This is a genomic window from Pseudonocardia kujensis, assembly GCF_021283305.1.
Classification (GTDB): domain Bacteria; phylum Actinomycetota; class Actinomycetes; order Mycobacteriales; family Pseudonocardiaceae; genus Pseudonocardia; species Pseudonocardia kujensis.
Map to the genome: position 1 here is coordinate 57195 of NZ_JAJSOK010000017.1, position 57671 is coordinate 114865.

General features: G+C 69.3%; 51 protein-coding genes and 1 pseudogene (2 of these 52 cut by a window edge). 26 read left to right on the forward strand and 26 right to left on the reverse strand.

Annotated features, from left to right (window positions below):
- From LWC35_RS14555 to LWC35_RS14640, 18 genes are all read right to left on the reverse strand, one after another.
- Nucleotides 1–179, reverse strand: partial view of a hypothetical protein gene (locus tag LWC35_RS14555; RefSeq protein ID WP_232870646.1) — the start only. 634 nt of this gene lie to the left of the window's left edge; 179 of the gene's 813 nt are visible here — the first part of the coding sequence; it begins with the start codon at nucleotides 177–179; its stop codon lies off the left edge, out of view.
- A 599-nt stretch (nucleotides 180–778) separates the two neighbouring features.
- The gene (locus tag LWC35_RS14560; RefSeq protein WP_232870647.1) at nucleotides 779–1471 is read right to left on the reverse strand and encodes a hypothetical protein; all 693 of its coding nucleotides are present in this window, start codon (nucleotides 1469–1471) and stop codon (nucleotides 779–781) included.
- Nucleotides 1472–2376: 905 nt separating this feature from the next.
- Complete coding sequence (locus LWC35_RS14565) at nucleotides 2377–3285, reverse strand: ParB/RepB/Spo0J family partition protein (protein ID WP_232870648.1); 909 nt, start codon at nucleotides 3283–3285, stop codon at nucleotides 2377–2379.
- Nucleotides 3286–3288: 3 nt separating this feature from the next.
- Nucleotides 3289–4023, reverse strand: a complete 735-nt coding sequence (locus LWC35_RS14570) for a ParA family protein (RefSeq protein ID WP_232870649.1) — start codon at nucleotides 4021–4023, stop codon at nucleotides 3289–3291.
- Nucleotides 4024–9314: 5291 nt separating this feature from the next.
- Nucleotides 9315–9716 (reverse strand): type II toxin-antitoxin system VapC family toxin, encoded by a 402-nt coding sequence (locus LWC35_RS14575; RefSeq protein ID WP_232870650.1) that lies wholly within the window; start codon nucleotides 9714–9716, stop codon nucleotides 9315–9317.
- A 1-nt stretch (nucleotide 9717) separates the two neighbouring features.
- On the reverse strand, nucleotides 9718–9903 hold the full coding sequence (locus tag LWC35_RS14580; protein ID WP_232870651.1) for a hypothetical protein: 186 nt from the start codon (nucleotides 9901–9903) through the stop codon (nucleotides 9718–9720).
- A gap of 282 nt (nucleotides 9904–10185) precedes the next feature.
- Nucleotides 10186–12060 carry a type IV secretory system conjugative DNA transfer family protein gene (locus LWC35_RS14585; RefSeq protein WP_232870652.1) on the reverse strand — a complete coding sequence of 625 codons (1875 nt, stop codon included), beginning with the start codon at nucleotides 12058–12060 and terminating at the stop codon, nucleotides 10186–10188.
- The gene (locus LWC35_RS14590; RefSeq protein WP_232870653.1) at nucleotides 12057–13235 is read right to left on the reverse strand and encodes a C40 family peptidase; all 1179 of its coding nucleotides are present in this window, start codon (nucleotides 13233–13235) and stop codon (nucleotides 12057–12059) included. Before LWC35_RS14590 ends, LWC35_RS14585 begins: the two co-directional genes overlap by 4 nt.
- 13 nt (nucleotides 13236–13248) lie before the next feature.
- Nucleotides 13249–14844: a putative type IV secretion/conjugal transfer ATPase gene (locus LWC35_RS14595; RefSeq protein WP_232870654.1), complete on the reverse strand. Its 1596-nt coding sequence runs from the start codon at nucleotides 14842–14844 to the stop codon at nucleotides 13249–13251.
- Nucleotides 14844–16397, reverse strand: coding sequence for an SCO6880 family protein (locus tag LWC35_RS14600; protein WP_232870655.1), 1554 nt, complete (start codon nucleotides 16395–16397; stop codon nucleotides 14844–14846). The genes LWC35_RS14595 and LWC35_RS14600 overlap by 1 nt, the downstream gene beginning before the upstream one ends.
- Entirely contained in the window at nucleotides 16394–17962 is a 1569-nt protein-coding gene (locus tag LWC35_RS14605) for a TrbL/VirB6 family protein (RefSeq protein ID WP_232870656.1), read from the reverse strand. Before LWC35_RS14605 ends, LWC35_RS14600 begins: the two co-directional genes overlap by 4 nt.
- A 75-nt stretch (nucleotides 17963–18037) precedes the next feature.
- Nucleotides 18038–18859, reverse strand: a complete 822-nt coding sequence (locus tag LWC35_RS14610; protein WP_232870657.1) for a hypothetical protein — start codon at nucleotides 18857–18859, stop codon at nucleotides 18038–18040.
- A 101-nt stretch (nucleotides 18860–18960) separates the two neighbouring features.
- Nucleotides 18961–19299, reverse strand: coding sequence for a hypothetical protein (locus LWC35_RS14615; protein ID WP_232870658.1), 339 nt, complete (start codon nucleotides 19297–19299; stop codon nucleotides 18961–18963).
- Entirely contained in the window at nucleotides 19299–20228 is a 930-nt protein-coding gene (locus tag LWC35_RS14620; RefSeq protein ID WP_232870659.1) for a hypothetical protein, read from the reverse strand. The genes LWC35_RS14615 and LWC35_RS14620 overlap by 1 nt, the downstream gene beginning before the upstream one ends.
- Nucleotides 20229–20368: 140 nt before the next feature.
- Entirely contained in the window at nucleotides 20369–22105 is a 1737-nt protein-coding gene (locus LWC35_RS14625; RefSeq protein ID WP_232870660.1) for a transglycosylase family protein, read from the reverse strand.
- Nucleotides 22106–22174: 69 nt separating this feature from the next.
- Nucleotides 22175–23002: a glycoside hydrolase family 16 protein gene (locus LWC35_RS14630; protein WP_232870661.1), complete on the reverse strand. Its 828-nt coding sequence runs from the start codon at nucleotides 23000–23002 to the stop codon at nucleotides 22175–22177.
- Nucleotides 23003–23451: 449 nt separating this feature from the next.
- Nucleotides 23452–24390, reverse strand: coding sequence for a MinD/ParA family ATP-binding protein (locus LWC35_RS14635; protein ID WP_232870662.1), 939 nt, complete (start codon nucleotides 24388–24390; stop codon nucleotides 23452–23454).
- 358 nt (nucleotides 24391–24748) lie between these two features.
- Nucleotides 24749–25261 carry a hypothetical protein gene (locus LWC35_RS14640; protein WP_232870663.1) on the reverse strand — a complete coding sequence of 171 codons (513 nt, stop codon included), beginning with the start codon at nucleotides 25259–25261 and terminating at the stop codon, nucleotides 24749–24751.
- A gap of 755 nt (nucleotides 25262–26016) precedes the next feature.
- Between LWC35_RS14640 and LWC35_RS14645 the strand changes: the two genes are divergently transcribed.
- Nucleotides 26017–26466, forward strand: a complete 450-nt coding sequence (locus LWC35_RS14645) for a helix-turn-helix domain-containing protein (protein ID WP_232870664.1) — start codon at nucleotides 26017–26019, stop codon at nucleotides 26464–26466.
- Complete coding sequence (locus LWC35_RS14650; RefSeq protein ID WP_232870665.1) at nucleotides 26466–26906, forward strand: hypothetical protein; 441 nt, start codon at nucleotides 26466–26468, stop codon at nucleotides 26904–26906. The genes LWC35_RS14645 and LWC35_RS14650 overlap by 1 nt, the downstream gene beginning before the upstream one ends.
- Nucleotides 26907–26965: 59 nt before the next feature.
- Here LWC35_RS14650 and LWC35_RS14655 read toward each other — a convergent pair whose 3' ends face one another.
- The gene (locus tag LWC35_RS14655) at nucleotides 26966–27319 is read right to left on the reverse strand and encodes a hypothetical protein (RefSeq protein WP_232870666.1); all 354 of its coding nucleotides are present in this window, start codon (nucleotides 27317–27319) and stop codon (nucleotides 26966–26968) included.
- Between the two features lie 349 nt (nucleotides 27320–27668).
- On the opposite strand from LWC35_RS14655, the gene LWC35_RS14660 reads away from it, so the two are divergent.
- The 5 genes from LWC35_RS14660 to LWC35_RS14680 all read left to right on the forward strand — a co-directional run bounded on the left by LWC35_RS14660 (nucleotide 27669) and on the right by LWC35_RS14680 (nucleotide 31779).
- On the forward strand, nucleotides 27669–28802 hold the full coding sequence (locus tag LWC35_RS14660; protein ID WP_232870667.1) for an MAB_1171c family putative transporter: 1134 nt from the start codon (nucleotides 27669–27671) through the stop codon (nucleotides 28800–28802).
- Nucleotides 28803–28843: 41 nt separating this feature from the next.
- Complete coding sequence (locus LWC35_RS14665; protein ID WP_232870668.1) at nucleotides 28844–29443, forward strand: mycothiol-dependent nitroreductase Rv2466c family protein; 600 nt, start codon at nucleotides 28844–28846, stop codon at nucleotides 29441–29443.
- Nucleotides 29444–29833: 390 nt separating this feature from the next.
- Nucleotides 29834–30457 carry a transposase family protein gene (locus tag LWC35_RS14670; RefSeq protein ID WP_232870669.1) on the forward strand — a complete coding sequence of 208 codons (624 nt, stop codon included), beginning with the start codon at nucleotides 29834–29836 and terminating at the stop codon, nucleotides 30455–30457.
- Between the two features lie 156 nt (nucleotides 30458–30613).
- Nucleotides 30614–30985, forward strand: coding sequence for a DUF1330 domain-containing protein (locus LWC35_RS14675; RefSeq protein ID WP_232870670.1), 372 nt, complete (start codon nucleotides 30614–30616; stop codon nucleotides 30983–30985).
- A 173-nt stretch (nucleotides 30986–31158) separates the two neighbouring features.
- Nucleotides 31159–31779 carry a TetR/AcrR family transcriptional regulator gene (locus LWC35_RS14680; protein ID WP_232870671.1) on the forward strand — a complete coding sequence of 207 codons (621 nt, stop codon included), beginning with the start codon at nucleotides 31159–31161 and terminating at the stop codon, nucleotides 31777–31779.
- A gap of 404 nt (nucleotides 31780–32183) precedes the next feature.
- On the opposite strand, the gene LWC35_RS39230 is transcribed toward LWC35_RS14680, so the two are convergent.
- Nucleotides 32184–32318, reverse strand: a complete 135-nt coding sequence (locus LWC35_RS39230) for a hypothetical protein (protein ID WP_269804149.1) — start codon at nucleotides 32316–32318, stop codon at nucleotides 32184–32186.
- A gap of 80 nt (nucleotides 32319–32398) precedes the next feature.
- Between LWC35_RS39230 and LWC35_RS14685 the strand changes: the two are divergent.
- Nucleotides 32399–32704 (forward strand): annotated as a pseudogene (locus LWC35_RS14685) (transposase); the annotation flags it as partial.
- A 300-nt stretch (nucleotides 32705–33004) separates the two neighbouring features.
- Here the strand turns inward: LWC35_RS14685 and LWC35_RS14690 are convergent.
- Nucleotides 33005–33715, reverse strand: coding sequence for a GntR family transcriptional regulator (locus tag LWC35_RS14690; protein ID WP_232870672.1), 711 nt, complete (start codon nucleotides 33713–33715; stop codon nucleotides 33005–33007).
- A 167-nt stretch (nucleotides 33716–33882) separates the two neighbouring features.
- Here LWC35_RS14690 and LWC35_RS14695 point away from each other — a divergent pair, with 167 nt between their 5' ends.
- From LWC35_RS14695 to LWC35_RS14735, 9 genes are all read left to right on the forward strand, one after another.
- Nucleotides 33883–34983 carry an ABC transporter substrate-binding protein gene (locus LWC35_RS14695; protein WP_232870673.1) on the forward strand — a complete coding sequence of 367 codons (1101 nt, stop codon included), beginning with the start codon at nucleotides 33883–33885 and terminating at the stop codon, nucleotides 34981–34983.
- Nucleotides 34980–36710 carry an ABC transporter permease gene (locus LWC35_RS14700; protein ID WP_232870674.1) on the forward strand — a complete coding sequence of 577 codons (1731 nt, stop codon included), beginning with the start codon at nucleotides 34980–34982 and terminating at the stop codon, nucleotides 36708–36710. Before LWC35_RS14695 ends, LWC35_RS14700 begins: the two co-directional genes overlap by 4 nt.
- The gene (locus LWC35_RS40270) at nucleotides 36703–37812 is read left to right on the forward strand and encodes an ABC transporter ATP-binding protein (protein WP_232870675.1); all 1110 of its coding nucleotides are present in this window, start codon (nucleotides 36703–36705) and stop codon (nucleotides 37810–37812) included. Before LWC35_RS14700 ends, LWC35_RS40270 begins: the two co-directional genes overlap by 8 nt.
- Nucleotides 37805–38638, forward strand: coding sequence for a cyclase family protein (locus LWC35_RS14710; RefSeq protein WP_232870676.1), 834 nt, complete (start codon nucleotides 37805–37807; stop codon nucleotides 38636–38638). Before LWC35_RS40270 ends, LWC35_RS14710 begins: the two co-directional genes overlap by 8 nt.
- A complete protein-coding gene (locus tag LWC35_RS14715) occupies nucleotides 38635–39882 on the forward strand; it encodes a CaiB/BaiF CoA transferase family protein (protein WP_232870677.1) in 1248 nt (415 codons plus the stop codon). The genes LWC35_RS14710 and LWC35_RS14715 overlap by 4 nt, the downstream gene beginning before the upstream one ends.
- A gap of 43 nt (nucleotides 39883–39925) precedes the next feature.
- The gene (locus LWC35_RS14720) at nucleotides 39926–40753 is read left to right on the forward strand and encodes an HpcH/HpaI aldolase/citrate lyase family protein (RefSeq protein ID WP_232870678.1); all 828 of its coding nucleotides are present in this window, start codon (nucleotides 39926–39928) and stop codon (nucleotides 40751–40753) included.
- A 373-nt stretch (nucleotides 40754–41126) separates the two neighbouring features.
- Entirely contained in the window at nucleotides 41127–41546 is a 420-nt protein-coding gene (locus LWC35_RS14725; protein WP_232870679.1) for a MarR family winged helix-turn-helix transcriptional regulator, read from the forward strand.
- An 18-nt stretch (nucleotides 41547–41564) separates the two neighbouring features.
- A complete protein-coding gene (locus tag LWC35_RS14730) occupies nucleotides 41565–42131 on the forward strand; it encodes an isochorismatase family protein (RefSeq protein WP_232870680.1) in 567 nt (188 codons plus the stop codon).
- Nucleotides 42128–43525 (forward strand): MFS transporter, encoded by a 1398-nt coding sequence (locus tag LWC35_RS14735; protein ID WP_232870681.1) that lies wholly within the window; start codon nucleotides 42128–42130, stop codon nucleotides 43523–43525. Before LWC35_RS14730 ends, LWC35_RS14735 begins: the two co-directional genes overlap by 4 nt.
- Before the next feature lie 362 nt (nucleotides 43526–43887).
- Here the strand turns inward: LWC35_RS14735 and LWC35_RS14740 are convergent, their stop codons facing one another.
- The 3 genes from LWC35_RS14740 to LWC35_RS14750 all read right to left on the reverse strand — a co-directional run bounded on the left by LWC35_RS14740 (nucleotide 43888) and on the right by LWC35_RS14750 (nucleotide 47847).
- Nucleotides 43888–44322 carry a hypothetical protein gene (locus tag LWC35_RS14740; protein WP_232870682.1) on the reverse strand — a complete coding sequence of 145 codons (435 nt, stop codon included), beginning with the start codon at nucleotides 44320–44322 and terminating at the stop codon, nucleotides 43888–43890.
- Between the two features lie 19 nt (nucleotides 44323–44341).
- A complete protein-coding gene (locus LWC35_RS14745) occupies nucleotides 44342–45946 on the reverse strand; it encodes a GMC family oxidoreductase (RefSeq protein ID WP_232870683.1) in 1605 nt (534 codons plus the stop codon).
- 803 nt (nucleotides 45947–46749) lie between these two features.
- Nucleotides 46750–47847 carry a LacI family DNA-binding transcriptional regulator gene (locus LWC35_RS14750; protein WP_232870684.1) on the reverse strand — a complete coding sequence of 366 codons (1098 nt, stop codon included), beginning with the start codon at nucleotides 47845–47847 and terminating at the stop codon, nucleotides 46750–46752.
- A 200-nt stretch (nucleotides 47848–48047) separates the two neighbouring features.
- Between LWC35_RS14750 and LWC35_RS14755 the strand changes: the two genes are divergently transcribed.
- The 9 genes from LWC35_RS14755 (at nucleotide 48048) to LWC35_RS14795 (ending at nucleotide 55791) form a co-directional block, all read left to right on the forward strand.
- A complete protein-coding gene (locus tag LWC35_RS14755) occupies nucleotides 48048–49238 on the forward strand; it encodes a Gfo/Idh/MocA family protein (protein ID WP_232870685.1) in 1191 nt (396 codons plus the stop codon).
- Nucleotides 49235–50395: a dihydrodipicolinate synthase family protein gene (locus LWC35_RS14760; RefSeq protein ID WP_232870686.1), complete on the forward strand. Its 1161-nt coding sequence runs from the start codon at nucleotides 49235–49237 to the stop codon at nucleotides 50393–50395. The genes LWC35_RS14755 and LWC35_RS14760 overlap by 4 nt, the downstream gene beginning before the upstream one ends.
- Entirely contained in the window at nucleotides 50392–51246 is an 855-nt protein-coding gene (locus tag LWC35_RS14765) for a sugar phosphate isomerase/epimerase family protein (RefSeq protein ID WP_232870687.1), read from the forward strand. The genes LWC35_RS14760 and LWC35_RS14765 overlap by 4 nt, the downstream gene beginning before the upstream one ends.
- The gene (locus tag LWC35_RS14770) at nucleotides 51243–52403 is read left to right on the forward strand and encodes a glycerate kinase (RefSeq protein ID WP_232870688.1); all 1161 of its coding nucleotides are present in this window, start codon (nucleotides 51243–51245) and stop codon (nucleotides 52401–52403) included. The genes LWC35_RS14765 and LWC35_RS14770 overlap by 4 nt, the downstream gene beginning before the upstream one ends.
- Before the next feature lie 140 nt (nucleotides 52404–52543).
- Entirely contained in the window at nucleotides 52544–53920 is a 1377-nt protein-coding gene (aldh, locus tag LWC35_RS14775) for an aldehyde dehydrogenase AldH (protein ID WP_269804151.1), read from the forward strand.
- A 60-nt stretch (nucleotides 53921–53980) separates the two neighbouring features.
- Nucleotides 53981–54292 carry a hypothetical protein gene (locus LWC35_RS14780; RefSeq protein ID WP_232870690.1) on the forward strand — a complete coding sequence of 104 codons (312 nt, stop codon included), beginning with the start codon at nucleotides 53981–53983 and terminating at the stop codon, nucleotides 54290–54292.
- A complete protein-coding gene (locus LWC35_RS14785) occupies nucleotides 54289–55317 on the forward strand; it encodes an EamA family transporter (RefSeq protein ID WP_232870691.1) in 1029 nt (342 codons plus the stop codon). Before LWC35_RS14780 ends, LWC35_RS14785 begins: the two co-directional genes overlap by 4 nt.
- A gap of 33 nt (nucleotides 55318–55350) precedes the next feature.
- Nucleotides 55351–55635, forward strand: a complete 285-nt coding sequence (locus tag LWC35_RS14790; RefSeq protein ID WP_232870692.1) for a hypothetical protein — start codon at nucleotides 55351–55353, stop codon at nucleotides 55633–55635.
- A gap of 3 nt (nucleotides 55636–55638) precedes the next feature.
- Nucleotides 55639–55791: a hypothetical protein gene (locus LWC35_RS14795; protein WP_232870693.1), complete on the forward strand. Its 153-nt coding sequence runs from the start codon at nucleotides 55639–55641 to the stop codon at nucleotides 55789–55791.
- A gap of 551 nt (nucleotides 55792–56342) precedes the next feature.
- Here the strand turns inward: LWC35_RS14795 and LWC35_RS14800 are convergent.
- Both LWC35_RS14800 and LWC35_RS14805 read right to left on the reverse strand, forming a co-directional pair.
- Entirely contained in the window at nucleotides 56343–57236 is an 894-nt protein-coding gene (locus LWC35_RS14800) for an IS982 family transposase (RefSeq protein ID WP_232870694.1), read from the reverse strand.
- A 62-nt stretch (nucleotides 57237–57298) separates the two neighbouring features.
- Nucleotides 57299–57671, reverse strand: the 3' portion of a protein-coding gene (locus tag LWC35_RS14805) for a DNA glycosylase AlkZ-like family protein (RefSeq protein ID WP_372463048.1). 224 nt of this gene lie beyond the right edge of the window; only the last 373 of its 597 coding nucleotides appear in the window; the start codon falls outside the window, past its right edge; its stop codon occupies nucleotides 57299–57301.

Consider the following 57671-nt stretch of genomic DNA (forward strand, 5'->3'; position numbering starts at 1 on the left):
GCCTCGATCGGCGAGCCGGCCGGTACCGACAGCCGCACAGCAAGCCGACCGTCCTTGTCTAACATTGTGGCCTCGCGATGCGCGAGGGCCTCGAGCAGCTCGACGACACTCCCCTTGTCGAGCTCGTCGGCGTCCACATCGAGCACGACGGTCGCCGCCCACTCACCGAAACCGGACATCAGACCCCGCCAGGTGTGATCGTGGCGGCTCGACGGGCACCTTCCGCGACCCGCTGATCCCAGTCGCCCCCCCATTTGGTCGGCGGCGCCGCCAGGCCAATTGCCGCACGATTCGGGGCCTCAACGTAGCCCACCGGCGCCACGCCCACCGGCTACGTGGACCGCTGCCAAGGCGCGCTGATGGCCGTGCACTATCCGACCTTCGGTCCTAGGAACCGTCGGTGGTCAGACAGGCGCCGACAACTAGCTTGGTCGCCGACCAGGTACACACGAGGGCGTCCTCGCAGATCCGTCGTCCACAGGTCCACCACCGGCCCCCGTGGACCAGCGCGGCCACGGTGACTCCAGGGCCGTACCGGCTGGCACCGCCGTGCGCAGCGGCTAGTAGCCGCGCGCCAGGCTGGCTCGTGACCGTCCGGGTGGGCGAGCAGCCCCAGCCCTCCACTGCATCCGCTGTGGTGCCCGGGCCCGGACCGGCCAAGCACGCCGTGACTGGTCGCGCCCTCGCTGTTCAACGTTGTGGCATCGGCGCCCGGTGGTGGGTTCCGGGCTGCTGCCGGCCGCTGTGGCTTCCCGGTAGGCGAGAGACGTGGCCTGGCCTAGTTTGCCGACGCCGGATGCGTCGAGAACAGCTGTGACCAGCGGCTGAAAGTCCGTCTCAGGGGGTGGTTGTCGGCGAGGTGCTCGACTTCTGGGCTGGCGGCAAGCGCGACCAGAGCGAAGCGCAACAGTTGGAGTGACCCCGGCGTGAGAACTGCGTCTCGCAGATCACGGGCTACTTCGATCAGCCACTCGGCAGCTTCCTCGTCGCCGAGTTCAGCATGTCCGACCGCAACTTCGGCTATGGCGAGGAGGTCTGCGCGATGTCTCTGGAGCCATTCGGCCTCCTGTTCGCGCTTGCCCTGGTCGGCAGGCCTTCCCGGTTCGCTAACGGGCTCGCCTCGCAGTCGGGCGACCTTGTGTCGCGCCGCTCGCCGGCGGTCGTGTACGCCCTGCCGGGTGCTCACCCCCAAACGCTGACCAACGAGACGTGGCGGCACGCCGAGACGGTCCGCTTGCTCGAGCAGCCAGGACTCAGCAACCTCGCCCAGCCACCACAACCGCAGCCGCAGCTCGAGCCCGTCGAGCACGTCCGCCTCGAGCACCCAAGCGGGCATCCCGCGGCTGCAGCTGCGGAGAAAGGCAAGTACGTCTGCCGGATCCTCGGACAGCCGCCACGCGTTCGGGTCGTCAACTCGTCGGCGCCGCTCCGTAATCCGATCGATCGCAGCGGCTGCCTGCTCGGCGCTCACAGGAGGAGGGATGGCCACCGTCAGATTTTCTCTGACGGTGCCGCTCGGCGGCGATGAAGATCTTCGCTGGTTCGCAGTGGAGCTGGCGTTGTCCGGCGGTGGTCCCGACGCAATGCAACTGCTTGAACGGGTATGCCGCGGTGAGGGAGCGACTGGAGGGCTGCGCACGTGTCGGGGCCGCAGCCGCCGCGGGACTTGACGTCGCAGCGACAGAGTTCGCCGCGGTCGACGCCGCAGCGCCCGGGCCGAAGTGACGGGCCAGCAGACCGCGAATGTCCAGCGCGGGAACCAGCTGCTGGGTTGGCGTCGCCCTGCGTCTACTAGGGCTGCAATGGCGCGGACGCCGCGATGCGTTCTTGCGCTGCCGCACCACGGGGGTCCAAACACGATCGGGTGGCCACCCGGTCCTCGGCCTGCAACCCGCCGACCAGCAGCTACGGACACTTCGGCGCAAAGGTGCTCCTCCCAGTATCTACAGTTCTCACTAGACTCTCCTGGGCTCGCGTCCAGGCTGTGGCGCGGTCACCTGCGTCTTGGCGGGTTCTTCGCGTGTTGCGTAGGTCTGCTGTGCCCGGCAGGACTCCGAGTGCTAGATCCATTTCACGATGCGGACTGGACTGGCGTGAACTGGCGCTTGATACAGAGGGCCGGGACCAGACGCAGCAGACACACGCCCGGACGGGGAGGCCAGCGCGGAGAGGCAGGTTCCACGCATTCGGCAGGGCAGCCTATGAGGGGCGGAGTAATCGCCGCGGCTTCGGTGCGCCCGTAAACGCCGTTTACCGTCTGGCTACGAGCGGGCCGGAGCAGGGGCCGGCACTCGGACCGGACGGCTGTACCCGGAGCATGCTCGATCTGTCTGGTGGGTGGCCAGCAGCGTCGCGTGGCCACCCACCAGACAGACGTCAGTCCCTGGCGCCGAGAAGCCGAATGAGCTCGGTGAGCTCATCGGGGGTGAAGAGCTTCCGGATGGAGTCGGCGGCCTGCTCGGGAGTGGCGGCGGAGATGCGGCGAGTCGAGCGCGGCCCGGCTTGCTGTGCGGCCGTAGGGCGCCGATAGGGCGGACCTGCTTCGACGATGGCCCGCTGCTCCTCCTCGGGCAGCGTTCCAAACTGCCGAGCGAGCTCCACCTTGAGGATCCCGACCCGGAGGGCATCCTGAAGTTCCGGGATCAGGCCGAGCAGCGCGAGCCGCTGGCTGACATACATCTTGCTACGGCCAATCCGGCGAGCCAGCTCCTTCTGGCTGACGCCCTCCTCAGTCACCCGCGCCATCGCCTGGGCCTCGTCGAGCGGAGCCAAGTTCTTTCTGTGGCCGTTCTCGACCAGCATCACCTCGTACATCGAGGGGATCCGCTCGTCGTTGACCACGGCCGGTACTTCGGAGAGCCCGGCTTCGGTCGCCGCTTTCAGGCGGCGGTTACCGATGAGGGCGACCCACTTGGAGCCGTCGATCGCTTGACGGTGGTCCGGATAGCGCTCGGCGAAGGCGTCGCTGGAGCAGACCAGGATCGGCTGGAGGACGCCGTGTGTGCGGACAGTGTCGACGAGGTCGCGGAAGTCGTCGTCGTCGGTCTCGTCTTCCGCGCCCGGACGATTGAGGGGATTGCCCGCTATGTCGGATATGGGGAGTACGGATTCGCCGAGCTGCGACGGCGCCGGCGGAGCCTGGCTGTCGTCGTGGGTGTTCGGCTCGGGTGCAGGTGCAGGTGCAGGTGCAGGTGCAGGTGCCGGTGAGAGGTTGGGCCGAGGCGTGGGGGCAAAGTCGGGGACTTCTTCCTCGGCCAACGCAGCGAAGTTGACGCGTTTACCCATGGGTCAGCCCTCGGTGGTGGCGTAAACGCCGTTTACCGCAGCCTGCCCCTCTGCGGTGCTTGCGTGCCGGGGAGCCCCGTTCTGGCTGCCGAGCACCTCCAGTGCGAGCTTGAAGAAGTCTTGCCGAGCCTCGAGCGCCACGCGGTTCTTGGCGTACTGGACGACCGTGACGCCCTCCGCCGAAGCCCGCGTGTGCAGCTTGTAATGTCTGATGACGGTGTTGAAGCATGGCCAGCCCTTCGCGGCCACGAACTCCCGAGTCTGGGCGAGATCGCCTTCGCCGTCGCGGGGGTCCCAGTTGTTGAGGAGGACCCGCCAGGGAACGCCGGCCGGTTCGACAAGCCGTTGTATCGACCGTGTGGCGGGCGAGAACGACATGGGCTCCGGTTCGAGTGGAACGATGACGTCGTCGGCCTGCGCAAGGACGGTACGCAGGATCCCCTCGTCTTCCAGGCTGCCAGGGGTGTCGACGAAGATGTGCTCGTAGCGCTTGATCTGTCGTAGCTGACTGAGCACTTCCGGGCGGTCGTGGCACTGGTCGAAGTCGAACGGGAGAGCCTCGCCGACCCGTTGTGCCCACTCGAGCATGGACGCTTGCGGGTCGGTGGAGACGCCGAGAACCGGCGTCGAATCGGTGGTCCCACCAAGCGTGTCGGCGACAACGGCCGCGAGATTGACCGTGACGGTGGTCTTTCCGACCCCGCCCTTCTGATTGGCGATGACGTGCACGCGCGCCATGAGAGAATCCCTCCGTCTGCTTCCCGCCCGGCGGGCGGTACTTCGGATCGCGCAGCATCTTGCCAGATCAGGCACGCGATCCCGCGGAGGTGCACCCGGTGAGTCGCGGCGGCGTGAACAGGGCCGTCCCTGTCCGTTCGGACCGCGTGGGAGCCGGTCAACGGCGTTTACCTCTCCCTCGGCGACCGGGCGCACCGGGACTTTGACCTGGACAGCAGGGTCTGCGACAAGGGTTTGGACGTGGGGTGCGGCAGTCGGCCGAAAACTGCGTTTATCGGGTCGTCCGCACGCCGCCCTACCAGGGTGCGACCAGCATGATGCTCGGCCCGGACGGGGCGCGCCTTGCCTGGCCGTCTCTTGGTCCCTGGTGCCGCGCCCTACTCAGCCGCGTGGCTTACCCGAGTAACCTCCATGGTGTCGCCGAGTCGACCTTTTTCGAAGGCATCTTTCCTCGACGGTCGGTGAGCAACGGGGGCTGGCGACGACGCGGAGGCTCCTGTCGCGATGGGGTCGGCAGGCGTACGAAGATGACCGTCGCCCCGACGGTCGTTCGGCCGATAAACGCCGTTTACTCGCTGCGGAGACCGGAGACCGGAGATCGGAGACCCGGGGGCTCGAGACTTGTGGCAGGTAGCCGCCGGACGGTCGAGCAAGGCCACGCCCGAACCCGCCCCTCAGGTGCGCGGCAATGGTGGGTCCCGCGTCGCTCACGGTCACTATGGGCGCCGGCTACCCGCCTGATGCCGGGCTGCTACCGACCGCGGGGCATCTCCAGCGCATGTCGCCGCATTCGCCGCCGCCGCGCACCGCGCCGGAGCGGCGTAACGGCCCCGGATGAGGATCCACTCGCGTCGCTGGCAGCGGGTGGCGGTGAACCTGAATGCCGGCGGGAACGACGATGCGTAAACGCCGTTTACTGGCCCTCGTGGCGGCTGAGCCTTGGCGCGGACTCCGGGCGATTTGCAGCCCCTAGCTCGCGCGTCCGCGCGGAGGGGTACCCGACTGCGGGACTCCGGCCGCGAGCCAGTACGGGGTTCGGCGGCGCGCGCTGGCCCACGTCGACGGTCCAGTGAGCGCGAAAGCCGCGATAGACGACTTTTACGGCGGTCGCCATCGGGCGCCTAAAGAGCGTGCCGAGGCGCCACATGACAGCGACTGGAGCAACCGGCGCGGGGCGAGTGGAGGCTCCCTACCCGGTGCTGGCCATCGTCGGCGGCGCGCGCCAGATACAGGAACTGACGAGGCAGACTTGAGGAACCGATGAGCCTCCGCTGTGATGCGTGATGCGTGATCGGCGACAGCGGGAGGACGGGCATCCTTTGGTACCAGTGGAGAGCCCTCTGTCGGCGCCCCGCCCTTCCTAGGGAAGCAGGGAAGTCCTGAAGCGTGCTCCGGCCGTCGCGAACTGCCGGCACCGCTGGCAGGTAAACGCCGTTTACGGCCCATCCCGTCCAGGCTGCCGGGGATTTACGCGCGGACCGAGTCGGGCCCGGCGGACCGTCGCTGACATGCGCTCGGCTGGGGTCACCACATCGCTTCCCCGGGACATCGCGCGAGCAGCGGGCGAGCATCCCGAAGCAACAAGAAGAAGGGAGCCGCCGCCCGTCCCTGACCCCCCGCCCGGTCATCCCGCTCCGGGTCCTGGCGGCACGCCTCTGTCCGTAACGCCGTGGTCCGCACTAGGTCATCGCGGCCTCGGCCCCAAAGGTGTCGTTCTACCGCCTCGGTCGGAGGGAGGGCCGCTGGCTGTCGCCAGTGTCTGCGCCATCCCGTTCCTGCCTCACCCAACCGTTGGGGCGGCCCGCGGTCCGTCTCTCGTTTAGACGCAGTCGCCTCGCCCCGAGTGATAAACGCCGTTTACCGGGAGCTCGACCTGCTCCCGTCGCTTAGCTGGCGGCCGGTTCGAACGGCTCATCCGCCGGCACGTGTCCCGACTCAATCGGCGGATCCGGCCCGGACGAGAAGTTCACGTAGCCGCCGCGCGACTGGACCGGGGGCGGCATCGCCTTCCCTCGCGCTGGGCCGGGCGCGGGTTTAGAGGCAAGACGTGGCTCCGCGGAGGGCGCGGGCACGCTGAAAGGCGGTCGAGGCCTCGCGGTGCACCAGCCGACGGACGCGCATTTTAGACGAGCGGCCTGGACCGCTCGCTGCTCGCCTATGGCTTCGTCACCGTTCCGACGAGGCATCCTGAGCTCGTGGTGAGGTCGGTAAACGCCGTTTACCGCTTGGACCGTCCCTGGCCCACGGCGCCCGAAAGCCGGCGGCCGGGCGGCAGTGAGGCTGTAAAGCTCGCACCGTCCTAACATGTCACCGATCGTGGAGGCGGCGGCTCCTCGCTCCGGGTGTTTGAGGCGACCGGTGGGCTTGGCTCGACTGTCTGCGGAGTCGCCAGGTGACGGAATCAAGGGGCTGCGGGCCGAGCTGGACGGGGCAGCGCGCCCAGACCGACCAGGCATCGACCCCTCGTTCCCCAGGCCGGCGTTGATGTCCGGCCGGCACGGTCCATTTCGAGCAGGAAGGCGGAGTCCTGCCCTCAGCCCGCCGACCCCTCGCAACGGACCCATCGCCCAAGCTGTAAACGGCGTTTACGAGCCCTCCTTAGGTGCGGGCGGTGGGCTAGCTGCCTTCTCAGGAACGCGTGGGCACGTGTGTGAACTACAAGCCCGGCGTGCACTGCCTATCGGCCCCGATCGGTACTGCCCATATCGAGTTGGTTGCGGGTCAAGGTGACAGCCTGGCCGGGATCGATCATGGCCCGCCGGGCGCAACGTTCCGGCGATTGCCCTGAACGCGACTTCGGACGGGCCGCGAAGGCCGGCGCTGCCCGAGCAACAAGGGCAGCAGCGATAAACGCCGTATACCTCGGCACTCCGCCCGGACGGAGGTAGCCCCCTCGCCCCCTGGCCGCTGGCGCGCGCCAGCAGCGCGCCGAAGAGCAAGCAGGTCCAACAACCTCGGCCCTAGAGGGCTCGGGTACGAGCGGCCCCGCTGGCGAGCGTCTAAGGGCTGGGCGCACGCAGTGAGCCTTCCTGTGGTCAGCCTTCACGCCTGCACCCCGGGGCACCACGGACCCCCCGTGGCTGCCGGCACAACCTGCGGAGCAGTAAACGGCGTTTACGCGATCGCCGCTGACTACTTGCACGGTATCGCGCCGCCCCCAGTGCAGGGACGTTCTGCCGCCTCTGGCGACACCACTATCGTCAGGCCGCCTGCCCGAGTCGGCCTCCGACGTGGCGAACGTGACCGGAGCGGAGCTCGGCACCGGACAGAGGATTGGAGGCCTGCCGCCACGAGGGCCTCGGAGTAAACGCCGTTTACTCGCTGCCCTGGGTGCGGACGCGCGAAGGTCCGGGTCGGCGTCGCCGAGTGCCGAGCTGAGAACCGAGCACACCTACGGGCCCCCTCCTCCGAAGGGTCGAGACACGGGATCCATATACCAACCCGGCCGGGCCGCCTTCAACTACGCCATCGCCAACCTGGCGGGCCTCGGGTGGGCGCGGGAGTAAACGACGTTTACCGCCCGTCGCACCACCCGATGACCGCCCGATGCCGGGGCACGCAGGACCCGCGTGCCCCTCGCGGATCGTGCTAACCGCCACGCCCTGAGTAGAGCACAAGGCACGGACGCGAGGCGGTCACGGCGCCAGCATGTCGCCGAAACACGCCGGGCACCGCCCAGGCACAGCGTCCAATAGGCGCTCGCAGAGCAGCGGCGCGAGGCTAGGTCCACCACCATTCCTCCGGCAGGCAGTGCTCGCGGCGCCCCAAAGCTGACCTGACGCCCCCCGCTGCCGGGCCATTACAACTTCCGGGGTCGAGTCGCGATCGCCAGCTGCCGCACGCTGGCGGGTGTCCTCGATAGTAAACGCCGTTTAGTGCGCCGGACGGCAGCACCCTTGTATCGACGAACAGCCGCGCACCCTGGCGCTGCGCCGCAACCAAGCCACCGCGAGCACTCGCAACCGGAGCAAGCGATAAACGCCGTTTACGTGTGCCGCTACATCCCGATCGGGTGCATGACACGGCGTGTCGGTCGCCCGATGAGTCGCGCCACCCCCTACCGGCGGGGTATCCTAGTCCCCGTAAGGCGCCCCTTCTTGGCAGGTTGGGGAACTCGCTCCGGTCCGCCGGAGCACCGGCGTGACGTGGCGTGCTGGGCCGCGTGACGCGAGAACCACACGGGACAGCCCTGGCAGGGGCTGTCCCGTTCTCGTTTCCGCTCCGACCATTGGTCGAACGTTTGTTCGAGCCTTGATGAGTATCGAACCCGACTGCTCGCTCACCGGTCGAGCAGGCTGGGCGGGAGCAGGGCCCGACGTCGCGTGGCCTGGTTAAGGCTTGATCGACATCTCTACTGTTCGGTGGCCGTCCGGGTTGTGCTAGAGGCTGAGGTGGTAGGTGTTGGCGGCGCGGGCCGTGGCGTAGCTGCGGACCTCGGTCAGTGAGGTGGCAGGACCGGCCGGCAGCGCGGGGGACGGCCGCGGAGCTTCCCGGCCGTGAATTGCGCCGCAGGGGACGTGCGGTCGATGCCGGGCCGGGGTGGCGCCGTGCTCGCGGGGCACACCCAGAGTCCCTCCCCGCCACCCGTTGCTGTCATAACGCAGCCCGGATAGATGGCTGGTCATGCCGGGATGCGCAGATTCCCCGGACGGCGGATGAACAGCTACCAGACGCGAGCCCGGGGGCCGCGCGTTGGAGCCAGCTTGCGCGGCGCAGTGAGCCGGCGACCAGCGTCGAGGAAATGACTGCACCGCCGGCCGCAGCTGACGGGCTGTCGTGGGGCGCGTAGCCCGTGTATCAGCCACCGACCCGTCGACCTCTTGCCAGCCATCGACAAAACGGCGCAGCAGACCACACTTCGGGAGTTCACCGAACGACTGCGGGACCGCGGATTCGAGGCCAAGGCCATCCGCGGGTCCGTGGCCGCCCTCGCTCGTCGTCCGCTGGCCTACGCCAGCTGGATCTGGGAGCCTCTGGCGGCCGCGGATCGCTGCCATCCAGTCCGGGTCTCCTGTAAGCGACGCACAGAGTCTCGCCGAGCCGGTCCCTGGCCTGCTCCCGGAGGTCGTGTCCAGCGCCGGAACAGGCTCAAGATGACGGCAGGGCCCGACGGTTCCGGTGACGCGGACTGAGGCGCGGTAGCCGTCGATGTCGATCAAATCGTCGCGGGAAGCGGCCACCTGCTGATATTGCGGGACTACAGCTCAGCGGTAGTGCGCTGTGTGGCTGAATCGTCCGCGACCAGGCTGCGACGCCCGACCTCGGCCGCGGCGCAGGGGGAGCCGCGGTCGTCAGGCTCCCAGGAGTACGAGGCCTTCGTGCTCAGCGAAGTCGCTGTAGTCCTTGACGTTGAGCGTCGCGAGTGGGAGCTCGTAGGCGAGGCAGGCGGCGGCGATCCAGCTGTCGTTCTGGGGACGCGGGCGCCCGCGGCGGGCGGCGTAGGCAGTGATCTCACCCCAGGTCCTGGCGACGTCGTCGGTGTACGGGAGCGTGGGGCGGGCCGCCAGCCAGGCATCGAGTGCGCCGCGGCGGGTGGCGCCCCACTCTCGCATGATCGACCAGCGGATGAGCTCGCCGTAGGTCACGAAGGTGATGCCGTGCTCTGCCGTGGCCAACTCGCGGGCGAGGGTGCCGGGCAGGCGGCGCTTGATGACGAGTGAGGCGACGTCGGTGTCGAGGATGATCCGTCGCACGTCAGGCGATGCTGGAGCGGCGCATCTGCCGGAGGTCGGCGAGGAAGTCGTCGAGTTCGTCGTCGTCGTCGAAGATCCCGTCCTGGGCAAGCTCGTCGATGCTGGAGACAGGGGTCGCCTTGGCGAAGATCTCGTCGACGCTCGGCGCAGGTTTGGGGGAGGGCGAGGGCCCAGGCTGGGTCGTCATCGTGCCTCCTCCGGGGCGCTGTCGGCTCGGGCTCATGGTAGCCCGTAGCCGCCGTCGGACAGGTCCAGCGACACCGGAGAAGGCGGCCCGAGAGTGCTCCCCCTGCAAAGGGGGGACGGTCCGCGTGCTGGTGAGCCCCGGCTCTGCGTGGCGGCGTGAGCGCGGGCACCGGGTCAGCGGGCGTCCACTCCCACAGCCAAGAGCCCAGTGCCCGACGCCGCCCGCGCTACGGCCGATCCAGGCTGGTGATCGTGACAAGCTGCTACGCACGATGACACCTGCTCAGCGGTCAGACGGGATGGGCGTGCCGGGCCGATGGCCCGCCGACAGGCTGTAACCCAGCTCGTCGACCGCAGGTACGCCCGCGCGCACAGAAGCCTGATCGGCACGGAGCTGCTTCCAGTCCGGACGTTCGCTGACGTCGACGGTTCTGGCCACGATCGGCCGCAGCGCCCGATGGTAGACCAGCGTCTTGTTCGCCTCCAGCATCCGGATGGCGCCGGGCCGGAACGTGGGGGCGGTCTCGGTGCCAATCGAGGCGCGGCCGGGGGAGAGGAACCCGTCGGAGTGGGCCTGGTGCCGGATCCGCTCGTGGTGCCCGCCGAGGGTGGAGGCCCACTCGAGGGCGTCAGTGTCCTTGAGCCCACCCCAAAGGCTGAGGGTGGTGGTGTTGTCCAGGAGCAGGCGGGCGCGGGCGGTACCGAAGGCGTCGTCGAGCTGGGCGCGGGACTGCGCGGCCCAATGGATGACCACGCCTTGGCCGGCGGAGTCGGAGACGATGTCGGGCAGGCTCGGCGCGGGAGTGGCGTTGGTGAGCTCGTCGAGCACGGCGGTAGCCGGAGGTTCAAGTCGACGTGTGGGGAACGACTTGGCCAAATCGGTCGCGGTGGTGAGCCATTCCTCGGCCAGCGCGGTCAGCAGCGGGACCGCGGCGGCGGCGTGCTGGCGGCCGGCGATGAGGAACAGACTGCCCTGGTTGCCGATGAAGCTGCGCGCGTCGAAGCCCTCCCCGGGGCGCGGTGAGCACAGCGCGCGCAGGGCGGGGCTCATCAGGGGCTCGATGACGCGGCGGACCGACATCCACACTGCATCCGCGGTGCGGTCGACCATGCCCATCTCGGAGGCGAGGTTCTTGGCGACGTCCGTGTTGTAGGGCTCGAGTAGACCGACCGGCTCACGATCGGCCGGCCTGGCGGTGGCCCACCGGATCAGCGAGCTGATCCCGCGGTTTCCCAACGCGGCCGCGTGCAGATACGCGGTGAGAACGACCTTCGCGCGTTCGCGAAACACGCGGTCGTTGCCGGCGCCGGCCCCGCCGCCGGCCTCCACCGCCACGGCCGAGGCTTCGACCATCGTGTGCGCCCGGCGCTCGGCGGTGGCGTAGTTGTGGCAGCCCTGGATCGGGGACCAGCGCAGCTGTGCAGGCCAAGCAGTGGTGCCGGTGGCGTCGAAGACCAAAACCGGGCCGGCGAGGAACCGCCGCGTGCGGGCCAGCGCGACGAACTCCAGCAGGTCAGGCTTTGTCGTCGAGCACAGCAACGCCCCGGGTGCACCGAGGGCCTTGTGCACGAGGTCGCGGCGGCTCTTACCGGTCTGGGTCGGGGCCAGCGTGCCCGTGGGACTGGTCAGCGGACTGCACATCGGGCCGATCGCGCCGCGGTGCAGCGGCGCCCCGACCTCGTCGAGCGGGGCGCGCTTGCGCTCGAGCCTCGACAGGCTCGGACGGGTCCACTCCGCGGTCCGTCGGGCGGCGGCGAGGGAGAGCTCGCGGCGGATCTCGCGGCGGCTGGCATGACCGGGACCGGTCGGCCCCCAGCGCCGCCACGCCAGCATCGCCAGGGCGACCAGAACCGTCGACGCAAGGCCGGCGAGGACCGCCACGGTGAACCAGTACGTCTGCGGATGCCCGATGAGCTGCTCGGCCCACGGCGGCCCGACCGCGGCACCCGGGTCGGCGGGATGAGCCAGCACCGAGAACGCCAACGGCCACCAACCGCCGGCATCGGGCCAGGACAGCGGGGCGCCGAGGAACCCGGACGCGAGCACGACCGCGATGCCGAGCAGCCCGGCCGCGCCGACGAGCAGCCCGAGCCCGGCCAGGGCAACACCGGCCAGGGCCAGGTCGCGGTCGGCGGTGGGGGAGTGGTACCGGCTCACGCGGGTGCCCCCAGCGCGGCCGCGGACCCGGCAGCCGGTGTCTCCCCGACCGGGCCGGCGATGTGGCGCACCGCGACGACCTGGTCGGCCCACTTGCTGACCGGCTGCAGGATGACCCCACGGGAGGAGTCGTAGGCGTTCACGATGATCCCGTTCCCGGCATACATGCCGACGTGGCGGGGGTTGGTGGGCGAGCCCAACGAGCCCGGGATGAACACCAGATCCCCGGGGGAGAGCTGAGCGAGCGAGGCAGGGGTGCCGGCGAACTTCTGGTTGACCGTGCCGGCCGGGATAGCGACGCCGACGGCGGCCCACGCGGCGGTCATCAGGCCGGAGCAGTCGAAGGCGCCCGGGCCCTTGGCACCCCACACGTAGGGCTTGCCGAGCTGGGCGAGGGCGTAAGAGACCGCAGCTCGCTGCTGCGGATCGGCCGGAAGCCGGAACCCGGGCGGGAGCTCCCCGGGATCGACCAGCGCGGGCCCACCCGGCGGCAGCCCACCAGCGCCCTGGTCGGGGCACAGGGTGGTCGCCAGCGACGCCAACTGCGCCTGCCCGCCCTGGGCGCCCGACAAGGATGCTGCAGGGTCGGGGACGGGGCTGTCCGGGCCCTGCCAGAACTGCTCGACCAGCGCCGCGGCCGCCGGCTCCTGGGGGCCGTAGCGGCCGGGGTAGCCGGAGGCCTGCACGGTCTGGGCGGCCTGGCCGGGCGGCAGGATGTCCCAGCCGGGCACCGCGAGCAGCCGGTCGTAAAAAGCGCCCGCGGCGTAGGCGGGGTTGAGGACCCGCTCCGGGCCTCCCCAGCCCATCGAGGGTCGCTGCTGGAACAGCCCGAGGGAGTCGTCGAGGCCGTAACGGACATTCTGCAGCTGCGACTCGACGATCGCGGTCGAGACCGCGATGACTGCGGCCCGCTTGGGCAGCCGGCGCTCGACGGCGAGCCCGATGATGGTCTGGGCGTTGGTCATCTGCTCGGCCGACCACACCCGCGGCCCGACCTGCCGGGTGCCCCCGCCGGGCCCGCCGTCCCCGCCGCAGCCCCCACCGAGGGCGCCGCCGAGGGCAGCGATCAGCGTCAGGCCGACGACCAGGACGGTCACCGTCAACACCACGACCGCGGCACCGATCGCGGCGACCAGCTTGACCCGTGAAGGGTTCACCGGGGGCGAGGAGCTCATCGAGACCCGCCGTTCAGCCGGCTGCGGCAGCGCTGCCGGCGGTGAGGCCGGGGATGCCGGGGGAGGGGGCACGCAGCTGGGCGTTAGTGTCGAAGACGCGCATTTCGACGCTGGAGAGCACAGTCTGGACCTTGTAGCCGGGGTTGTTCTCGATCTTCCACAGGGCGCGGCCGCGACGTTCCATGGCCCAGCCCCCAGCGACGTCTTGTTCGCGTTCGGTGAGCGCGAGCTCGGTGGCCAACTCGTCGGCGACCCGGGTGGACTGGCCGAGCAGGATCCGCGTCGAGCACAGCGCGAGCAGGTCCTTGGCGATCGCGAATTCCTGCGATCCGGCGGCCCCGACCGAAAGCAGGTCCGACGGCTTGTGCATGACCAGCAGCTGGATCTTGCGTTCGGCGCGGGACAGCCGCAGGTCGGAGTCCACGGCGTGCACCGCGCGCAGGCCCAGGCGCATCTGCCGCCACACCTCGTCGCGGACCACGACCCGCACGTCGCCGTCGTCTTGCAGGTCGGTGATCATCGACGACCAGGAGCCGAGGCAGGTCAGCGCGACGGCGATGGCCTGGTCGCCGCGGCTGCGCAGCAGCGACAGGTCCATGGACTGGATGGGGGCGTCCCAATCCAGCGCGAAGTTGGTGGGCTCGTCGAACAGCCCGGCCAGGGGGCCGGTGACCAGGTTGGCCAGCGCGTCGGTGATCAGGCGGGTGTGGTCGAGGAACTGCCGGCGCCCGGCGAAACGGGCTTCGGCCCACAGCGTGTCGTCGGGGTTGGCGAGCTCGCGGGCGACGTCGGGGATGGTGATCGGGCGCAGGCGGGTGTAGCCGTCGGCGGCGCCGACGAGGCGGCGCAGCACGGTGGCGAGCACGAGCTCGTCGGTGACGGTAGGAGAGTAGCCCTGGGTTTCGGCCAGCGCGGCGAGCAGCGTGGTCCAGCGCCCGAGCACACCGGCGAGCTCCTCGCGTTGCCGCTCGAACGACCAGGTGTCCCAGCGGGCCGCGAGCGGGCCGAGGTCGAGCGCGTTGAGCCGGGCCGAGCTGCCGCGGCCCAGCGCGATCGGGGTGATCCCGAGGGCGCGCAGCAGCGGGGTGTACTCGCCTTTCACGTCGCCGGAGATCAGCGTCTTGATGCCGAACAGCATCATCCGCAGCACCAACGCCACAACGGTGGAGGACTTGCCGCGGCCGGGCTCCCCGAAGATGACGATGTTGGGGTTGGTGGCGATGCCGCGCAGCAGCCATTCGATGGGGTGGCAGTAGAACGCGCCGCCGGAGAGCACGTCGTAGCCCATCCGGGCGCCCACCGCCGGGACCCCGTTCGCGGCGAGCAGAGGGAACAGCCCGCCGATCTCGCCGGTGATGGCCTGGTAGACCGGCGCCCGGGCGGTGGCGTCCACCGGGGACCAGCCCCCGGCGGGCTCGGTGTGCCCGCGCCGCGGCGCGGTCGGCCGGTTGATCCGCCGGTCCTGCTCCTGCTCGGCCGCGGCCGGGTCGACCGCCGGGCCGGACAAGGTGGGGGCGCCGCCGAAGGTGGCCAGCAGCTCGAGGGCGCCCCGCCGATCGGTGCTGCGGTCCCGGGAACGCCTGCGCAGCAGGCTGCTCAGCAGGCCCATCAGCTCAGCGCTCCGCGCATGCGGGGCAGGCCGGCCCCGACCGGGAGGGCAGCGGAGACGAACGCGGAGTCCTGGGCGAGCTCCAGGCGCAGCAGCCGGAACCGGCCGGAGGCGTCGTTCTCCAGCTTCGCGGCGTGGTCCTCGAGATTCCAGCCGGCGGGCACGGTGACCGACGCGGCGACGGTGTAGCGCACCATCGCGTGCCCGGCCGCGACCGCGGATTCCTGCGCCCGGGCGCCGCCGGCGCGGCGGGCGTCGGCGGCGGTGGTGGTGAACCCCTTGGCCGCCTTGTAGTCGGTCATGACGTTGTTGCGGAACCGGCCGCGCTGCACCGCGCGCTGCGCGGCGCGCTGGGAGAGGACCTCGTAGTGGATGGCCAGGGTGCGCCGTTCCCCAGCAGTGCGGACCGCGAGCAGCGGGCCCAGCGACCCGAACACGGTGCCGGCCTCGGGCATCAGCACCGTGTAGGAGACCGAGGAGAACCCGTCGTGGTGGTAGGCCCGCGCCGACGGGCTGGGGGCCAGCGTGGGTCCGGCGGCCGCCATCGGCAGCCCGTCCTCGCCGTCGGGGTCCGGGGCGGGGTGGGTGAGGTGCGCGGCGGTCAGGGCGGCGGCCGCGGCCGGGTTGAAGCCGGTGCGGATGGCCTCGGCGAGCCCGGCGGAGGTCAGCCAGGACACCGTGCGCACGCCGAGGGCTTTGAGCTGGTCGTCGATGCCGTCCAGGACCCGGTAGAGGGCGTAGGCGCGGCCGGTGATCCCGCCGCCGGCGGCCTTGGCCGGCCGGTTGAGCGCGGTCTCGGAGCCGGACACGGTCACAAACAGCTCGGTGCGCACGCTAACCGAGCCGATGGTGTGGTCGAGCTCGTCGGTGGCCGCGCGGGCCAGCTCCGGGGCCCGGGGGTCTTCGTGGGCGGCGCGCCACACGTCGTACTCGGTGCCGTCATCGGGCACCGTGCGCACATACAGCGACAGGCGGTCGACGACCTCGCGGTGGCCGAGCGCGATGAGCAAGGTGCCCAGCCGGGCGGCGAGCCGCTCGCATTCGGCGTCCGAGAGCATCCCGACGCCGTTGTGGGTCAGCCGCGCGGTGGCTCCCCAGCGGCCTTCGACGGTGTCGTGGATCAGGCACACCCGGCCCTGGTGATGAAACGGTGGGCCGTCGGGGAAGGTGAGCCGGGCCAGCACGCCAGGCAGGTCGGGCTCGTGGGCTGGTCCGGGGTCACCGGCGGCTGCCCGGGACTGCCAGGGCGACCAGCGCAACAGCACGCCCAGCTGAAACAACAGCAGATCGCCCAGCCAGCGCAGCGCCGACCGGCCGCGGATCGGCACGACCACCAGGGCGGCGAGCGTGCCGTTGAGCAGCAGCCAGGTGAACGCGGCCGACCAGCGGCCCGCCGACATGGCCAGCAACACCGGCGCGGCCAGCCCGAGACAGGTCAGCGCCTGTACCGGGGTCAGGCCCAGCACCCACCCGGAGCGCTCCTTGGTGTTCAGCCCCCGATACACCCGGGGCCCGGCGGCACCCGTTTCTTGATCGCGTGTCGTCGTGCTCACGGGATCACCGCCTCGCTCGCTCCACCAGCACCCGCACCTGCGCCGCCAGCTCCGCCGCCTGGGCCACCGCCGGGGCCGCCCCAGCTGCCTTCGGGGTGCAGGGGTTGTTCCGGCGGGGGCGTCTCGCCCGCACCCCCGCCGGGGGCGCCATCGGTGTCCGCCTGCGCCGACGCCGGTTCGATCGCCGCCACCCCGTCCCCGGTCCCGCGGTCCGGGTCGCCGCCGATCGGTGACACGTCCGGCGACCCCGGGCCACCCGCGGCGCTGCCGTCACCGCCTCCGCCGGCGGACCCGCCGGGCTGCGACGACGCACCGGAACCGCCCGCCGACGAGCCGCCCTGCCCAGACTGCCCGGAGCTTGCGTGGCGGGCCCCGCCGGCGCCCGCGCCGATGCCGCTGGCGTCCATTTGGCTGTTGGCGTAGTTCGAGGCCCCGTGCGCGGCCCCGGACACCGCCGCGCCGACCGCGGCGAACCCGCCCGCCGCGCCGGCCGCGGCACCCGCGCCACCGGCAGCGGCACCGCCGGACGCTCCCGCGGCCCCACCGCCTCCAGCCGCGCCACCGCCGGCGCCGCCGGAAGCGGCGTCGAAGCGCGCGGTGTTGGTCTCCTCGGCCGACGAACCGCCGCCCGAGCCTGCGCCCTGCCCCGGGCCGGAACTGGACGAGCCCAGCGAGCGCAGCGCCAAGCCGGCCTGGGTGCCAGGCTCGACGAAGGCGAGCAGCCGGTAGATCGTCATCGGGCAGAACACCGCGACCAGCAGCACCCCGGTGCCCACGAGCAGGCCCCCGACCCCCCTCGGGGCGGCCATCAGGTTCACTCCGATCACCAGCACCAGGGCCAGGGCGGGCTTCATCAGGATCGCCGCGAGCATCCAGCGCAGGCTGCGCCAGAACCAGGTCGAGGTCGTCTGGGTCATCAGGCCGGCCGCGGTGATTGGGATGGTGGCCAGCAGGATCCAGATGACGGCCTGCCGGAAGATCATCTGCAGGGCGAATCCCACGGCGGCGGGGATGACCCCGAACAGCGCGACCAGCCCGAGGATCACCGCGCGCACCGTCTCGTCGGCCTGACTGGCCAGACCGAACTCGGGATTGTCGGCGAAGACGGTCTCCATCTCCCCGTCGCTGAGCAGGGTCTGGAAGTTGGCCGCGTCCAGGCCCCTCTCCAGCAGCAGGGTGGTCAGCCCCTCCGCCCCGCCGAGCAGGGCGGCGACGATGCCGAAGGTCATCGCGATGGCGATGCCGTAGGCCACTGGCCCGGACACCGCTCGCCAGAACCCGGCCCCGCCGCGGGCCACGGTGGTGCTCAGCTGCCAGAAGAACAGCCCCAGCGCCACCACCCCGGAGATCCACAACAGGGTGGGCCACACCCCGGCCAGCGGGCTGTCCCCAGACAGCCGCCCGTCGGCGTCGACGAGATTGGACCCGTCGCCAAACCCGAGCAGGGCGTCGACGAGCTCGAACGCCCCGCGCAGCAGCCACAGCGCGGCCGCCCAGACCGCCTTCATCACCTTGTCGATGGCGGAGGAGACGAACCCATTGACCGCGTCAGCGACCAGATCCATCGACCCTGCCCTCCCTCATCCCGTCCCGGGCGGTCGCGAACCGGGCCCTCGTGTGCCGGGTGGTCGTGCGCCGGCTCATGCGAGCGGCCGGAATCCGGCGGCCACCGCTTCCGCGGTGCCGGGCCACAGGTCCGGGCCCGGGGCCGCAGCCGCGCCAGGAGAGACCCGCCACTCCGCCGCTCCGTCGGCGGTGGGGCCGTGGCGCAGCGCCTGACAGTCCCCGATCCCGCCGGAGGCGATCTGGCCGTGGTACTGCACAGTCAGCTCCCCGAGCACGCACACCACCGCGTAGCGGCCGCCGTCGGTGGTGCCCTTCACCAGCGCCGAGGTGGGGGAGTAGGTCACCTGCATCCCGGCGATCGGCCCGGTCGCAGGGAGCCCGGCCCGGGAGCGGAACACCCGCAGCTCGCCTGTCATCCGGGCTGCCGCGGCCGCCGGGGCGCCCGGCAGCGCGACCGAGGTGTAGGCGGCGGCGTAGGTGTCCGGGTCGCCGCCGGCCAGCCCGGCCACCATCAGTGCCGCCTGCTGGGCGATCGCACCCTCCACCGTGCCGGGAAACCCGCCCGGCACATACCGCCCGGCGATCACCCCGGGGGCGGGCAGGCTCAACGGTGGGCCGGCGCTGTCGGAGGACAGGGTGTGCGGCTGCGACGCCGACTTGGGGAACGGCGGCATCGCCCTGGTCGCCAGCGCGGTCTGCGCCGCCAGATCCCAGCCCTCGCCATCCACCGCAGCCGCGCCGGTGCCCGGCAGCGGGGTCGGGCCCGGGTCGCGGCCCACGCCCAGCAGCAGCGCCACCAGCCCGGCCACCAGCGCCACCACGACCACCGTGATCCCGGCCAGCACGACCAGGGCTTGCCGGCGCCTGCGGGCGGCCTCGGTGGGCGGGCCGGGCACGCGGAAGGGTCCCGCGCGCCGAGCAGGGGCATCGTTGGTTCGGCCGCTCAAGCTGCCGAAGCTGCCCGAGCTGTTAGGGCTGAAGATGTCGTTCACCGGCGTCAGCCCGTGGCGAAGGTGGACAGCACCGAGTAGCCCACGGCGTAGAGGAACGCGGCGCCGACGCTGGCGAACATGGTGATCGCGCCCATCCGGCCGAACCGGTGGTGGTCGGCGATGCGCCCGCCGGCGAACAGCGCGACGCCGGCGAAGAACCCGGCCACGATGGCCGCGCCGGCGCCCCACTTGATGTAGCCCAGGACGTTGGTGATGTTCTCCGCCCCGGGCGGGGCGGTCGGGTTCGGGTTCGGCAGCTCCTGGGCCAGCAGCTGCTCGGCGACGTGGGCGAGAACCTGCGGCAGCGTGGTCACAGCGAGGGTGAACAGGGTCGGGGTGGACATCAGCGGCGGGCCTTTCGTGAGCGCGGATGGCCGAGCTCGGGCAGCAGGCCCCAGTCGGCGAGAAGAGGACAGACGGCGGCGAGGACCTTGTCCGGAACCAGCTCGTCGGTGACTCCGCCGATCTCCAGCTCGGAGTCGTGGGGGATGAAGAGGGCGTCGTCGAGCAGCGGGTCCAGGCGCCGCCCTGCCGCGCCGGTGACCCCGCCAGGCCAGCGCTTCGCCCCGGTGACGGCCAGCTGACACGGTGGCAGCGCCACCCCCCGGGAGATCCACGGGTCGAGGCGGGCGAGGACCTGTTCGGCGTGCCGCAACGACGGGCGGGTCGGGCGGACGACCAGGATTGGCCGCGGCGCGGGGGTGCCGCGGCGTAACCAGCCGCCCGCGCCGATCAGCGGGTTCGCCGTGGTCCGCCAGCCGTCATGGCCGATGTCGACCACCGTCACGTGTAGCGGGTCGACCTCGGGCAGCCACTGCGGAGGCGGTGGGACCAGGCTGGGCGTGACCACCGGTAGCGGCGACTCCAGGCGGGCCAGCAGCGCGTGCCCGCGCCACGAGTAGCGGATCGCCACCTGGTCCGACACCGGTGAAAGCCACGGCCCCTCCGCCAAGGTGGCGGCAGCCAGGCCGGAGCGGGCCGGATCCGCGGCGTCGATCAGCAGCACACACCGCGCTGCCAGCTGCAGCGCATCCGCCACCGCGGCCGCTAGCACCGAGGCGCCCGCCCCCGGGGAGCCGGCCAGTACCGGGATGACCGCGCCGAACCCCGACCAGTCCTGCGGGCGGGAGGCCACGTTCGGCAGATCCAGCTTGGCCATCCCGGCCAGGCCCGCCCCAGCCTCCGCAGCCGCGTGCCGGGCCTCCGCGCCACGACCGGCCGCGACCAGCCCGGCTGCGGTGTCCACCACCGATTCGACGTCGGCGTAGTCCACCTGGTGCTCCCCGGCGGATTCGCACAATAAAGCCGCAAACGGGTGCAGCAACTCGTCGATCGAGGCTGCCGGGCGCGGCGCCGTCTCGGCCGGGCCAGCTGCGGGTGGAGGTGGCCCCTGTGGGCGCTCCATCACCGCGGTCATTCAAGGCCCAGCCGCTGCGAGCAGGCCGGCCACGCCGAGTAGCCGCCCCGGTCCTCCCGGACCTTCTCCGCGACGGCGATCTGCTGCTCGCGCGTCGCCTCGCCCGCCGACGGCGCGTACTCCCCGCCGCCGTAGGCCTTCCACGTGGGGCCGTCGAACTGCAGCCCACCGCTGTAGCCGCTGCCGGTGTCGATCGACCAGTCGCCCCCGGACTCGCACTCCGCGAGCCGGTCCCACGGCGCAGTGCCCGCGGTGGCTGCCGCGGCCGGGGCTGGCGCCGTGCCAGCGGCAGGGGTCTCACCGCCCCGGTCCGGGTCCTGCCGCTGGCCGTCCTGCCGCTCCTCGGAGTCCGCGTCCTGCCCGCTCCGCTGCCCGCTGTCGGCGTTGTCCGCGCGGTCGCGGCTATTGCTGCTGTGCTCGGCCGGGTCGTTGTCGGGCCCCCCGTCCCGCGGGCGCCTGTCCCCCGCAGAGCGATTTGCGCTGCGGCCCGGCGAGCTCGACGAGGCGTCACCTGTTGCATGGTTGGGGGCCGAGCTGCCCGCAGAACCTCTCGCAGAGCCTCCGGTCTCGCCCTCGTCGGCCTGCGGAAAGCCGGCCTCGGCGAGTTTGTCCGCGAGCGCCTGCGCGGTGGGGTCGTCCTGGGCCTGCGCGAGCGCTTGCGAAAGGGTTGCCACCTGCTCGTCGAGACCGCCCTCGCGAGGGGTCGCGGCGACCGAACCGTCCGGCGGCTGTGCCGAGGCCCCCGAGTGTGAGTCGGCCGAGTCCGAGTCGGAGTCCGCGTCCTGCGCCGAGTCGGCCGAGGCAGTGTTGCCACGGGCCTGGTCGCTGCTGACGTTGTTGCCCGCGGCGTCGGGCTGGGCGTCGAAGCCGGCGTCGCGGAGCTTGTCGGCGAACGCCTGCGCATCGGGATCGTCGGGTTGCTGCGCCAGCTCCTGAGCCAGGTCGTGCACGTCCTGCGCCCACGGCTGCGCCTCGTGCGTGCCCCCTCGGTCCGTGCCGCCGGCGGCTACGGCAGAGCTGTTCTGGCTGCAGACCTGCACGCCGGAGCTGTCTTGTGCGGCAGGTCCGTCCTGAGCGGCCGAGTCTGCGGCCAGCTTTGCCCCCTCGGCAACCTGAGAGAACACCGCGCTCATCGCGCCGCCCACCCTTGTCGAGTCAGCCGCGGCTGCTGCGGCGGACACGGCCGGAACCGCGTTCGCGGCCGCCTCCTCGGTGGGGTCCGGCAGCACGGCCGGCTGCGCGTTCGCCGGCCCGTGGCGCAGGTCCGCCGGGGTGGGGGAGAACCCGGCCGCGGCAACGACCACGGCGAGCTGCTGCGCGGCCGGGGCGCTGCTGGTCATCAGGGCGTCGGCCAGGTCGTGCGCGCGCTGGCGCCAGCCGGTGGCGACCGCCGGGGTGAAGCCCATCGCGCGGAACTCCTGCACCAGGGTGGCCGCCCGGGGGTCCTCGGAGCTGATCAGGGTGGTGAGCAGGGCGCGGGTCTGGTCGACGAGTTCCTGTGCCTGCTCGAGGGTCTTCGGATCGAGCTGTGGCGAGCCGGTCGCGGCGCCGCTCGGCGAACCCGTGTCACGGGCACCGGAGCCGGCACTGCCGTCGGCGTCGGGACCGGACTCGCGGGTGCAAGTGAGGGCGTCGGTGAGCAGGGGAGCCGCGGCCGCGGCGCCGGCCGCGGGGCCTGCGGTCAGGGCGACCGTGACCAGCACGACCGTCGCCGCTCTACGGGAAGCGGACATGAGGAGACTCCTGAACAGGAAGCGAGCTAGTCGCTGGGTAGGGGAGGGAAGATCAAGCAGGCGCAGCGCTCAGCCGCCGGACCTGTCGGACCGGTCGGATCCATCTCGGCGGCTGTCCCGGGACGAGCCCTGGTCGGATGAGCCGGCGCGGGAGGGGCGACCGGGCTCCGCACCGCTGGACTCGTCGTCGTCCTGTGCGCCGGTGTCGGCCGAGCTGCCACCGGAGCTGCTGACCCCGTCGCCGCTGTACTGGCGAACCCAGTCGACGTGCATGCTCGTCTCCTGGTCCGGGTTGCCGAAGTTGTCGAGCTGGATGGTCAGGTGCATCGGCCCAGGCGGCAGGTGGCTCTTCTCGGTGGTCACGAACCACTCCTCGCCGTCGACGAAGTAGGCAATGTGCTCGGCGGTCCACTCCACGGCGAAGGCGTGCCACCGGGTCGCGTCGACGTCGACCGATGCGGTCTCCTGGGAGTTGTCGGCGCCGTAGTGCAGGAACCCGTCGACGGACCGGCGGTCCGGATCGGAGATCTCCATGAAGTCGACCTCGCCGCCCTCGGGCCAGTTCTCCGCGTCCGGCCACAACAGCAGCAGGCTGTGCAGGTCGTTCGAGCCAGCCGGGGAGCGCACGCAGCCCTCCCAGCGCCCGTACATCTGGCCCGGGTTCCAGGCCATCCCGCCGCTCTGCCCGCTCGGGTCGCCGGTGATGGTCAACAGCCCGTCCAGGACGGAGATCGCCGCGGGGGAGCGGGTGCCGTTGCCGGCGTGCCCGGCACCGTCGTAGATGCCCCACTCGTCCTTCGAAGACCCGGCGTCGAACTCGTCGGCCCGGTTGGGGCTGCCCCAGCCGAACTTGTCCGCCGCTGTCGTCGGGCAGTTCCCGTTGCTCGAACCGGACACGGTGCCGGACCTGATGCCGGCGCTGGTGCCCGGTCGGGGCGAGCCACCGCCGCCCGCCCCGACCGAGTCTTCTCCGGTCTCCCCGTCCCCGGAGCTCCCCGAGCCGGCCCCAATGGATCCACCGCCTGAACCCACCGACCCCGAACCCAAGGAAGACCCTGCGCCACCCCCGGACCCACCCCCGCCAGACCCGCCCCCGCCAGAGGCGCCGCGGGCGGATCCGTTGGCGCAGCTGGCTGGAAGGAAGTCCGGAGCGCTCACTCCGGCGTCTTCCAACAGATTGCGCAGCTCCACCGCGTGGGCCGTGCTCTCCACCCGCAGCTCCTGGTAGAGCACCTTCGCCGAGAGCCGCCAGCTGCACGAGGCCTGCGCGTTCGGTACGGCTGCCGGCATCAGGCCCGCGACGACGGTCACCGCCGCTGCAGCGGCCGCCATCCCGACACCCATCGCTAGTCCTGCTCGGGATGGGGCCGGCCGGCGCGAGCCGACGAGAGCCGATGGTTGCGGGAGTGGTGGAACGCGTCGGCCACCAGCGCGCCCAGGCTGATCGCGGCGTCGCGAGTGCGCGGGCGCAGCTGCTCGAGCTGAATGAGCCCGCCGGTGGCCAGGTGCGGATCGCCGGGGATCTCCACCACCGCGCGGCAGCGCTGGGCAAAGTGGTCGACGACCGCAGCCCGGTCGATGTTGTTGGACACCTGGTGCAGCGAGATCGCCACGACGGCGTTGGCGACCAGCTCCTCGAAGCCGTGCTCCTTGAGCCAGTCCAGGGTCTTCGCCGCCCGCGACCCGCCGTCCACCGTCGGGGCACCGGCGATCACCAGGGTGCCGGTGTTCTCCAGGGCGCCGGCCATCGCCGAGTGCAACAGGCCGGTGCCCGAGTCGGTGATGATGATGTTGTAGAAGCGCTTGAGCACGTCAGTGACCGCGACGTACTCGTCCTTGTTGAACGACTCCGACATCGCCGGGTCCTGCTCAGAGGCCAGCACCTGCAGCCGGCCGGCGAGGCTGGTGTAGGTGGCGACGTCGGTCAGCGAGTGGATCGTGTCCAGATTCCGGATCAGGTCGCGCACCGTGTACGGGACGGGCTGGCCCAGAAGCCGATCCGCCAGGGTGCCCGCGTCCGGGTTCGCATCCAGCGCGACCACCCGGTCCCCACGGAACTCGGCCAGCACCAGCCCGAGCAGCGCCGACACCGTGGTCTTGCCGATCCCGCCCTTCATCGACGCCACGGTGATGGTGTGCCAGCCGGCCAGCTGGGTCTGCATCCGCGCGATCTTCTGCCGGCGATCCGCCTCCGTCGGCGACAGCCCGGGGTTCATCCGGCCCCGGGAGAGCGTGTAGACCGCTCCCCGCCACCCCTCCCGCGGCCGGTCCCGGCGCGTGCGCACCAGCTGCTGATACGACAACGAGTCCGCGGTTCCCTCCGCCCGCGGCCCCGGCGAAGGGCGCTCCGGGCGCGGGCTGGTCTGCTCTGTCGTGGAAGTATTCGGCGGGCTGAGGCTCCAGGGACCGGCAACCACCGGGGAACGCTTCGGCGGCGGCGCGGAGACAGCACTTCCGGTGGTTGTCGGTTCTTGCAGGCCCGGGGTCGGTGACGACGGGTGGGGCGCACCACGAGTCGGAGCGGGCGTGGGGTCGCCGTCCGTACGCGAACCCGTCACATCGCTGTGCGGGCCGAACTGGCGGGACGGCGGTGGGCTGCTCCAAGGCGCCAGTGCCGGGTCGTCTGCCCAGGAGCTGTTCTGGTCAGCGGGCATCGCAGGACCTCACTCGGTGGTTGGGGGAGATGTCGACGATCAAGCCGGCGGGACGGTCCGGGGCCCGCGCGATCGGTGGGGCGAGCCGGACCCAGTCGCACGAGGCGAACCGCCAGGCCGGCGAGTCCGGATCGGGTGCGCTGGAGGGCCCGACGTAGCGGCCGCCTTCCGGGAGCGTCCCGTCAGCGGTCTGGCTGGCCTTCTTGGCCGGAGGTGGGTAGGCGCGCTCGTAGGTGGCGACACGCACCACGACCTCGACGAGCACCCGGCCGTCGTCGAGGTGTTTAGTGCGGCCGGGCAGAACCACGTCTACGCGCTGCCTACCCACCCCGGACCAACCCAGGGTGGCGCCCTGGGGGTCGCCGAGGTACTCGCGCAGCACCTCGGCACGTCGAGTCGGATAGTCCTCGTCCCACGACAGGTAGTCCGCGGCGAACCGCGCCGCAAACGCCGCAGCGTGGGCCTCGTCGATCGGCTCCAGCTCCTCAATCGACCGCTCCATCTGCCAGCCGGCGCGGAGCGAGCTCCGCGCCGGCAGGTCGCGTTGCGCCAGGACCGCGCCACTGCGACCTGCGACTCCCTCCGAGGACGGATCTGAGGGCAGACGATCAGGACTCGTCGCGCACTGACGTAGACCTTCCACTGCCGGTAGCGGGATCGATAACTCCGCACGGTCCCGCTCAGCCTGCAAACTCCCCCTTAGCCGTGGCACGGCGCCCCGGCCGACCGGTGAGCTATCTGCCTCCTGCGAGGCTGGAGATGGATGCGTGAGCAGGGCTGAAGGCGGTTCCTCGGGGCGGTGGGGTAGGAAATCTTCTCGCGGATTCGCTAGCTCTTCTGCGCGCTGGCGCGTCTCGGGTTCCTGAGGAGGGCAAACACCGTTCGACGCTGGCCCCACGGCGGCCAGCCGGGGAGCCGCCGACATGCGGTGATGCGCTTGCGCGGCCTCGGCTGCTGAGCTCAGGCCCGGGGCGATGCGCCAGGCGGGAGGCGCGTGATTCTCGGGCCTTTGCCGCTTCCGATGCATTCCCGCCCCTCCAACCGTTCAGCGACTGGTCTTCCCCAGGAAGCCGTAGCGACCAGCAGGGCTTGCCTGCCTAGCCAGCGCACACCGAGCATATCGTTCGCTCGCACGGCGAGAATGGAGACCGTCCGCTCACGTTGTCAAGCGTGGTCGCTAGAGTGGGTAGCGTTCGCAGCGGACGCTTGCGCAGGCCGTCATCGAAGATCTTCGCTGTGGTGTGCAGAGGGGGGAGCATGGACGAGGACAGGCTGGCGCGGCCGAGGACCGTCGCTGAGAAGCTGTCGCGACTCTTCGAGGTCATGCATGCGCCAGAGGCGCGGCCGTTGAGCACTCGAGAGGTCGCAAAGCGCGTGAAGCAGCAAGGCGGCTCAATCTCACCTACGTACATCTCTGAACTCCGCACGGGCAAGAAGACGAATCCGTCACTGGAGCAGGTGATGTGGTTGGCTGCTGCGTTCGGAGTGTCTGCCGGGTACTTCACCGACCCTGAGGTCGCTGAGCGGGTCGACGCTGAGCTCGACCGCCTCGCCGAGCGCCACCGCAACGCTCAACTTCAGGAGCTCGCGGCGCAGACCGCCTGCATCGCCGAGCGAACGGCGAGTCTGAGTCCGACGGACCGCGAGGCCCTGGCCGCGATGGTGGAGCAACACCTGAAGAGTCGCCGCGAGCAGCAAGCGCTGTGATGCAGTCGTTCAACGAACGGCTCGATTGGCTGCTTGCCGTCGTCCCTCGCGAGCCTGGCCGTCTTGCCGGACGCTTCGAGATCGTTGACGTCGAAACAGCCCTCAGCGACTCCGTGACGGCCGATGGAGGCCGAAGGCTTGGCGGCGGCGACTGGCTTCGAGCTGTCCGCGAGGATCGCGTTGACGTGAGCGACGAGAGTTGCACCCCCTACCTCAACGCGCTCGAAAACTTGCTGCGGTTGCCCCGTGGGTACTTCCGGGATGAAACGCTCGCCGGCTCTACTGATCAGCTGATCAAGGCGACGGCCGAGTTGCCAGGAACGACGATCACCGGGCCATGCCGCTCCACCACGGCCGCGTACGAGGTCGACGACCTGCTTCGGCTCACTGAGCTGCTTCGAGACGCCTATCGCAGCCGTCCGAGTGCAAAGCACTCGTAAAGGCTGTACGGGCTGCGAGGGCGGCGCACCCGAAAGGGTCAGTGACTATCACTCGACAGTCAGGAAGCAGGCTGTCGATGATCAACCAGTGTGCCAAGGAGGAAGGGACAGGGGAGATGAACCGTCGCGAGCTGCGACGCGTGGCTCGGGGCCTCGTCCGAGATCTGGAGCTTGCTCGGCCGCTTGACGTGTCCCTCTTGATCGAGCGCCTCGGCCAACAGCGGGGTCGGCCCATCGAACTCGTCCCGACTGATGCTCTGCCCCCGAACTCTGCCTTCGGCTTCACCGGTGGCGACGAAACCGTCGACGTGATCATGTACGAGAAGCGAACGGCACGAGCCCATCAGACATTGATCGTCCTGCACGAGCTTGCGCACATGATCCTCGATCACCCGCGACACGCCGTGGACCACGGGCTCGCCTCCCTGCGCGCCGAAGAGTTCCAGACCATAAGTTCCGACGCCCTAGCGGAGGTCTTCGGCCAGGGAGCCCAACGACGCAGAGGGACTGGGTTTGGTCGCCGGCGGAAGCAGGTTCCCTCACTCTACGACGACCGCAATGAGTGGGAGGCGGAGGTCCTCGCCACGGTTCTGCTCTCGTGGACGCCAGTTTGCGGCCCGCCGCACAGCAAACCGAGGACAGATCCATTCGAAGCGCTCCTCAGCGGAGGTCCGTAATAAGACGGCAGGCGGAGGTGCGAGCACAATCGCTTTATAAGCAGGGAGCGTAGATACCCATGACGAGCAGCTGGAAGGCGAGACGTTGATCCTCCAACTCGTCCTGATCGCAGCCCTACTCCTGGCGGCCCTGTGGCGAACGAGCTCCTACTTGCGCCGCAGCGCCAGCGCGCGCTCGGCAGGTGCAAGCCTGACGACGGGCCTGTACCTGCTCGCACTCGGTCAGATACTCAGCCTCCCGCTGATCACGGCCCGGGTCGACGATTTTTTGACCCTAGGCGTCGGGAAGACCGCCTACAACCTAACCACGATGTTGGGGCTGGTCTTACTCCTCGCCTTCTTCACGTCAGCGACCTCAACCGGTCGGCGGACGAAGAATGGAGCGATCACCGCGCATGTGATCGCCTTCGGCTTCACAGCGGTCACGCTCATCGCGCTCATGATCGGAACCTCCACCGGTCAGCGGGCGCATTCACTGCACTCGTCAGCTCTGTCGCAGCCAACGATAGCCTTTTTCTACATCGTCGGAAACGTCTACTTTGTCTACGCCTACTGCGTAATCGCTCGCTTGGTCTGGCGATACTCCAAGGAGCGATCTGACGACGTATCCCGACTTATGTTTGCCTCTTTGCGGGTGATGGCAGTAGCGGCGGCAGGTCAGGCACTCACTGCCGTGGCTCGAGGCGCATGGGTCGTGAACGCCGTTTGCGGAAGGGCCCGGCTTCAGGAGTACGAGCTAATCATCTGGAACGTCTCGAACGCGTCTCTCATTATCTTCGTCATCGGAGCTTCGATGCTCGGTCTAGCCGGGCTCCTCCGAGCGCTGAAACGCTCGCGGCAACGGCGTCACCAGTACCGCGAGCTGGAGCCGCTGTGGGCAGCACTACGCGACGCGCACCCTGAGCTCGTGTTGATCGACCGAAGCGGAACCCGTTTCCAACGGCGAATCATCGAATGTTTCGACGGGCTGACGAGGGTGAGCCCGTACCTGGCGCACGCGGCGAGTGGAACTGATCTCACCTCATGCTCGGAGTCCGAGCTTGCCGGCTACATCCGCCAGGCATTGATACTTAAGGCCGAGCTCGGCGATCAAGCAGTGCTCGAACCGGTCAAGCGGCTTCTACCACTCTCATTAATAGAATCTGATGATGGGGTCCTCAAGCTGGTCACCCTGGCTGGCGCCTTCCGAGGAGAGCTCTCAGCCGTACGCCTCAGATGAGCCGCTTCAGAGCTTTGCACGCCGGAAAGAGGTGATGAGTGATGAGTAAGGTCGACCTCTACGTCGATCCTGTATGCCCGTTCGCCTGGATCGCATATGGCTGGCTCTGCGAAGTTGAGGCGCAGCGAACCATCGAACTAAGCGTTCGAATCATGAGCCTGGCCATTCTCAACGACGGGCGCGAAGGACATGCCCCCGAGGCTGAAAGGGGCCTTGACAGCGCCTGGCGACCCGTTCGCGTCGCAGCCGCAGTCGAGGAACACCTCGGTCAGGCAGGGCTCCGTGGGTACTACGCGGCCTTCGGCCGCCTATTTCACGTCGAACGAGTTCGTCCCAGAGACGAGGTTATCCGCCGCGCCTTGGCGGAAGTCGGCATGAGTCAGCTCATCGACGTTGCGGATGCGAGCCAGTACGACGAGACAGTGCGGAAGAGTCATGCGGCTGGGATGCAGCCGGTAGGCCTAGATGTCGGAACTCCCACAATTCATGTAGACGGCGTTGCCTTCTTCGGGCCTATACTCACTGCGATCCCTAGAGGTCAAGACGCGTTGGATATGTTTGACGGAACTATTCTAATTGCGCGCAACCCCCACTTCTCTGAGCTGAAGCGAACCCGAGGCAGTGAACTCAAGTACGACTGAAGCCCCACCTCTCGCCGCGGATCGAAGGGAAAGCCGACGGGGACCGCGTTGGTACTACCCGGGGTGCGGCATGGGGAGGCCTCGCGCTACGCGGGTTGCGCAAGCTGCCTGGGCGCGCAATTAGCTGGGATAATGGAGGGAATCCCATCTAGTAGCTCCGTCAGACGCCGCTAGACAGTCCGGCGCAGTGGCGTTGGACTGTCGGTGGGGCGGGCTAACCTGGCTCTTCCGGATCTGGAGTGCAGGTGAGAGCGTGATCGACCGCGGGAGTGCGGTCGTGTCGCTGCGCTGAGGTGGGCCCCGAGAAGTTGATGATGCAGGTTCCTACGCCAGTACCGTCAAGCATCCGGGGACCCGATGTCGCAGCATGCGTGCCCGCCCGCTCAGATCGTGGCCGACACGATCCTCGGTACCTTCGAGCTCGGGGTGCGGATCACCAACGCCGCCCTCGACGGCGAGACCACGGTGCTGTGGTGCGAGCTGCTCACCGACGGGCCCGGCGACTGCCCGGGCTGCGGGCTGACCGGGGTCTACCGCGACAGCACCGAGCGCCGGGCCAGCGATGTCCCGGTGGCGGGACATCCGTTGCAGCTACGGGCGCGGGTGCCGCGCTACCGGTGCGTGCAGGACGACTGCGCCCTCGAGATCTTTGTTCACGACTCGTCCCCGTCTGGCCCGTCCCCGGGCCTCGACCACCCCGCGATGCGCGGACTACGTGCTGCGCGCTTGGCGATCGACAAGGCCACCGTCGCCGCAGTCACCCGGGAGCTCGGCCGCTCCTGGGACACAGTGAACAGCGTCGCGGTCGCTGCGACCGAGGCTCTGCTGCTCGCCGCCGGCCCGGCCTGCCTCGACGGCGTGCGGGCGATCGGGGTTGACGAGCACAAGTGGGCGCACGCGTTCGGCGCTCACAGCGACCGGTTCGTCACTGTGATCACCGACCTGAGCGATGTCGTCGCAGGTGAGGACCGGCACGCTGCTCGACCTGGTCCCGGTCGCTCGGCGCCGCGCTGACGACCTGGCCCGCCCGCGACCAGACCTTCCGCGACGGAGGCCGGGTCGTGGCGATGGGCGGGTTCCGGGCGGCCGGAGGAGACCCCGCTTAACTTGCGTGCTGTCCATCAAGTATCTTGTTGGGAACGTTCCGTCGACAGCGAAGGCAGGGCTGTGATGATCGAGATTGAGGACCGGGAACTCGACGCGCTGCTGGCCGAGGACCCGAGCGGGCCCGTCGTGATGCTCAACCTGCTGCGGTTCCGACCCGACGGGGGCCGGGAGAGCTACCGGAGATACGCACAGTACTTGAACGAGACGGGGATTTCCGCGCGCTACCAGACGGATGTCCTCTACGCGGGAACCGGCGAGCGTGCTCTGGTTGCCGAGGATGGGCAAGCCTGGGACATGGTCCTGTTGGTCCGGTATCCGAGTCGGCAGCACTTCGCCGACATGATTCGCGATCCCGAGTATCAGGCCGGCAGTCATTATCGCACGGACGCACTCATCGAATCTGTGCTCCAGCCAACCGTTCCGGCGGGAAACTGACCAGGTGCTCGCGGCGCACGAGGACGTCATGCCATCCTCACCGTCTTCCGGCGGCAACCGTGGTCCGTCGAGCAGATGCTTGTGTGGTGACAAGCAACGAAGAGGATTGACGACCGGCCGCCCGTCGTGACGAGGAAGGGCCAAGTCCAGGGAGCGCGAGGAGAAGCCGGACGATGCCGAAAGCCGGAAGCGCGGCCCCAAGACCTCGCCGCACTCAGCAGCAGCGCCGCGCAGAGGCCGAGCGGCGAGTACTGGACGCGGCCCTACGGCTGGTCGCTACGCAAGGGTCCCGGAAGCTGAGCATCGCGGCGGTAGGCGAGGAATCCGGCTACAGCCGCGGAATCGTCAACCATCATTTCGGGACCCGCGAGGCGCTCATCGCCGCGTTGCCCGAGGCGGCCGCGGCCCGGTTCAGCATGCCGGACGCCGGGCTCACCGGGTTCGAGCGGCTGGTCGCCCGCTGCCTCTGGTACATCGACGGGCTCAGCAACTTCGCGCCGGCCGGTCAGGCAGCCCTGCTCATGTGGGCAGAAGCGGCCGGCGCAGACCCTACGCTGCGCCCGATATTCGAGAAGCGTGACCACACGTTTCGGGGACAGGTTGCGGCCGATGTGCAGCAAGGCATCGAAGAAGGCACGATCCGTGCCGACGCCGACCCCGACACGGTCGCCGTCCTCGTGGTGGGCCAGCTGCGCGGCGTCGGTCTGCAGCTCATGGTCACCCCGCAAGCGGCCACAACGGACTCGATCAAGCGGCACGTCGAGCTAATGCTGTCCGGCCTCCGATCCTCGTGAGCGCACCGATCCACCACTAGGCTTAGTGACAGGCTCGGTAAGGGCCCAGAACGCGCAGACGTAGCCGTCTGCGGGCAAAGGCGCTGCTTTCCTCACCGATCACCCGGGCGTCGGGCAGCAAGACCGTGCGCTGGCCCGCTACGCCCGCAACCGCGGCCTCGGTGACGTGATCCACCGGTGGGCGTTCTGCGTCTTGCGCGGCTCACCCGGGGCCGGGGTCTACAACGATGCGGGGCGCCGGGGTGGGGCATCACGCCGCGCTGCGCCAACTCGGCAATCGCCTGGCCGGGATTCTGCATAGGTGCATTAAAGATCCAGGCCAGCTACGACGACACCACTGCCTGGGCCCACCACACAACTGCCGCCGCTTGACACCGCTTCGTCATGGGATGTCTGAGCCGTTCCTACTGGAGCACCGGTTCGAACAGGGCCGGCGGCACAGGGGGTTTCACTAGGAGGGCGCCGAACTGCGGAATCTGCTCCGCCACGGTCCTGCTGTGCTGCCAGAACCCCTCGATCGAGGCGAACTCCTGGATCACCAGCAGCGGTCCGCGGGAGTGTCTGATCTTCGGTGTAACTGGTCTGTAGCTCCGGGCGTGTCCCGGGGGAAGGACCAGCGATGACCGACACGATCGAGCCCATGCCACCGGGCCGGTTCGACCAGCAACAACTCGCTCAACAACTCGTGGAAGCGGCTCGGGCCGAGGGCGTAGAGCTCGTCGGCCCGGGCGGGCTGCTCACCGGGTTGACCAAGACGCTGCTCGAGACCGCGCTGGAAGCGGAGATGAGCGAGCACCTGGGCTACGACCGCCACGACCTCGCAGGCCGCGACGGAGGGAACTTGCGCAACGGCACCCGTACCAAGACCGTGCTCACCGAGATCGGGCGCAGCGTGGGCAGACCCCGTCAGAGACGGTTGTCCGGGGGCGCAGCCGCACCACGGCGCCGGAGTCATGGACTTCGTCAATGACTACCGCAGACAGCTCAGGGATCAGAGCAGCGGCAAGATCACGAACGCGCACGGGCAGTGACGATCACAGACCTACACCGTCACCCGAACAGGACACGCCGGGCCGACCACCTCTTCTGAGCCAGAGCCGATCTTGAAACGGTCCCTGGCGCCTCGCTCCCGAGTTAGCTGCCCAGTTACAACTTCCACCGGCCCCACGCCGTGCTCGGCGGACGCCACCCGCGACCGCGTCAGCAACCTCTGCGGGCGGGACATCTATTCAGGCGGTCCAGTCAGGTCGTTTATTGCACTTCGTGCGCGTTCGATCGCGATGTGCTCCGCGCGTTCGGGGTCGCGGGCGCGGATGGCATCCAAGGTGTTGCGGTGGCTGTCCCAGCGTGAACGCCCGAAGGTCGGGTCCTTGCGCAGGCGCTCGAGGGATCGCTCGCGGCGTTCGACGCTGGAGAGAGCGCGGGTTTGTTCGAAGAGGCGGATCAGTACTGGGTTGTGTGTGCTGGCCAGGACGCCGGAGTTGAACTCCTGCACACAGGCGTAGAGCTGCTCGGCGTGACCATCGATGGGCAGACCTTCCGCGACGCGGGCGGCGTAGAGCCTGCTCTGGTCCTCGGCATCCTCTAGGAGCCGGGCGAGGTGGGCGATGTCGTCGTCGGTGGCGTGGACGGCGGCGAGCCGCGCGACCAGGCCGCGCAGGGCGATCTCCACCTCGGCGAGCTGCTCCGGGGTGGCGCGGGCGGGGCTGGCCACCAGAACCGTCCGCGGGCTTCGTCGTTCGAGGAGGCCGTCGGCCTCGAGACGTTTGATGGCTTCACGGATTGGTGTGGGGCTCACTGCGAGCCGCGCGGCGAGCCCACGCTCGGTCACCCGCTCGCCGGGCTCCAGCGAGCCGTCGACGATCGCGTCCCGCAGGTGCTGGTAGGCGCGCTCGGCCAGCGATGTCGAGTCGAGGCCACCGATCGGTTGCGGCACGTTCCCTCCCTCTGAGCCAAGCCTCAGCCTAGGTGCAACGCGCTTCTGCCACATCACCCACCGATGCTATTGCAAAAGGCGTGCTGGTGACCTACGCTTCTTGGCGCCGGCGGGTGTGACGGGTGCCATCCATCGGCTCGGGCTCGACACGAGAGGTATGGCAAACAATGAGGTTCGCTCTCCAGGGCGTGACGCTTGCCGTGTCCGCCGTGCTGGTGCTGTCCGCGTGCGGCGGCGCTCAGGGCGGCTCGGACGGTTCCGAGATCACCGCCGACACGTCCAGACCGTCCCAGATCTCCGCGGAGGTGGTGAGCGCGGCCGAGGCCGAGGGGCAGGTCGTTGTTTACACCAACTCGCCCGACGAGCTGTGGGACGCGTTGATCCCCAAGTTCCAGCAGGCCTACCCGGGGGTCACGATCTCCCCGGTCAGCCTCAACGGTCCGGAGCTGGTCCAGCGGCTGCGCTCGGAGCGGAGCTCCGGCGCTCCGACGGCCGACCTGGTGATCGACAGCTCACCGAGCACGCTATTCGACCTGGCCGACGCGCTCGCGCCGCGCACGTCGGCGTTCGACGCCGACCTGCCGGACTACGCCAAGCCACGTCCGGGCGTCTACGCGATCTCCGCTGACCCGTCGATCATCGTCTACAACAAGGCGGCGCTCGGTGACAGCCCGCCGAGGTCCCTCGCCGACGTCGCCGCCCTGGCCCCCGGCAACCCGGGCAAGCTCGCCACGTACGACATCGACAGCGAGAACGGATACGCCCAGATGTGGACGTTCGCGAAGGACCGCGATGACGCATGGACGACCTTCGGGCAGCTGGCCCCGGCGACCCGGTACGAGCTCAACGGCGGATCGATGACGCAGAAGATCGCCCGGGGCGAGTACACCGCGGGCTACTTCCAGTCCGGGCTGGTCCGCGGCCTGCTCAAGCCGAACGGCCTCGACTCGATCGTCGGCTGGAGCTACGAGGCGGACGGGACCACGATGGTGCCCCGCTACGCCGCCGCGGTCGAGGGTGCCGCGCACCCCAACGCCGCGGCGTTGCTGCAGGACTACCTCCTCTCGGCGCCGGGCCAGACCGTCGCGTGTTCCAGCGGGCTGACCGCGGTCCGCGACGACGTCGCCGACACCTGCGGCGACTTCACCGTCAAGAAGGTCCGTGACGAGGTGGGGGCGGACAACGTGCTGATGGTCCCCCTCGACGAGGCGATGCGCACCGACAAGGCGGCCTTCGCCGCCCGGCTGACCGAGGCCCGGAACACGTGACGTCCTCGACATCGGTCTCCCCGTCGGTGCCGGCGCTCCGCCGTGGGGGCGAGGGCGGGGCGGACCGGCTCGTCCAGTGGGGCACTTGGCTGCTGGTGATCGTGCTGATCTTCGGTCCGATCGTTCCGGTCGTCTACGCCGGTTTCGTGGACCGCCCGCTCTACGAGTCCGGCGGGATCCTGACGCTGGGCAACTTCGCCGCGCTGGCCGAGGATCCCGCCTTCTGGGCGGCCCTTCGCAACACCGCGTTGTTCGCTCTGTTCGCGGCGGTCCCCGGCGTGGTCATCGGGGCCGGGCTCGCGGTGCTGGTCGGGCGGACCGACCTACCGCTGCGTCGCGCGCTGAGCGTGGTCATGGTCGCGCCGCTGCTGTTCCCGGGGCTGGGCGTGACGCTTGGCTGGGTCACCATGTACTCGCCCAGCGGGTTCGTCTCCTCCTGGGCCGCCGGACAGCTCGGGTCGACCCCGTGGAATCTGTACTCGATCCCCGGCATGGCGCTGGTCACCCTGGAGAAGACCGTCCCGCTGGTATACCTCATGGTGCGGGCGCGGCTGTCTGCGCTCGACACCTCCATCGAGAGCGCTGCGCTCACCGCGGGCGCCGGCCCGGCGCGGGTGCTGTGGACGGTTACCCTTCCGATGCTGCGACCGGCCCTGCTGACCGCTGCGATCCTGATCGTGATGATCGCGTTCGAGACGCTCGGCCTGCCGCTGATCCTCGGCGGCCCGGTCGACATCGACACCCTGTCGACGTATCTCTACCGGACATGGACGAGCGACCCGGAGCGCCAGGGAACCGTGTCGGCCGCGGCCTCCGGCCTGCTACTCCTCGTGACGTTGCTGTTGTGGCTGCGGACCCGGGTCGAAGGCGACGGGGGCCGGTACACGACCGCGGCCGGCAAACCGTCGGCCGCGCGGAGCCTGCACCTGAGGGCGCTGCGGTGGCCGCTGGTGCTCCTCGTCTGGTGCTACGCGCTAGTCGCCATTGTTCTCCCGGTGGTCGGGCTGGTGATGACGTCGATCACCAACATCTTCGCGCCGGGTGTGTCGCCCTGGAGCATGCTCACGTCGCGGCACTTCGAGACCGTGTTCTCGAACGCCGCGTTGCTGCGCTCGATCACGAACAGCCTGCTGATCGGCGTGGTCGGCGCGGTGCTGGCGACAGCAGGCCTGACGCTGGCGGCCCTGGTGGCCCACCGCTCGCGGTTCCGGCTGCGCGCGAGCCTCCCGCCGGTCCTCTTCTACCCGCGGGCGCTGCCGGGCATCGTCGTCGGCGTCGGCACCTTCTGGGTCTTCGTCCTCGTGGCGCCCCTCGAGCCGCTGCGGACGACGGTGTGGGGCATCATGCTCGCCTTCATCGTGCGCAACACCGCCGTCGGCTACGCCGCGATCCACTCGAGCCTGCTGGCGATCAGCACCGAGCTGGACGCCGCCGCCCGCACTAGCGGCGCGTCCTGGCTGCGGACCTGCCGCGACATCGTGGTGCCGATGCTGCGTCCGGCGCTCGCCGGATGTTTCATCCTGATGTTCGTCTCGCTCCTGAACGACTACGACCCGGCCGTCTTCCTCGTGACCACCGGCAACGAGGTGCTGGGCGTGACGATGCTCAAGCAGTGGGCGGCCGGGTTCACCGGGCCGGTGGCCGCGCTGGGCGTCATTCAAATCGCGATCACCGCGCTCGCGGTGTCGATCGGACGACTCGCCTGGGGGGTGAGACCTCGTGCCTGACATCACCGTGTCGGCCCTCGGGCTCGACTATGCGGACAAGACCGCCATCGACGACGTCAGCTTCACCGCTCGCGACGGCGAGTTCCTGACCCTGCTCGGCCCGAGTGGCTGCGGCAAGACCACGACCCTGATGTCGATCGCCGGGCTGACGAATCCCAGCCGGGGCTCGATCACGTGCGGGGCGGACGTGCTGTTCGACAGCGCCCGGTCGGTCAACCGGCCGCCGGAGAAGCGAAACTGCGGGGTGGTGTTCCAGTCCTACGCCATCTGGCCGCACATGTCGGTCGCCGAGAACGTCGGCTACCCGCTGCGGCTGCGCAAGGTGCGCAAGCCGGAGATCGGCTCGCGCGTCCGGGAGGCACTCGCCATGGTCGGCCTCGACGCGTTGGCCGACCGCTACCCGCACCAGCTGTCCGGCGGGCAGCAACAACGGGTGGCCCTGGCCCGTGCGGTCACCTACTCGCCGGGCGTCCTGCTCCTCGACGAACCACTGTCCAACCTGGACGCAAAGTTGCGTGAACAGGCCCGCGGCTGGCTTAAGGAGTTCCAAGCGTCGGTCGGGCTGACGACCGTCTTCGTCACCCACGACCAGGATGAGGCGCTGGCCATGAGCGACCGGGTCATCGTGATGAACGATGGCCGCATCGAGCAGGAGGGAGCACCGGAGGACATCTACCGGCGTCCGGCGACGCCCTTCGTGGCGTCGTTCCTGGGATCCGCGAACCTGCTCGACGGCACCGTCGATGCGCCCGGCCGGGTGCGGCTCGACGGTGGCGGGCAGACCGTGGCGGTCCCCGAGGACGGCCCGCTCGGCGGCGTCCAGGTGATGGTGCGCCCCGAGGACGTCGAGCTGATGGCCCCCGGAGCCGACCCCGACGTCGCCCCACTGCGGGGGGCCGTGACCTCGCGGATGTTCGTGGGCTCGTCCTACCGGTACGTCGTGGACTGCGACGGGCAGAGCGTGACTGTCTCGGCACGGGAGCGGTGGGAACCGGGTCCTGTCCGGCTGCGGGTGGATCGCGAACACTGCCGGCTCTTCCCCAGGGACACCGCCGCCGGTGTCGCGGGTTCCGACCGCCTCGAGGAGAGCAGCTATGCTTGACCGGACCCAGGAGGCGCTCGGGGCCCTGATCGGGCGCCCGGTCCAGGTCTTCGACCTGTCGCGACCGCTCGAGAACGGCATGCCGTGCTCGCCGAGCCACCCCGGGTTCCAGATGGCGCTGCTGCGCCGCCACGGTGACCTCATGCGGGGTGCTGGGTCCGGGTCGAACGAGCTGATCACCTTCGGCGGGCATGTGGGCACGCATGTCGACGCCCTGGCCCACGTCGCCGCCTACGGCAAGCTGCACGGCGGTATCGACGCGGTCGCCAACAGCGTCGGTGGCCGGCACCAGGCCCTGGGCGCCGAGACGATCCCGCCGATGCTGTGCCGGGGCAGGCTGCTCGACATCCCGCGCGCACTCGGCCTGGACCGGCTCGAGGCGGGCTACGGCGTCACGGTGGACGACCTGGACGCGGCGGGTGCGGCGGCCGTCGAGCCCGGCGACGTCGTCCTCGTCCGGACCGGGTGGTCCCAGACCTACGCGGACGCGCAGACGTATGTCGGACACCGCGACGGCGCACCGGGTGTCACGGGGCCGGCCGCGCAGTGGCTGGCGGACCGGGGGGTGCGTGCTGTCGGCGCCGACACCATCGCCTTCGACCAGATCCTGCCCGGCATCGGCCACTCGAACATGCCCGCCCACCACGTCTTGCTGGTCGACCACGGCATCCACATCATCGAGGTGCTCGACCTCGAGGAGCTCGCCGCGCACGGCGTCACGAGCTTCTGGTTCCTGATGATCCCGCTGCGCCTCGTCGGAGCCACCGGGTCGCCCGTCCGCCCGCTCGCCGTCGTCGACCCGACCTTTCTGGAGACCCCCTCATGACGTCCACCGTTCCCCGGCCCTTCGAGCCCGACGCCGTCGGCCCGCTGCTGGGCTGCCGGGTGCTCGACCTCAGCCGCCTCGTCTCCGGCGGGCACTGCGGCGTCGTGCTGGCCGACCTGGGCGCCGATGTGATCAAGATCGAGCGTCCCGATGGTGGCGACGAGCTGCGCGGGGGCCGCATCGCCGGCGTCGCCGCGTTTTGGACGGTCTACAACCGCAACAAGCGATCCGTCAGCATCGATCTGAAGTCGGCGGAGGGCCGCGACATCCTCCTCGAACTCGTCCGGACCGCCGACGCGCTCGTCGAGAACTTCCGGCCGGGAACTCTGGAGAAGCTGGGCCTGGGCCCGGAGGTCCTCCTGCAGGCCAACCCGAAGCTGGTGGTCACCCGCATCTCCGGGTGGGGACAGACCGGGCCGTACTCCCGCATGCCCGGGTTCGGCACCCTGGCCGAGGCCGTCTCGGGGTTCATGTACCGCAACGGCTACGCCGACCGGCCACCGGCCGCCCCGCCCACCGCGCTCGCCGACATGATCGCCGGACTGTACGCGGCGACTGCGACGGTCGCCGCCATTCTCCACGCGCGCGGGGGTGGCGGAGGCCAGACGATCGACGTGTCGCTGTTCGAGCCGCTGGCCTCGATGATGGGCCCGGACGCCCTGCTCGACCAGCTGGGTCACCTGCCCGCTCGGGGCGAGGGGACCCGCGCCTCGTCGGTCAAGGGGGTGTTCAAGACCTCGGATGGCAAGTGGTTGGCTCTGTCCGCGGGAGCCGAACGCATCGTCGAGCGCCTGTTCGCCACGATCGGCGAACCCGAGGTCCTGCGCGACCCCCGCTTCCGGAGCTACCAGGCCAGGCTGGACCATCGCGCCGAGATCAACGCGATCATCGGCCGCTGGGTGGAGGCCAGGCCGTCGGCCGAGGTCCTGGAGATCCTGCGCGGGCAGGGGATCACGATCGCGCCGGTGCTGTCGATGTCCGATGCGCGCCGGGATCCCCATTTCCTCGCCCGCGAGGTCTACGTCGACGTCCCCGGACGCGACGACGAGCCGGAGACGGTCGCCATGCACAACGTCGTGCCGCGGATGTCGGGGACGCCGTCCGGTCTGCGCAGGCCGGCGCCCCGGCTCGGCGAGCACAACGACGAGGTGCTCGCCGAGATCGGACTCTCCGATGAGGCTTTGCGCGACCTCGTCGCGCGCGGCGTCCTCGGCACGGCATCGATCGAGGTCGGCAATGTCTGATTCTGTCGAGCCTGGTTCTTTGAGGGATGTGGGCTGGCGGTCGATGCTCTACGTCCCCGCCAACCGCGAGCGGTTCGTCCGCAGCGCCGCGTCCTCGGCGGCGGACGCGGTGATCCTCGACCTCGAGGACGCCGTCCCCGCCGAGCACAAAGCCGCGGCCCGAGACGGCCTCGCCGACGCCGTGTCGACCCTGCGGTCCGGTACGGCCAGCGTGGCGGTCCGCGTCAACCGGCCGTGGACGGTCATGATCTCCGACCTCAAGGCCACGGTGCGGGCGAAGGTCGACATGGTGATCGTGCCCAAGAGCGACGACCCGAGCGTGATCCGCACCGTCGACGAGGCCCTGTGCGAGCTCGAGGGAGACGGCACCAGCCCGGCGGTGAAGGTCATCCCGCTCATCGAGTCCGCTCGAGGGGTCCGGAAGATCGACGACATCGTCGCGGCCAGCGACCGCGTCGTCGCGGCGTCGGTCGGCATCGGCGACCTGTCGTTGGAGATGCGGGCCACGCCGGACGGCCCCGCCATCCGGCACGCCTTCGCCGAGGTCGTCCAGGCGACCAGGGCGGCGGGCCGGGTCCCGCTCGGTCTCTCGGGACTCATCGTCTCCTACGCCGACATGGACGCGTTCCGCGCGTTGGCCGAGCTGTCGCGGTCGATGGGGAGCACCGGCGCCTCGTGCATCCATCCGAGCCAGGTCGGCACGCTCAACGAGGTGTTCGGTCCGTCCGCCGAAGAGGTGGCGGAGGCGCGCAGGCTGGTGTCGGCCTACGAGGAGGCCGCCCGGTGCGGTCGCGGCTCGACCATGATGGGCGACATCTTCGTCGACAACGCGAACTACCAGTACGCCAAACGCCTCCTCGCTCGGGCGTGAGCGTACGGCGGTGGGCAAGGAGTTGGGCTCTTCCCTACTCGCCGTTGTCGTCGGCTCCGGTCATCACGATGAGCACACTGTGCGGCGTTGGTCGATCATGATTGTTCTCGCCCGAGGAGGCGGCGGACGTGCGCAGACCGGTGACGGTCTACGCGGAGGCCGCCCGGGAGCTGCCGCGGCTCGGTCCTGATGGGCGACACCTTCGTCGACACCGCGAACTGCTAGTACGCCGAACGCCTCCTCAACCGGGCGGGACTGTCCGGCGCTGCCGCCGGCGTCGAGTGGGGCGGGGCCAGGCGGGCGATCCGTAGGGTGGAGACGCAGTACGAAGGTAACTTTGTAGGTTGGCTTCGTACCGGGTAGACTGAGGTGCGTGACCGACACGACGGATCTGGCGCAGTCTCTGCGGGAGATCTTCGGCCGAGCCCAGCGGGTGCTGCGTGAGCAGGGCGGCCGGGGAGGCTTGACCGCCAGCCAGGCCGAAGCCCTGGGGTGTGTCTTCCGGGACGGCCCGATGACGATCACCGAGCTGGCGCGCCGCCAACGCGTCCGGTCTCAGTCGGTGGGCGCGACCGTCGCGGCGCTGCGCGAGCGCGGTCTGGTGTCGGTGACGCCGGACCCGAGCGACGGCCGTCAGAAGGTCGTCACCGCCGCGGACGAGGCCCGGGCCCTCATCGCCGAGGGTCGCAGTGCTCGGACCGACTGGCTCGCGAAACAGCTCGAGACGCTCTCCCCCGCCGAACAGCAGACCCTCGCCGAGGCGCACACGCTGCTCGATCGGCTCTTCTCCTAGAAGGAGTCGCAGCTCATCATGCCCATCACCACCCTCGACCCCAAGACCGCGCTGGTCGTCATCGACTTGCAGGCCGGCAGCATCGGCATCGACATGGCACCACACACCGCCGCCGATGTCGTCGCCCGCGCCGCCCGGCTGGCCGACACCTTCCGCAAGTACGGCCTTCCGGTCGTCCTGGTCAACGTCGCTGGCGCCCCCGGCGTGCGCAGCGACCACAATCCCGACGGCGCGCCCTTCGAGATGCCCGAGCAGGCGTTACCGGTCGTCCCCGAGCTGGGGGAGCCCGACAAGCTGGTCACCAAGCGCACCCCGGGCGCATTCACCGGCACCGACCTCGAGGACTACCTCCGCGGCCAAGGTGTCACGCAGGTGGTCATCACCGGCGTCGCAACCAGCGATGGGATCGCTGCCACCGTGCAGCAGGCCTTCGAACTCGGCTTCCACGTCACCACCCCGATCGACGCGATGGCCGATCCCAACCCGGTCCGTCACGAGTTCTCGGTGACTCACCTTTTCCCGCAGCGCGCGGAGACCGGCAGCACCGAAGACGTCGTGGCGCTGCTCGCCGCAGACCCTCGATGACCTCGAGGACATCGACCGGGACGATCGGGGAACGCCCGTTCTCGTGGCGTTTCACCACGCCGCTCTACCTCGCCTCGGTCCTCAACCCGGTCAACAGCTCGCTCATCGCCACCGCGCTGGTCCCGATCGCACACAGCATCGGCGTGTCGATCGGGCAGACTGCGACGCTGGTCACCGCGCTCTATCTGGCCAGCGCGGTAGCGCAGCCCACCGCGGGTAAGGCCGCGGAGGTGTTCGGGTCGCGTCGCGTCCTGCTCGCCGGCATCATCGCGGTGGCTGTGGGTGGGCTGGTCGGTGGGATTGCGCACGATATGCTCGCCCTGCTGGTCAGTCGGGTCCTGATCGGCCTGGGCACCTCGTGCGCCTACCCGACTGCGATGCTGTTGATCCGTCAGCGCGCCCGCGAGGTGGGCATGGATCAGCCGCCGGGCCTGGTGCTCGGCGGACTCCAGATCGTCGGGGTCGCGACCGCCTCGCTGGGCCTGCCGATAGGCGGTCTCCTCGTCAGCAGCTTCGGGTGGCCAGCCGTCTTCTTCGTCAACATTCCCGTCGCGCTCATCACGCTCGCTGCGACCCTGGCATGGGTCAAGGCCGACCGACCACTACAACGACACGGCGTGCGCGAGGTCGCCGCGCGTCTCGACGTGGCGGGGATCGTCGGCTTCGCCGCCGCGATGCTGGCGCTGCTGGTCTTCCTGTTCAACCTCCCCGCAGCCCACTGGTGGATCCTGGCGGTCTCGATCGTGCTGTGGGTCGCACTGGTTCTCTGGGAGCGTCGGGTGCCCAGTCCCTTCCTCGACGTCCGGCTGCTCGCCGCGCGGCCCGCGCTGACCAACACCTACGTGCTCTTCGGGCTGCTCATGCTCTGCCAGTACGTCGTGCTCTACGGTGTCACCCAGTGGATCGAGGCGGTACGGGGCTACAGCGAGTTACAGTCCGGTCTGCTGCTACTACCCATGACCCTTGTCTCCGGCATTGTCATAGCGCTCATCTCGCGCCGCAACCTGGTCCGCGGCCCCGCCATCGCGGCCGCCGTGACCGCGCTGGTCGGCTCAGCCGGAGTGCTCCTGCTCGACTCCAGCGTGTGGATCGGCGTCGTCGCCATCCTCACGTTCCTGTTCGGGGCCTCGACCGGCTTCGGCGTCGCCGGCTACCAGACCGCGCTCTACACCAACGCCCCACCCGAACAGCTCGGCGTCGCGTCCGGCCTGCTGCGGACCTTCGGCTACGTCGGGTCGATCGCCTCCTCCGCCATCACCGGCATGGTCTTCCACCACCAGGTCAGCGACCACGGAATCCACCTCATCGCCTGGATCATGATCGGCATCAGCCTGGGCCTCACCCTGCTCACCCTGACCGACCGGACCCTGCGAACCCACCCGACACGGAAATGACCCTCCTCGGGAATTCCCGGCTTGGGAGTCGTGGATCATGCGCAGCGCGCGATGTGACTCACCTCCTAGCCGACCGCCGCTCACGATCCACACCACGCAGCGAGGCGTCATCTCGGGCGGGTGTCCCGCTCACGAGCTGAGCTGCTCGGAAGATGGTTGCTGCCAGGGATGCTATCCCTGCCTCTTTTGGAGCATGAGTGCCCGCCAATACGCTCCGGCGGTGCCGGCAAGTCTGGCTGCCCATTCTTGTCCTCTACACGATCGCCGGGCCTTCGTCGCCATCAGTTGCCGACCCGTCTTTAGTCCCGCCGACTCATAGCTGAGAATGTATACTCTTCTCCCCCTCCGCAAATAGCGGTAGATCATGCCGGGCGATAGATCGAGCCTCGCTCAATTACACGTAAGAGCATCTCCTCATCGATGTCGTCTGCGATCTGAACCGTCCGCGGCTGCTGACCTGAATAACCCAGTAGATCGCGAACTTCAGGATTCGAATAATAGCTGCCGGCAACAATCAGAAGCACCGCCTGATATCCAGACCCATCCAGCTCCTTCAGTTTCTCTAGAGCCTCGCTCGGAGGTAAAGTACTCGTGCTCAACCACGCGCGAAGCAGGCCTCGTACGAGATCCGGGCGTGCTCGCAGAGCAACGTCGAGTTGTCCGGCGCGTACGCCCGCCTCGCTCGCCGCGGGCATCGTCGCAGAAGCTGGGATTAGCTTGTCAGCAACCCTGCCCAGCCAGTCGCGACAACTACCCGGAATGTCCAGCGTCTCCGATTGAGTTAACGAGAAGCTCATGGCCGCTCCGCTCTTACGCTCAGGCAACGGTCTGCTGATTACGACGATTCGCGATGAGCTGTTCGGTGGAGCGCAAAGCCAAGGCGGTAATTGTGCTGGTCGGATTCACCCCACCCGATGTGACAAACACGCTCCCGTCTACGATGTAGAGATTCGGGATGTCGTGGCATCTTCCGTACTGGTTGACAACGGACGTCTGCGGATCATCTCCCATTCGCGCCGTTCCTAACAGATGCCATCCAGAGTAGGGCATCAACGATTCAGTGGCGACGTCGTAGGCTCCGGCAGCCTGCAGCGACTCGACCGCTCGCGCAATGTGAAAGTCGAGTAGGCGACGCGAATTTTCGCTCACCGAGTAGGTGATCTTCGGCGCGGGGATACCTGATGAATCTGTGAGAGCGGCGTCGAGCATGACGCGGTTCGTTTCATCCGGCAGGTCTTCTCCGAAAATTCCCCAGCTGATGGTCCTTCCGAGGTGTCTTCGCACGTGATCATGGTGCGCGTCGCCCCAAACCTCGTCGCCGGCACGGGTAGGCAGGGCCGCGTTCAGCGGTCCCCCGGTCGGCGCGAGGCTCCACTTTGCGCCCCGTACAAAGCCTCGAGAAGTATCGGTCTCATAGAACTCGTATGAGGTGATCTTAGCGCCTACGTGGCCACGCCAACTCTCGAGATCGTCGTCGAAGTATCCGGTGACGTTCGCGAAGGGATGCACCATAAGCCGTCGCCCCACTAAACCGCTGGAGTTAGCGAGTCCATCCGGGTAGCGCGATGACGCTGAGTTGAGCAGGATCCGGGGGGTGCCGACTGCGTTCGCCGCCAGCATCACTACACCGGCGCGAACAATGTGCCAAGACCCGTCTGAGCGCACAAACTCGGCTCCCGACACAAGTCCGTTGTCCGACATCAGGAGGCGCGACACTCGCGCCCCGGTCAGAAGGCGGACCCCGCCGGCGATCGCTGCAGGCCAATGAGTCAGGTCAGTCGAGGCTTTGGCGCCCTCCGGGCAACCCTGCATGCACGCGCCAAACTGCACGCATGGGCGGCGTCCCCGGTGCGGCGCCGACAGGACAGCTTGTGCGGCTGGCCACCAGTGCCAGCCCAGTTTGTCGTGGGCCTCCGCCATCCGAGCGCCGATCTTGCCTATCGGAAGTGGTGGAAGGGGGGGCTCGGCGCCATCTGGGTAGGCAGGATCGCCTCCAACGCCTGACACTCCGAACGCGACATCCGTGCGCTCGTAGAAAGGCTGCAGGTCCCTATAGCGTAGTGGCCAGTCATCCGCAACCCCGTCGAGCGAGCGAACCCGGAAGTCTGATGGCAGCAGCCGTGGCCAGTCACCTGCGTACATGATCATGCTGCCGCCGACACCTGCATACATCAGCGGCACTACGGCCGAGTCGGTGTCGTTAATCGGGTAGTCAGACGGATCTCTGCGGACATTCGGGCTGCCCGACCACTGCTTGCGCGCCTCAAGCTCGTAAGTCCCGCGCTGCGCCGGGTAGTCAGCTCGGTCCGGCCAATCACCTTGCTCGAGACAGAGTACGTCGAACCCGGCCTCCGCCAGCGCACCCGCAGCAACTCCGCCGGACGCCCCGGCACCGATGATCAGTACGTCAGCCTGCTCCATTGCAATCCCTTCGCGCCACGTCGGCAGTGGGAAGCGCTTTCCAAGCTAGCTTAAGGCCTTCCGCTGCCCCCGGCAAGGGTGGGGTCCCGGTTCCTGCTCGGGCGGCCCTGCAGGCGACCGACTGACCTCTGGACAGCAACATCCCGCTGAAGGTCCTGACCGGAAGCTGGTCTGACTGAAGTCCTCGGGGCTTCGACTCCAGCAAGCTACCAGTTCCGTTGATGTTCCCTGGTGAATCGACAACGCAGCGTCGACCGTCGACCACGGAAAGCGTTTACCTTAGCGAGTCCTGTTCGCTGAGGGCGCGGCTGCTTCTTCAACGGCCCCCACCAGGACCCACGTCCCAATGGCTCTGCTCAGCTGTCGGTGACCGGCGTAGACCTCAGTGGCGTCCACCAAGGTGGTGTGCGACCGGCCCGGTGCTGGGCAGCCCCGAGCTCCACCGACACGATCCCGGCGCTCAGTGCCTGACAGAACAAGAAGATCACGTGTCAGCCGTCACACACCACGCCAGCGGACTTGACCTAGACCTCCGCTCGATGTGGGGCTGCCAAGGCTCCGGCCGACAGTGGTCTCGAAGCGGGAGAGGTGGCGAAGTTCCGGTTAGATTCACGCGGGAAGCGGCACAGTGTCGTGCGTTCCGAAGCGCGGGACGTCCTTGGGGCTCATTCGGTCCAACGCCAGCGGTCTTGCTCATGATCTTCGCCGCGTTGATCTGTGGATAGTTTAGGGATTGGGGCCCGAGCCAGCGCCCTCGTAGCCGGGGTCTTCATCGCCCTGAGATGAAGAGAATCCGCTGTCGTCTACCTGAAGTCACTCACCGTGCTTTGGCTTCGGTGGGTACTGTCGCGGACGAGTACCTCACCGGGAATGCGTAGGCGTCGAATTGTTCCCGGGTTCTCGTCCAGGGCAAGTTCGACTGCGTTCGTACCCATGCCAGTCATGGGAAGGCGAACCGTGGTCATGGCTGGCACGACGTCACGTAGTGAGCTGATGTCATCGAACCCGGCTAGGCCTACGTCGTCCGGCACAGTCAGTCCGGCTTCCCGCAGGGCGGCGAGCGCCCCTAGAGCCATGACGTCGTTGACGGCGAACAGGCAGTCGACCGGCATCCGACCGGAGTTGCGTTCGAGCAGCGCTCGGGTGCCGGCGTAGCCGCCGTCGCGAGTGAAGTCACACGCGATCACGTCTTCGGGGGCGGGATCGACGTCGTGTTCGGCCAATGTGAAGCAAAAGCCCTCGACCCGGTCGCGCGCGGTGAGGACGCCTGATGGTCCTGCCAGGAGAGCGAACCGGCGGTGCCCGTCGCGGTAGAGCGCGTCGGCGAGTGCGGCCGAACTGAGCCGGTTCTCTACTACGACGCTGCTGACCCCGAGCGCGTCCTGGCCGATGCATGCCGCTCGACCACCCCCGCGGATGTACTTCTGCAGGATGGCCCGCATAGGATCGAGCAGGGCGGGGTCGTCCAGGCGTGACCCGGCCAGCACCACACACTGCGCCCGTTGCTGGCGGAGCAACTCGACGTAGCGCAGTTCCGCCTGGGGATCACGCTGGGTGCTGGCCACCGTGACCAGCATTCCCCTCGCCTCGGCGGCGTCGATGACCCCGGCCGCGATACTTGAGAAGTACGGGTCGGCGATGTCGTGCACCACCAGCCCCAACGTCGCGGTATTGCCCCGGGCCATGGCCTGTGCCTGTGCGTTGGGCGAATAGTCGAGTTGTGTTGCCGCAGCAAGCACCCGTGCCCGCAGGGCCTCACCCACCTGACGGGTGCTGCCGTTCAGCACTCGCGACGCTGTGGCCAGGGAGACGCCGGCCCGTTCGGCGACGTCCGCGAGGGTCGCAGCACCACCGATGCCCAAGCCCGGCTCAGTCGAGTGCGGTCGCCGTCGAGAGCTCACCGGGGAATGCTAACGCTTTCCCCGGGAACGCGGCACGAGCGGCCATCACGGGCAGCTTGACGGAGCGGGCGGCCACGGCTAGCGTGGAAAGCGCTTACCGACGCTGGGCAGGCTTGCCGGGAGCGGCGTCCACGGCCTGCGGATCTGCGACTCCGCAGCTGATCCGAGCGTTCGATCCATCGAGGTATCCAGGGGGCTTTGTGACTCAGCGAAGCATCGGCATCATCATGAATGGCGCGACCGGGCGGATGGGGTATCGCCAGCATCTCGTGCGCTCGGTTCTTGCGCTGCGCGATGAGGGCGGGGTGGCCCTGCGCAGTGGCGAGCGGGTGCAGGTGCGGCCGCTCCTGGTTGGACGAGACGGATCGAAGCTCGCCGAGCTGGCTCGCCGGCACGATGTGGCGGACTGGACCACTGACCTCGATGCTGCACTCGGTGATCCTCAGTGGGAAATTTATGCGGATTTCCTGGTCACCAAGGCGCGAGTGGCCGCGCTGCGGCGGGCCATCGCGGCGGGAAAGGCCGTGTACACGGAGAAGCCGACTGCTGAAACCGTGGACGAGGCCGTCGAGCTGGCGGCACTGGCGCGGGACGCAGGGGTCCGCAACGGCGTGGTGCACGACAAGTTGTATTTGCCGGGCTTCCGTAAGCTCGCCCGACTGATCGACTCCGGATTCTTCGGTCGAATCCTGTCGGTGCGGGGAGAGTTCGGCTACTGGGTCTTCGAGGGTGACCGACAGCCGGCGCAGCGGCCGAGTTGGAACTATCGCGCCGAGGACGGTGGCGGGATCGTCGTCGACATGTTCCCGCACTGGAACTACCTGCTGGAGAACCTCTTCGGCACAGTCCGGTCGGTGTACGCGCGGGCTGTGACACATATCGCAACGCGGGTGGACGAGACCGGTACGCCCTACCAGGCCACTGCCGACGACGCCGCGTACGCGGTGTTCGAGCTGGACGGCGGGGTGGTCGCCCAGCTGAACTCCAGCTGGGCCGTGCGGGTGGACCGTCAGGAACTCGTCGAGTTCCAGGTTGACGGCACCCACGGCAGCGCGGTCGCCGGCTTGTTCGGTTGTCGTATCCAGCCTCGTGACGTCACGCCCCGGCCGGTGTGGAACCCCGATCTCGCCGAGACTCACGACTTCGCGGCCGACTGGAGCGAGGTCCCGGACAACGAGGTGTTCCAGAACGGGTTCAAGGCCCAGTGGGAGGAGTTCATCCGGCACGTCGTCGACGGTGATCCGCACCCCTACGACCTGCTCGCGGGCGCTCGCGGCGTACGGCTGGCCGAGGCCGGGCTGCACAGCTCGGCGAGCGGGGCGAGGATCGAGCTGCCGGCGCTCGACCTCCCTCCGGTGATGTCCGTGGCCAGCGGGGGAGCGACGGCGTGAGGACCGTCGCCTTGGTCGACCCCGACGGACACACCACCGACCATGAGCTTGCCGACCCGCCCGCTCTGTACCCTCCCGGCCGCTCTCCGCGTTCACGGATCGCCTACGCCGCAGCACACGTCATCCCCCGCGCGACCGGGGACAACGTTCCGGGCGCACCTGCGGACGTCGACTGGGACTCGACCCTCGCCTTCCGACACCACCTCTGGTCCTGGGGGCTCGGGGTCGCGGACGCTATGGACACGGCCCAGCGCAACATGGGTCTGGATGCGGGCGCCACCCGGGAGCTGATCACCCGCACTGCGGCTGAGGCCTCCTCGGTCGGAGGTGCACTCGTCGTCGGGGTCAACACCGATCATCTTGCGACCGAGACGGCGACACTGTCCGAGATCGCTGATGCCTATGTGGAGCAGCTGCAGTTTGCGGAGGATCACGGCGCCGGAGTGGTTCTCATGGCGAGCCGTCATCTCGCCCGCGCCGCGAGTTCTGCGGCCGAATACGAGTGGGTGTATCGCCAGGTCCTGGACCGAGCGGGTGCGCCGGTCGTGCTGCACTGGCTCGGCGAGGCGTTCGATCCACAACTCGCCGGGTACTTCGGTGCCGATCCCGCGGCCACCGTACTACGGATCATGAACGACAACCTGGGCCGCGTACGCGGCATCAAGGTTAGCCTGCTCGATGCGGGTCGTGAGGTCGACCTGCGGGCAAGACTTCCTCACGAAATCACGATGTTCACCGGAGACGACTACCACTACGTCAGCCTGATTGAGGGGGACGGGCAGCAACATTCGGATGCGCTGCTCGGTGCCTTTGCGGCCATCGCCCCGTTGGCCTCCGCTGCCCTGCAGGCGTTGGACGAGGGTGACGTACCGGGTTATCGCCGCATTCTCGGCCCCACCGAGGCGCTCTCGCAGCAGATCTTCGCCGCGCCGACATCCTTCTACAAGACCGGCGTCGCGTTCATGTCCTGGCTCAACGGACACCAACCGGCCTTCGCGATGGTCGGGGGTCTGCACGCCGCGCGGAGTCTGCCGCACCTGTCCCGCATCGTGCGACTCGCCGACGCGGCCGGAGCACTGACCGATCCGGCGTTGGCCGCTCAGCGCTGGAACGCGCTGCTCGCTGTGCACGGACTTGGCGATCGGGTCCTGGCATGACCGCGGCACATCCGCGTCTGTCACTGAATCAGGCGACGATCCGCCACGCCGACCTCGCCACTGCGCTCCAGGTCACAGAAGGCGCCGGCATCGGGGCGATCGGGTTGTGGCGCGAGCCGGTCGCCGCTGTGGGGCTGTCGAAGGCCGCCGCCCTCATGGCTGGTTCCGGTCTGCGTTTGTCCAGCCTGTGCCGCGGTGGGTTCGTCACCGGCCGCGAGAACAGGGCAGCCCTCGACGAGAACAAGCGGGCCATCGACGAGACCGCCGTCCTGGCTGCCGCAGGCGCCCCCGGCTCGGCACCTGTGCTGGTCCTCGTCGCCGGAGGCCTCCCTGACGGCGACCGCGATCTGATCGGCGCGCGTTCCAGGGTGCGGGAGGCCGTCGGGGCCCTGGTCGACCACGCCGCAGGGGCCGGCGTGGTCCTGGCGATCGAACCGATGCACCCGATGTACGTCGCGGATCGCGGGGTCATATCCACACTCGGACAAGCGCTCGACATGGCCGAGCAGTTCCCGGCCGAGTCCGTCGGCGTGGTCATCGACACCTTCCACGTCTGGTGGGACCCGGCCCTGAACGAACAGATCGCGCGGGCCGGGTGTGGCGGACGGATCGCCTCCTACCAGGTCGGCGACTGGATCACGCCCCTGCCTCCCGATGCGCTGCTGGCCCGCGGCATGCCCGGCGAGGGACATGTCGACCTGCAGTCGATCACAGAATCCGTCCAGAAGGCCGGGTACCGGGGCGACGTCGAGGTGGAGATCTTCAACGAAGCTGTATGGCAAGCCGACCCCACCTGGGTTGCCGAGCAGACGGCGGAGCTCTTCGACCGGAGCACGGGGCTGACGACATGATCGGGGCGGATGGCTCCGGCTCCCTACGCGTACTGATCGCTCCCGACTCGTTCAAGGGTTCGATGTCGGCGATCGACGTGGCACGCCTGGTCGCGGAAGGATGGGCGACGGTCCGCCCCGATGATGCGCTCCTTCCACTTCCTTTGGCTGATGGTGGCGAGGGCACGCTCGACACGGTCGCAGCAGCCGTCCCGGGCGCGCGGCGGGTCGCCGTGACCGTCCCCGGCCCTGACGGCCGGCCCGTAAACACCCACTGGCTGCGGCTCCCCGACGGGACCGGTGTCGTGGAGCTGGCGGGATGTAGCGGACTCACCCTGCTCGACAGACCACGCCCGGCCGATGCGCACACCCGTGGCTTCGGTCGAGCTATCGCCGCGGCGCTGGATGCCGGCGCGACGCGGCTCCTACTCGCCCTCGGTGGGTCTGCGTCCACCGATGGAGGTGCCGGTGTCCTCGTCGAGCTCGGCGCGCGTCTGCTCGATGCCGCGGGCACGCCGATCCCACCGGGGAACCGCGGCCTGGGCCGCCTCCAGACGGTGGATCTGACCGGTATGCGTCCGCTCCCGCCAGGGGGTGCCGTAATCCTCACCGACGTGGCCAACCCCCTGCTCGGACCGGACGGGGCTGCACCGGTGTTCGGCGCGCAGAAGGGCTTGTCGCCTTCCGGGACCGTCATCGCCGAGCACAATCTCCGCCGGCTCGCCCGGTACCTGAACGTCGACGCGATGGCTGCAGGGGCAGGCGCAGCGGGCGGAACGGGGTTCGGCCTCCTGGCCTGGGGAGCCGAGGTCGCTCCCGGAGGTGAGTTCCTGGGGGAGTTGGCAGGGCTCCCGGCGGCAGTCGCGACCGCCGATGTCGTCGTCACCGGGGAGGGAAGGTTCGACGTCCAGTCCTGGTCCGGGAAACTGCCCAGCCACGTCGCTGGGCTTGCCGCCTCGGCAGGTATCCCCACACTGCTCGTCGCCGGCCAAGTATCGGCCTCGACGTCGGGACGGTTCTGCGCTTCCGAGGACTTGTCAGTGCTGGCCGGGGCCCCATGGCGCGCCATCGCGCACCCGTCTCGGTACCTACGGCTGGCCGGAGCGGCGCTGGCACGTCGGATGGCCGTCGCCGGCGCCGAGCCGGTAGGGCTGGGCAGCCCTGCCGGAGATCGTTGACCGATCCTGCGCAGGGACGAGACCCCCGGACCGGCTGCAGTGTCGACTGTGTCGGCTGTGCGCATGGAGGCGTCGTGCCTGATCGTCGACCTCGGTCTCCTGGCTCTCGCCGTTCGGACGCAAATTGAGAAGGGATTGCCATGACCATCGCTACCGTGGATCCGACGACCGGGACGCTCCTTAGGGAGTTCCCCGCGCACAGTGCAGCTGAGGTCGAGGAGCGCGTCGCGGCCGCGGATGCGGCGTTCCACGCGCTGCGGGAGACGACGTTCGCCCAGCGCGCGGAATGGATGCACCGCGCCGCCGATCTGCTCGAGGCCGAAGCCGACCGGGTCGCCGACCTGATCACCACCGAGATGGGAAAGACGTTGGCCTCGGCCCGTGCCGAGACCCTGAAGTCCGCGGCCGGAATGCGGTACTTCGCCGACAACGCCGAGCGCTACCTGCGCCCCGAGCACCCGGTGGAGCCCGCTGCGGTCGGGGCGTCGGCTCTGACCGTCCGGTTCGACCCGCTCGGGGTGATCCTCGCGGTGATGCCGTGGAACTACCCGATCTGGCAGACCGTGCGCTTTGCCGCGCCGGCCCTGATGGCCGGCAACACCGGCCTGCTCAAGCACGCGTCGAACGTCCCGCAGTCCGCGCTCTACCTCGGCGAGCTGTTCGAGCGCGGGGGTTTCCCGACGGGCTGCTTCCCGACCCTGCTGATCGAGGCCCGGGACGTGGCCCCGCTGCTCGCCGACCGGCGGATCCGGGCGGCGACGCTCACCGGGTCGGTCGGCGCGGGTGCGGCGATCGCTGAGGCGGCTGGCCGCAACGTCAAGAAGACCGTCCTCGAACTCGGCGGCACCGACGTGTTCATCGTGCTACCCAGCGCCGACGTGGCTGCCGCGGCCAAGGCAGCCGTCGACTCCCGGGTCGGGAACGCCGGGCAGTCCTGCATTGCCTCCAAGCGCTTCTACATCCACGCCGACATCTACGACGAGTTCACCGCACGGTTCGTCGAAGGCATGGCCGCCACCGTCGCCGGTGACCCTCGCGACGAGAAGACCACCTTCGGGCCCCTGGCCACCGAACGCGGGCGGCGCGACGTCGAGGCCCTGGTCGCCGATGCAGTCGCCAAGGGCGCGACCGTGCTCACCGGCGGCCGAACACCGGCCGGGGAGGGCTACTTCTACCCGGCGACCGTGCTCGCCGACATCACCGCCTCGATGCGGCTGTTCCGCGAGGAGTGCTTCGGCCCGGTCGCCTGCCTGCACCGCATCACCGACCTCGACGACGCCCTCCGGAAGGCCAACGACTCCGACTTCGGACTCGGCTCGAGTGTCTGGACCACCGACCCCGACGAGATCGACCGGCTGACCCGAGAGATCGAGGCCGGCGGCGTGTTCGTCAACGGACTCACCGCCTCGTTCCCGGGGGTCCCCTTCGGCGGGGTGAAGGACTCGGGATACGGCCGCGAGCTCTCCGCACACGGCATCCGCGAATTCGTCAACACCAAGACCATCTGGCAAGCCTGAACCCTGCCCAGCCCAGCCCTCCTTCTGAGAGGGAGCCCGTACGGTGTGAAGGAGTCAACGATGAAACCCGCACCCAAGATCCAGGCGGTCCTGTCGCTCTACCATCTCGGCGAGCGAGGAACCTGGGAGCATCATCTGTTCGGAGCGCTGAGGGCGCATTACGCGCCGGCTGAGCTGTCCGGACTACGCGAAGACCTGGTCGGGCTACGCACGGTCGGTTGGCTCGAGGTGGTCGACCAGCGGATGCATCGCGGACACATACTCCGCCGGTACGCGCTGAAGGCCTCCGCCAGGAAGATGGTCGAGCATCAGCTCGATCTCGGGCGGTACCTCCCCCTCCAGCTCGACGCTCTCGTGGAAGCGGGTGAATGAAGGTGGGTGTTCCCTGCCACGATCAGGCTGCGCTCGCCGAGCGGTCGCGACTCGCGGACGGCAAGAAGACGCGAATGGGAATGATCTACGCGATCCTTGCCGCACCCGCTCTCGGCCTGGCCTTCGGTCTGCTCGGTTCGATCGTCACCAGTCCGCCCTTCGACAGCGCGCCGCCCACCGGTGCGCTCGTCGTCGTCGCCACAATGCAGGTGCCCTTCGGAGTCCTGGCCATCGCACTCTTCCTGCTCATCACGGGCACCTGGCGCGACACCGTGCGTGTTCTCGGGCATCGAGTCAGTTGGTGGAACCTGTTTGTCGCAGTGGGCGGCTTCGTGGGTGACCTGTGCTTCGCCGCCGCCTCCGGACTGATCGGAGGCGCACTCGCGGGCTCCATTGGCGGGCTCGCCGGCGTGGTCGGCGCGATCATCGCCGCGCTGCTCTACCGCGAAAGGATCCTTCGGGCCTCCACACTGATAGGACTGGCCGGGTTGGGCGTCGGCATCTGGCTGGCCGTCTCCGGTGGCGAACTCAGCGCCCCGACCCATGGCGTCTACTTCGCAGTCGGCCTGCTCATCATCGTCGGTGCCGTGCTCACCTGGGGCTTCGAGAGTTTCGCCATCTCGGCGGGTACCGATCTCATGCCGCCGGAGAGCTTCTTGTGGTGGCGCGCCTTCCTCGAGCTGGTCATCGCCGTCGTCCTCCTGCTCGCCCTGTTCCCGGAAGGGCGGCGCATCACGGCCGAGGCCTGGTCGGAGCCGCGGCTCGTCGCGATCGGCTCGGTGATCGGGTTGGGCTGGGCCATTTGGATGATCATGGGCTACTACATCGGGATCGCCTACGCCGGAGCGGTTCGGGGCGGCGTGCTGACGAACACGCTCGCCTTCTTCTTCATCTCGTTCTTCTCCCTGACGGTCTACGGTGCCCCCTTCAACGCCTTCGTCGTCATCGGCTCGGGGATCACGATCGTCGGGACCCTCTTCATCGTCACCGAGCCCAAGGGTCACCTGGCCAACCTGCGGCACTGAACCGTCACATCCTTTCATGCCATCGGAGGACGCATGCGAACAAGCCGAGACTCTGTGCCGGCCCTGGGCCCCAGGGTCGACGACGACGGCCTAATCGAGGACTACCTGCGCTGGACCGCGCGCGCCAAGCTGCGCCGCCTGACCGGACTGATCGCGCTCTGCGCCGTGCTCCTAGCAGTCCTTCTGCTGATCTACGGGCAGGGCTGGTACTCCGGGTCCGGGGGCGGTGGCGCCGGCTGGGTCTTCGTCGGCATCGGCGTATCCGCGGCCGCCATCGCGGCGGTGGTCATCGATATCCTTTACCGCAAGGAGCTGTGACCCATGACGTCTTCGAAGCGTCCTGTGCCCGATGCCGACCCGGCCCTGCCGTTGCTGAACGCTCGGCGGTGGGCATTGGGCTTCCTCGCCTTCGCCGTGGTTCTGGCGGTGATCTTCTCTCAGCTCCTCATCGAGTTCATCGCCCAGGCTCAGTGACCTCGAACCCGAATGCCGGAAGTCGGAAACTGCAGGCGGGGGATTTCCCCGGTGAGAGTCAAGGCTGGGTGCCCCTCAGGCACTCCAGCCTCGACTCCTAGGCTCGCGCGGCCCCTTTCACGGCCGGGTCCGATAGCGTTGGAGACCTTCCGTCTCCCGATACCGCTCCCGCCGAGCAGAGTCCGTGATCGCTCCAGACGCCTGTGCTGCTGCGCTCTTGCTCAACCGGCTGCTACGGACCACGATGGTCTTCACCTGATCCGGCCTCGGGGTGAGCGAATCCGCGACGTGGCCGAGGTTCACGTGCCCGGTGACCAGCAACTCCAGCTCGAGCACCGAGGCCGGCCTTCCGCACAGCCTGCGGCTCATATCCCCTCGTCGCGCAAGGTCCCAGTCAGCGTAATCTGCCCAGCCTGCAGGTCCGAGACCGGCAGGGGCATCTCTTCCACGCCGATCCCGGCCGGACCGCTGCGAGCCCAGCGAGCTCCGCGGGCAGACCCCAAAGCAGTCGGTGAACACCTCGACGCCTAGACGAGTAAGTCCGAACCCGGTCAGTGGTCGTAGGCGATCAAGGACCGGGTGACGGGTTGACCGGTAGCGCGGTTGTGCCAGATCGCGGCGGTCAGCGCGAGCAGGCGTTGCCCGATCCGGGCGCCGACGCCGTCGATGCTGCGCCCGCCGTGCAACTCGAGATCGAGTTGGCCCTTGAGGGTGTCGTTGACCGACTCGATCAGCTGCCGGACCGGTTTGAGCAGGTGCTCGCCCGGGCGCGGGGTGCGGTTGCGGTAGGACGGGCGCAGCAGCGCCACGCCACGCTCGGCCAGGTAGGCGTCGAGCTCGCGGGAGACGTAGCCCTTGTCGGCGATGATCGTCAGCCCCGGTCGACCGGTGGTCAGGACGGGATCGTGGTCGAGCACGGCCATCAGGACCTGGCGTTCGTCGAGCTTCGGGTCGGCCAGCGCCCAACTGACCGGCAGCCCGGCCGGGGTGCAGATCAGGTGCAGGCGCAGCCCCCAGAAGAACCGCGAGTGCGACGGGCAGTAGCTGTAGCCGGCCCACCCGGCGAGGTTCGAGCGCTTGGCCGTCGGGCGGGAGCGGGCGCATTCGACCGGGGTGGAGTCGACGACCCACACCGGGTCGGCCCACAGGTCGGTGTCGGCGGCCAGGGTCCGGATCAGGCGTTTGATCAGCGGCAACGCCGAGCGGAGGCGCTTGTTGTAGCCGGACTGGCCGGGCAGATACGGAAACGCCGCGGGCAGCACCCGGGGCACGAACCGTAGCCAGCGGGCCTCCGAGCGGACCCCGAGCAGGACCTGGGCCACGGCCAGGGTGAGCAGCTCGGCGTCGGAGAGCTTGGGTGGGCGCCCGGTCCGGGTGGACCTGCCCAACAGATCGTCGATCTTGACGTAGAGTGCGGTCAGGAGGGTGTTCAGGTCGGTCGACACAACCGGATCTTGAACACCCTCCTGCCATGTCCACGGCCGCCACGCCGTTAGGACTTACTCGTCTAGCCCCGCGGGATCGTCGGGGCCGGGTCGAGCGCGGCCGTTGCGCCGTTCTCGGCGGCGGCGCTTCGACGCCACACCCCCGCGGGGCGGGAGCTGCACCATCGGGACCAGCCCGGCCGCGGCCGCCTCACCCAGCGGTCGCGCCCCCGCCGCCCCGGCCAGCGCTCGGCCAGCACGCGCCCGAGCTCCGGCATGGTGCGCGGCGTGCCGTGGGCCATCACCTCCGCGGCGGTCGTCGCAACCTCGTCAAGGTCCACCCCGTTGAGGTCGCCCCGGTACACCCCGAGCATCCGCTGCCGGAGCATCGCGTCGTGCCGCGCCCGCCGGGCCAGCGCGTCCTCGGCGGTGACGAGATGGATGGTGCGCCGCATC

What these genes read in the sequence shown, in the direction of transcription:
- LWC35_RS14565 (WP_232870648.1), bottom strand. Translation starts at nt 3,285, where the DNA reads ATGGGTAAACGCGTCAACTTCGCTGCGTTGGCCGAGGAAGAAGTCCCC.
- LWC35_RS14570 (WP_232870649.1), bottom strand. Translation starts at nt 4,023, where the DNA reads ATGGCGCGCGTGCACGTCATCGCCAATCAGAAGGGCGGGGTCGGAAAG.
- LWC35_RS14580 (WP_232870651.1), bottom strand. Translation starts at nt 9,903, where the DNA reads ATGACGACCCAGCCTGGGCCCTCGCCCTCCCCCAAACCTGCGCCGAGC.
- LWC35_RS14590 (WP_232870653.1), bottom strand. Translation starts at nt 13,235, where the DNA reads ATGAGCTCCTCGCCCCCGGTGAACCCTTCACGGGTCAAGCTGGTCGCC.
- LWC35_RS14595 (WP_232870654.1), bottom strand. Translation starts at nt 14,844, where the DNA reads ATGGGCCTGCTGAGCAGCCTGCTGCGCAGGCGTTCCCGGGACCGCAGC.
- LWC35_RS14605 (WP_232870656.1), bottom strand. Translation starts at nt 17,962, where the DNA reads ATGGATCTGGTCGCTGACGCGGTCAATGGGTTCGTCTCCTCCGCCATC.
- LWC35_RS14615 (WP_232870658.1), bottom strand. Translation starts at nt 19,299, where the DNA reads ATGTCCACCCCGACCCTGTTCACCCTCGCTGTGACCACGCTGCCGCAG.
- LWC35_RS14625 (WP_232870660.1), bottom strand. Translation starts at nt 22,105, where the DNA reads ATGTCCGCTTCCCGTAGAGCGGCGACGGTCGTGCTGGTCACGGTCGCC.
- LWC35_RS14640 (WP_232870663.1), bottom strand. Translation starts at nt 25,261, where the DNA reads ATGGAGCGGTCGATTGAGGAGCTGGAGCCGATCGACGAGGCCCACGCT.
- LWC35_RS14645 (WP_232870664.1), top strand. Translation starts at nt 26,017, where the DNA reads ATGGACGAGGACAGGCTGGCGCGGCCGAGGACCGTCGCTGAGAAGCTG.
- LWC35_RS14650 (WP_232870665.1), top strand. Translation starts at nt 26,466, where the DNA reads ATGCAGTCGTTCAACGAACGGCTCGATTGGCTGCTTGCCGTCGTCCCT.
- LWC35_RS14665 (WP_232870668.1), top strand. Translation starts at nt 28,844, where the DNA reads ATGAGTAAGGTCGACCTCTACGTCGATCCTGTATGCCCGTTCGCCTGG.
- LWC35_RS14675 (WP_232870670.1), top strand. Translation starts at nt 30,614, where the DNA reads ATGATCGAGATTGAGGACCGGGAACTCGACGCGCTGCTGGCCGAGGAC.
- LWC35_RS14680 (WP_232870671.1), top strand. Translation starts at nt 31,159, where the DNA reads ATGCCGAAAGCCGGAAGCGCGGCCCCAAGACCTCGCCGCACTCAGCAG.
- LWC35_RS14695 (WP_232870673.1), top strand. Translation starts at nt 33,883, where the DNA reads ATGAGGTTCGCTCTCCAGGGCGTGACGCTTGCCGTGTCCGCCGTGCTG.
- LWC35_RS14710 (WP_232870676.1), top strand. Translation starts at nt 37,805, where the DNA reads ATGCTTGACCGGACCCAGGAGGCGCTCGGGGCCCTGATCGGGCGCCCG.
- LWC35_RS14715 (WP_232870677.1), top strand. Translation starts at nt 38,635, where the DNA reads ATGACGTCCACCGTTCCCCGGCCCTTCGAGCCCGACGCCGTCGGCCCG.
- LWC35_RS14720 (WP_232870678.1), top strand. Translation starts at nt 39,926, where the DNA reads ATGCTCTACGTCCCCGCCAACCGCGAGCGGTTCGTCCGCAGCGCCGCG.
- LWC35_RS14730 (WP_232870680.1), top strand. Translation starts at nt 41,565, where the DNA reads ATGCCCATCACCACCCTCGACCCCAAGACCGCGCTGGTCGTCATCGAC.
- LWC35_RS14735 (WP_232870681.1), top strand. Translation starts at nt 42,128, where the DNA reads ATGACCTCGAGGACATCGACCGGGACGATCGGGGAACGCCCGTTCTCG.
- LWC35_RS14740 (WP_232870682.1), bottom strand. Translation starts at nt 44,322, where the DNA reads ATGAGCTTCTCGTTAACTCAATCGGAGACGCTGGACATTCCGGGTAGT.
- LWC35_RS14745 (WP_232870683.1), bottom strand. Translation starts at nt 45,946, where the DNA reads ATGGAGCAGGCTGACGTACTGATCATCGGTGCCGGGGCGTCCGGCGGA.
- LWC35_RS14765 (WP_232870687.1), top strand. Translation starts at nt 50,392, where the DNA reads ATGACCGCGGCACATCCGCGTCTGTCACTGAATCAGGCGACGATCCGC.
- LWC35_RS14770 (WP_232870688.1), top strand. Translation starts at nt 51,243, where the DNA reads ATGATCGGGGCGGATGGCTCCGGCTCCCTACGCGTACTGATCGCTCCC.
- aldh (WP_269804151.1), top strand. Translation starts at nt 52,544, where the DNA reads ATGACCATCGCTACCGTGGATCCGACGACCGGGACGCTCCTTAGGGAG.
- LWC35_RS14780 (WP_232870690.1), top strand. Translation starts at nt 53,981, where the DNA reads ATGAAACCCGCACCCAAGATCCAGGCGGTCCTGTCGCTCTACCATCTC.
- LWC35_RS14785 (WP_232870691.1), top strand. Translation starts at nt 54,289, where the DNA reads ATGAAGGTGGGTGTTCCCTGCCACGATCAGGCTGCGCTCGCCGAGCGG.
- LWC35_RS14790 (WP_232870692.1), top strand. Translation starts at nt 55,351, where the DNA reads ATGCGAACAAGCCGAGACTCTGTGCCGGCCCTGGGCCCCAGGGTCGAC.
- LWC35_RS14795 (WP_232870693.1), top strand. Translation starts at nt 55,639, where the DNA reads ATGACGTCTTCGAAGCGTCCTGTGCCCGATGCCGACCCGGCCCTGCCG.